Raw genomic sequence first — 57,671 nt, 5'->3', positions numbered from 1 at the left:
TAGAACAAGACCAGGTTATTTATACAGTAAAAGTCAAATTATTAGAACCATTCGTGAAATTGGTCAATTAGGCTTTTTTGATGCTGAAACCATAACACCAGATATTAAACCTAATTTTACCGATAAAACTGTAGATATTGACTATACCATTGCCGAGAAAGGTTCTAGCCAAATTGAACTACAAGGTGGTTACGGTGGTGGATCTTTTATAGGTACTGTTGGATTGTCGTTTAATAACTTTTCTATCCGTAACATTTTTAATGGAGAAGCGTACAAACCATTACCAATGGGAGACGGACAAGTACTTTCATTAAGATTACAAAAAAGTAGATATTACACTACAGGAAGTTTTTCATTTACAGAGCCTTGGTTGGGTGGTAAAAAACCACAATCTTTATCATTGTCTGTTTATTATTCTGCACAATACAGATACAATTATGTAACTAGAGATGTTGATAAAGATCAACACTTAAATATTGTTGGTGCTTCTGCGGGTATTGGCCGAAGATTAAAATGGCCAGATGATAACTTTTCATTAATGCAAAGTATTAGTTACCAATCTTATCGATTAAAAAATTATCCAATTTCAACCTTCAACTTTACAACTGGAGAGTCTAACAACCTTGCATACAACGTAACTTTTTCAAGAAATTCTGCGGGTCCAAACCCAATTTTCCCAAAGTCAGGATCTGAATTTGCAATTGTAGGTAAATTTACATTCCCATATTCATTGGTAAATAATAAAGACTATAGTACTTTAGATGACCAAGGTAAATACAAATGGTTAGAGTATTACAAAGCAAGTTTTAACGGAAAATGGTACACAGCTATTACAAAAAATTTGGTTTTAATGACCAATGCTGAATTTGGATTTTTAGGAAGATATAACAAAGACCTAGGTTACTCACCTTTTGAACGTTATTTTGTTGGTGGTGATGGTATGGCTTCATATCAATTAGACGGAAGAACCACTGTAGCTTTAAGAGGTTATGAAAACGGACAAATTTCATCGGTATTAGGTGGAACTATATATGACAAATTTCAAATGGAATTGCGTTATCCAATTACATTAAAACCATCTGCATCTATCTATGCTTTAACATTTTTAGAAGCAGGTAATGCCTATGACGGTTTTGAAGAATTGAATCCTTTTAACTTAAAAAGATCAGCCGGTATGGGGCTTCGCGTGTTTATGCCTGCCTTCGGATTGCTAGGAATTGACTTTGCTTATGGTTTCGATCCAATGTACGGAGGTACACAAGCTTCTGGGTGGCAAACACATTTTGTTATTGGTCAGCAATTTTAATGAAAAACAATTATATTTGTAAATATTATTAATACGGCACGATTTTTTCTAAACACTTAAGTAATGATCAAAAAAGCAATTCTATATACGTTTTTATTAACATCATTTATATTAAGCGCCCAAAAGGCACAAAGATTTGGCTATGTTGATATGCAATATGTCTTAGAAAATATTCCTGAATATAATGAGGCACAAGCTAAAATAAATGCAAAAGCCAATACTTGGAAAAATAACCTTGATGCTAAACAAAAAGAAATTGATGCATTAATTGCAGATCTAAGTAACGAAAAAGCACTTTTAACTAAAGAATTAATTGAAGATAAAGAAGAAGATATTCAAATTAAAGAATTGGAATTAAAAAAATTACAAAATGCCTATTTTGGAACAGATGGTGATTTGTTTTTTTTAAGAAGACAATTAGTTAAACCAATACAAGATTTGGTATTTAATGCAGTACAAGACATTGCTGTTAAAAGAAAATATGATTTTGTTTTTGATAAATCTACTGATTTAATAATGCTTTACACCAATAAGCAATACGATATTAGTGATTTAGTTTTAACAAATATTTCAAGAGCCCAAAAAGCTGAAGCTATAGACGAAAAAAGAAACGAACGAAATAAAGAAACAACACAATCTCCTGTATTAAGTGAAGATGCACAACAAAAAGTTGATGAAAGAGAATTAAAAAGAGCTGAATTACAATCAATTCAAGAAGAGAAAAGAGCCGAACAACTTAGAAAAAGAGAAGAGCTTATTAAAGCAAACGAAGCAAAAAGATTAGAAAGAATAAACGGAACTTCTACTAAAATTCAAAATACAACTGAAGATGTTGAAGCAAAAGTTGTAGAAGATGAAAAAGTAACTGAAGATGCTCTACAAGAAACTGAAGAACCTGAGGTTGACCCTAAAGAATTAAGAAGAATTGAATTACAAAAAAGCATTGAAGCTAAAAGAGCAGAGCAACTTAAAAAAAGAGAAGAACTTTTAAAAGCCAACGAAGCCAAAAAGCAACAACGCATAAAAGATATTGAAGACGCTAAAAAAGCAAAAGAAGAACAACAAGAAAATAATTAATTTTAAATAAGAAAAAAAAGATGAAACAATTCAAAACGTTATTATTAATCGCAGTAATTGCCTTAGGATTTAACACCGTTAATGCACAAACAAAAATTGCTCATATAAGCACCGACGAATTAATAAGTTTAATGCCAGAAACAAAAGCCTTAAATGCAGAATTAGAGAAAAAATCTAAGACTTACGAAACTGAATTAAAAGCTGAAAACGATAAATTAGAAGCTAAATTAAAAAGATACGATGCTGAAGCTGCTTCACAAACAAATGAAGTAAACCAACAAAGAATGGCTGAAGTTCAAGGTGATCAACAAAACTTACAACAAGCATCTCAAGTTGCAAGAGAAGATCTTACAAAAATGAGAAATGAAAGATTACAACCAATTTTAGACAAAGCTAAAACTGCTATTGAAGCTGTTGCTAAAGCTGGTGGATACACTTATGTTTTAGAAGCTTCTACTTTAATTGTAGCTGAAGGTCCAGACTTATTACCTCAAGTTAAAGCAAAATTAGGTATTCAATAAGAATTTCACTTTTAAAAAAAATCTCGCATTTGCGGGATTTTTTTTTATATTTATTTCAATAAATACAAAACTACACATACTTAAATGTCGTCAAAACCTATTGGATTATTTGATTCTGGTATTGGAGGAACATCCATTTGGAAAGAAGTTATAAAGCTGCTTCCAAATGAAAATACAATCTATTTAGCAGATAGTAAAAATGCGCCTTATGGAGAAAAATCTGCCGAAGAAATTCTTGCGTTAAGCATCAAAAATACAGAACTTTTAATTTCAAAAGGTTGCAAACTAATAATTGTTGCCTGTAATACTGCAACAACCAATGCAATAACGTATTTACGCACCAACTATGCCATTCCTTTTATTGGTATAGAGCCTGCAATTAAACCTGCTGCACTTTACAGCAAAACAGGCGCTATTGGTATATTGGCAACAAAAGGAACGCTTACAAGTAAACTTTTTGAAAAAACAGCCAATGAATACACAAAAACAATTACAACAATTAAACAGGATGGCGAAGGTTTGGTGCCTCTTATTGAAGCTGGAAAACTAAATTCGGATGAATTATATAAGTTGTTAGAAAATTATTTAAAACCAATGTTACAATTTAATATTGATCATTTGGTTTTAGGATGCACGCATTATCCATATTTAATTCCTCAAATTAATACTATTTTAGGTGAAGGCGTTAAAATTATAGATTCGGGTGAAGCGGTAGCAAAACAAACAAAAACAATTCTAGAAAAAAACAACTTACTCAAAACTTCATCAATAAAAAGTACACACCAATTTTATATCAACACTAAAAAAACAGTTTTAGAGGTTATATTAAACAATCCAAATAGCATTTATACAGTAAATGAATTGGATTTTTAGTGGTATAATTTCAATATCTCAAATTAAGATATCAATAATTCGGAATTAAAATCAATACTTTCTACATTTGCAAAAATCAACAACTCTTATTATGAAATCAATTCTTTACATATTTTTATTTTCAGTACTATCAATTTCTTGCAACAACAATAAAAAAGACCAAGTAATGGAACAAAACGAAAAAATAGCCAACTACAAAAATATAGAAGTTGAAATTGAAGGAATGACATGTGAAATTGGCTGTGCAAGAACTATTGAATCTAAATTATCAAAAGTTGATGGCATTACTTATTCAAAAGTAAATTTTGAAGCAAAAAAAGGACAGTTTACTTATGATAGTAATAAGATAACTTCTGAAGATATTGTTGAAAAAATTAACGGAATAGCAGGAGGAGATTTATATACCGTTATTAAAACTGTTGAAATTTCTGAAATAAAAATAGACAGTATTTTGTAAAAAACGCCGAAAACCGAAAGCAAAAGAGTAAACACCCGCATTTACAACTTCCATTTTTGTCTAAATATTTAATATTTCAACACCTTAAATTGTTAAAATATTAAATAGCGTACCAATTTTTAATAAAATTAACACCCTGCTTTGTTTGATTTAAATGATTAAATTCATATCAAATTCTCAAAAAAGAGATGTTTTACTGCGTTATTTTAAAAAATACCAACCTATTACCTCACATAATTTAAAAATTGCTTACCTACGCATTTAGACTACTCTACAAAAGCAATTTAGAACAAAAAAATATTGAAAAAATATTTGATTATTATAATTTTTTTGTCGTTAATTTGCACTTGAATAAAAATCAATCTAAAAATCATGAAACACATTAAATTATTATTAGCAGTTGCACTTGTAAGTGTATTTGTTATCTCTTGTAAAGAAACTCCAAAAGTAGAAGAAACAGCTGTTGAAGAAGTTGTTGAAGTTGTTGAAGAAGTAGCAGTAGTTGCTGATTCTACAGCTGTTGAAGCAGTAGAAGTTGCTGTTGACTCTGTTGTAGTTGCTGAGTAATTTATAAGACTCCAATTAAAAAAGAAGGCTTCAATTAAATTGAAGCCTTTTTTTATGCCTTATAGTTTCTTACTGAATATTTTAAAAACAGTAAACTAATAAAAAATAACAAACCAATTAACTGATGACTTACACCGTAAAATAAAGGAATTTTTCCTTCAACATTTAGCACAGTTAAAATTCCCAAACCTATTTGCAATAAAAGCAAAACCATAACAATATTTAACCATTTTTTAGAAACTATATTGAGGTTGTTTTTAAGTTTTATATACATAAATACAACCACAATTAATAAGATATAAGCTAACATTCTATGTGAAAACTGAATAAATGCTGGTGCAAATAAAAAGCTGTCGTAATTAATCATATTACCCCAATTCCAATTTACCGAATTTAGTAAAACTGGTGGGATAAATGCTCCATTCATATCTGGCCAACTTGGGTAATACAAACCAGCGTGCATTCCAGACATTAAACCTGCAAAAATAAGTTGAACAAAAGTAACTGCTATTGTAATAGGTATTATTTTTTTTGTACTTAAAACTATAATACTATCAAAACAATAAACATCTGCTATAGTTTTAACCATGGCCCAAATAACCAAAATAGCCAACATAAAATGAATGGTTAATTTATAAGCATTCACCCAAGGACGGTCTACTAACCCACTTTGTACCATTATCCAACCAGCAGATGCTGTTAAAATAGTTAAAAACACAACCAAAGCCAATCGTTTTACAAGGTATAAATCCATTTGTTTTTTAAAAACAAATATTATAAACGGAATTAAAAATATAAAACCCAAAGTACGCACCCAAAGTCGGTGAAAATATTCCCAAAAATAGATAAACTTAAATTCGTCTAAACTAAAAGTCGAATTGATTTTATGAAATTGAGGTGTAATTTTATATGCTTCAAAAGCTTGTAACCACTCTTCGCTGTTTAATGGTGGCACAACTCCTGTAATAATATCCCAACTAGTAATGGAGAGTCCAGACCCCGTTAACCTTGTTATTCCACCCAAAACAACCTGACCTATTAACATTATTAACCCAAGTAAAAGCCATACTCTAATTGTTGTAGTGTATTTATAATTTTTTTTTACCATATTATTTCCACTCTAATGTTTCTACCATATGCATCATATCTTTCTCTATATATTTTATTGCTGGTACAATTGAATCGTAGTTAGGCTTTACATAAAAATACAATGCTCCTGAAAGCACATAATTAAGACTATCAGTAGCACTAAACTGAATATTTGTTGCCACGTTTCCATCTACATTATACAATTTTGCAAATATTTTTTTTTGCAAATCATCGTATGGTATACTACTTATTGCATCGGCTTTTATTGTATGCTCAAAAGTAAGTTTTTCTACTTCTTTTAAAATTTCATTTAAATTACCATCAACATTTCTGTAAGTTAAATGAATGGTAGCTTTTAAAGTTGGATATTGAATTTTAGCCCAACAATTATTTTGAAAATCGATTTTGGCATATTTTGAAATTTCAAAACTATATGGACAAAAAGATGATGAAGTTACGTACTCACTTTCTGGATATCGCAATATTAAGTACGATTTTTGTTTTGGCAAAGTATCTGTATTGCAAGAAATTAACAATACTACAATTAGTAAATAAATGCCAAAATATTTCATTGTTTATATATGCCTTAATCGTTATGTATGGTTAATTTTACTTTACTAATTCGCTTTTTATCCATCACTTCAATTTTGAACGAATAATTATGAAACTTTATTATCTCGTATTTTCTTGGAAACTTCCCGTATATTTCGAGAATAAAACCAGCTATTGTTTCAGATTCACCCCTACTTTCTTCAAATAAATCTGTGCTTTCTAAATCAATAATTTTATAAAAGTCTTTTAAATTGGTTTTACCTTCAATTAAATAATTATTCTCATCAATTTTAAAATACGAAGTTGCATCATCATCAAACTCATCGTTTATATCTCCTACTATTTCTTCAATAACATCTTCCAAAGTTACAATACCACAAGTACCTCCATACTCATCAACTACAATCGCTAAATGGTTTTTCTTTTCTTGAAATTCCTTCAATAAATCATCTAACTTTTTATTTTCAGGCACAAAATAAGGCTCTCTAATTAATTCTTGCCAATTAAAATCTTCCTTATTTAAATGAGGTAGTAAATCTTTTGCATACAATACACCAACTATTTCATCAACATTTTCATGGTAAACCGGATTTCTAGAAAAACCCTTATCAACAATTTTTGAAATAACATCTAAATAAGTTTCGGTATCTGAAATAGCAAAAATATCCATTCTAGGAACCATAATTTCACTGGTTTCAGTATTGCCAAAATTTACAATTCCTTCCAATATTTTTTGCTCATCTTTTGTTGTTGTTTTATCGGAAGTCAATTCCAATGCTTGAGACAATTTTTCGACAGACAAACTTGATTTCTTTTTACCTAATTTATGTTCAATAAAAGTAGTTAAAGACAAGAGCGGCATACTTATTATAGACAGCAGTGAACTTAACACTTTTATAGGATATGCCGTATGCGAGGCAAATTTTAAAGCATTTCGTGTAGCATAAACTTTTGGTAAAACTTCACCAAATAATAGTATTAAAAAAGTAACTAAAACAACTTCAATTAAAAATTTTAACAGATCAGAAGTTATTTTACTAAAAATATTATTACCAATATATGCAAAAATTAGAACAATTAAAATATTGATAAAATTGTTGGAAATTAAGATGGTAGCTAATAATTTTTGCGGATTTTGCAACAACCCAACAACAATCTGTTGCTTATTAGACTTGGATTCTAAAGCTCTGTCTAGTTCAACTTGAGACAAAGAAAAGAAGGCAACTTCTGCACCAGAAACCAATGCCGATAGCAATAATAATAAAAAGAGTAATCCTATGCTTAACAACAGCCAAAGATGACTACTTACAGTTAAAAAAATGAATAAAAACGAGGGTTCAGGATCCAATTACTTTTAATTTAATTAAACTTAAAATGGTAAATCATCATCTTCAACAGTGGTATTATCTGTTGAAATTTCTTTTTTAGGATGTTCATCCACAGCAGTTGATGCATTTGGTTTTGGTGCATTTAACTCGTTTTTTGTAGTTAAAAATGTCATATCAACTACATGAATTTCGGTCATATACTTATTTGCCCCATCATCGCCTGTCCACTGACGTGTTTTTATACGTCCTTCACAATACACTTTATCACCTTTACTTAAATATTTTTCGCAAATTTCAGCCAGTTTATTTCTAACAACAATATTATGCCACTCAGTTGTTGTAACTCTTTCTCCTGTTTGTTTGTTGGTAAAAACTTCGTTTGTAGCTAAAGGAAAACGACCAATTGAATTGCCACCATCAAAATAGTGCATTTTCACCTGGTCACCCAAATGTCCAATTAAAATTACTTTATTTACAGTACCAGCCATTTTTGCTTCTATTTAATTTTCAAAAATACTAAAAAATTTAGTTTGTTTTATATGCTAACAAAAAATTATGCACCAATGTTGAAACAGGAAAGGCTTCAATTTCACTCCAATTTACCTTAAAATCAGCAGTATCTTCAGTCTCAACTATCCAAAATTTTGTATAGATATGTTGATGTGTTAGCTTATGCACAAGCACATTTTTGTTAAAAAGGTTTACTGATGTTGAAACATTTTTAAATAATTCTTCAAATTTTGAATTTTCAATTAAAACTTGTTCATCTATTTCAAATGAAGTTTCAATCAAAGGAAATTCATATAAATTCATCCAAATTCCTTTAGTTCGTTTTACTATTTTTGTTTTATTTGAAGGCGTTTGAATAACCAAATAATTAAAATAACGTTTTTTTATTTTAAGCTTATTTTCTTTAACAGGTAATTCTTTCACCCTATTTGAAGACAATGCAATGCAGCTTGCGTTTAACGGACAAATTTCACAATCGGGATTTTGAGGTTTACACATTCGGGCACCAAACTCCATAATAGCCTGGTTGTGGGTTCCTGGATTTTGAAAATCAATTAATTCTTGAGCAAGTTTTTTAAACTCTTTAATACCGTTAGCTATATTAATAGGTATAGCAATTCCAAAATAACGTGCAAGCACCCTATAAACATTGCCGTCTACCACAGCTGTAGGTTCATTAAAACAAATAGATGCAACAGCCGATGCTGTATAATCACCTACTCCTTTTAATTTAAGCAAATCGTTGTATGTATTTGGAAAATTACCATTCAATTGGTTTACAATATATTTTGCTGAAAAATGCAAGTTTCTTGCACGCGAATAATAACCTAAGCCCTGCCACAGTTTTAACACCTCTTCTTCTGAAGCAAAAGCTAAGTCTTGAACAGTTGGAAAATGAGCAATAAATTTCAAGTAATAAGCCATTCCTTGGTCAACTCTTGTTTGTTGCAAAATAATTTCAGACAGCCAAATATAATAAGGATTGCCAGTGTTTCGCCAAGGCAAATCTCTTTTGTTGCGTAAGTACCAGTATACTAGTGAATTAGAAAAAACCATTTCTTTTATTGTAAAATACAATGATACATCTTTTAAATGATTAAATTTTAATGAATTAACTTTTTGATTTTGATTTATATATCTTATATTTGCCGTCTTAAATTTATAATAACATATTTAACAATAATAGAAATGACGAAAGCAGAAATCGTATCAAATATTTCAGATAAATCTGGAATAGAAAAAGCAGATGTTTTAACAGCTGTAGAAGCGTTTATGGAAGAGGTAAAAAACTCATTAGAACAAGGGGATAATGTTTACTTAAGAGGTTTTGGTAGTTTTATCATTAAAACACGTGCTGAAAAAACTGGAAGAAACATTTCAAAAAACACTACAATTAAAATACCTGCACACAACATTCCTGCATTTAAACCAGCAAAAGTATTTGTTGAAGGAGTTAAAGGTAAAGTTACAGTATAAGTAGATAACGACGATTATTAATATAAAACAACATTTATTATGCCAAGTGGTAAAAAAAGAAAAAGGTCAAAGATCTCAACTCACAAACGTAAAAAAAGAGCGAGAGCTAACAGACACAAAAAGAAAAAGTAAGCTAAGCTTACTTTTTCTTTAAATTAAAAGTTCATTGAAATAGGTATTTGCTTTTTTAGCAAGTATCGTTGGGTAAAACCTGTAAAACTTATTATAAATAGTTCAAATATTACATTTGAACACAAAACCAATTCAGAGTGAAAACAGAATTAATTATTAGATCGAACTCCTCTGATATTGATTTTGCCTTATTAAAAGATGGCAGATTAACGGCATTAAACAACGAATCAAATGAAAACAAATTCTCTGTAGGAGATATTTTTTTAGCTAAATCGGGCAAAGTATTGTCTGGTTTAAACGCTGCATTTGTTAACGTTGGATTTCCTAAAGATGGTTTTTTACACTATCACGATTTAGGCGCACAATTAAATTCTTTAAATAAATTTATTAAAGGCATTATTTCAGGTAAAATTAAAGATTACACTTTAAAAAATTTTCATTTAGAAAAAGACATCGACAAAGCTGGTAGCATTGCTGATGTTTTAAAATCAGGTCAAAATTTATTAGTACAAATTGTAAAAGAACCTATCTCTACCAAAGGTCCTCGAATGAGTTCCGAAATTTCAATTGCAGGTAGATATCTTGTTTTGGTTCCTTTTTCAGACAGGGTTTCTGTATCTCAAAAAATTATGGATCCAGAAGAAAAAGAACGATTAAAAAGACTTATAAAAAGTATAAAACCTAAAGGTTTTGGTGTTATTGTTAGAACTGTTGCTGAAAACAAAAAAGTAGCAGATTTAGACAAAGACTTACAAAATTCTTTAGAAAGGTGGATTGCAATGTGCAAAAAAATAAGAACTATTAAAGCACAACAAACACCCGTAAAAGTATTAAGCGAGTTAAATAGAGCCTCTTCAATTTTAAGAGATTTGTTTAACGATTCTTTTACAAGTATTGTAACTAATGATGAAACTATGTTTATAGAAACTAAAGAGTACTTACAAGAAATTGCTCCTGAAAAGGAGTCCATTGTACAATTATACGATTCTAAAGTACCCGTTTTTGAAAAATACGGTATTGAACGCCAATTAAAAACATCTTTTGGCCGTACAGTTTCTATGAGTAAAGGTGCGTATTTGGTAATTGAACATACTGAAGCGCTTCATGTAATTGATGTAAATAGTGGTAACCGTTCTAATAAAGCAAGTTCGCAAGCAGATACGGCACTTGAAGTTAATTTAATTGCAGCATCAGAAATTGCTAGACAATTACAATTACGTGATATGGGAGGAATTATTGTAGTTGATTTTATTGACATGCACACGCCTGAACATAGACAAAAACTCTATGATCACTTAAAGGCCGAAATGGCATTTGATAGAACAAAACACAAAATATTGCCTCCAAGTAAATTTGGACTTGTACAAATTACAAGACAACGTGTTAGACCTGAACTGGTTATAAAAACACAAGAACCTAACCCTAGTGGAGAAGGCGAAGTTGAAGCTCCAATTGTTTTAATTGACAAAATTGAGGCCGAACTTGACAAACTTATTATTTTAAAGGATCATAAAAAGATTATTCTAAATACGCATCCTTTTATTGCTGCCTACTTAAAAAAAGGCATTCCATCTATTCAACAAAGATGGTTTATTAAATACAAAAAGTGGATTAAAATTTTACCAAGAGATGCTTATCAATATTTAAGATTCGATTTCACCAATAATGCCGGTGTAATTCTTGAATAAGGTAATCAACAATATCTATAAAAGTCCTGTAGCAATACAGGGCTTTTTTAAAACCAATACCCAACATTAAAATACCAATAATTACCTTTATTATCTGGCGACCAAGCATAATTTACTTCTATAGGTCCAATAAATGTTTCCAACCCATAACCTACCATATAACCCGATAACGTGTTTTCAAAAATCTTTCCATCATTTAACAATTTATCTCCCACCCTTGCGTAATTTGCTGTTAATGAAAAATAATTTTTCTTAATAAACTCGTATCTAGCTGTTAAACCCGATTTTAAAAATTCATCTCCAGCCAATTCTGCAAAATCATAACCATAAAACGGCACAAAATTAGTAATGTAATTTTTTCCATAACCACCCACATTAAATGCAATAGCTCTATTATTATTACGACCAATTGTAAGACCCGCTTCAGAAAAAAATTGAAATGTCAATTTTTCAAAAAAAGTAGTTGCAATACCAAAGTTTGCTTTTAATTGAGAAAATGGTGAAAAATCATCCGTATAATCTGATGATGCTGCATAATACAAAAACCCTGCATCCAAAAACATACCTTCTTTAGGAAAAGAACTTTTATCGTAAGTATCTAACTTTAAATACCCAAATAAGTTAAAATAATTTGATTTATCAAAATACAATTTACCATTTTCAATTTTGTACAATGAATCATCTAAGCTAACCAGATTTTCTGTTGAAGCCGATACCCGCTTATACTCTATACCTGCACCAATAGCAAATTTTCGATTAAAAACAGTTTGCATATATGCCTGATTGCTAAAATGTTCATAACTCAAATTAATTTTATTGATTAAATTGTCTTCAAACTTTACATTTTCATTAAAGTTATTGTATCTAAATTTTAACCCAAGACTCCAATAAAAACCATTATCTACAAAATAATTGATACTGTATCTTAAATTGTCACCTAATATTAAATCGGCTGAAAATATATCGTTATTAAATAACATATGTTTTGAAGTAAAGTTTATCAACACACCTGTTTTATACAAATCATCATAATGAATTCCAAACTTTAAATAATTTAAAACCTCTGTCTCTTTTACTTTAATTTTAAGCACACTCCCTTTTTCGGTTTCATCAATTTCATATTGAACAATTTCAAAATTACCCGTGGCCGATAAATTGTTTATACTTTGCACAAATTGGCTGTAACTTGTTGAATCTTGATTTTTCCAGTTTAATTTCCCTAAAATATAAGCTCTTGTGTAATTTTTATTTCCAGTAATTTCAATTGAAGAAATATGAAATATTTTATCTTTTGAAGGGTTTACTTTTATTGATTGTTTTTTTATTTGACATTTTGCAATCTCTTCCAACTGCTTAAAATTTGCTCTTCCTGCAGAATCTCCAGCTTTTAAAATTTCATCAACTTTATCAAAAGAAAGCACCGAATAATTTTCTAAATCTGGTTTTATCAATATATCAACAAGCTCATATTTACTTTCCAAAGAATTATACATTTGAAAACCAACTATTTGATTTAAAATTTTTACTGCTGAATTTAATTCTTTTTTATCGCTTAGCCCATGCTGAATATCTACACCAATAATAACATTTGGCCCCATAGCTTTTACCTCTTCAACCGGAAAATTATTTACCACTCCACCATCTGTTAAAAGTTTACCATCTATTTCAACAGGTCCTAGTAAAGTTGGAAACGAACCACTTGCTTTAATAGCCAATGGCAAAAAACCTTCTGTTAAAACTTCTTGAGTACCTGTTTCTAAATTGGTAGCAATACATAAAAAAGGAATAGGAAGTTTACTAAAATCATGAATACCATTTACATTTTGAGTGAGCTCGGTTAATAAATTAAGTACGTTTTGACCTTCGGAAATTGCTTTAGGTATACCCACATTTCTTTGTCTAATTGGCAATGTTAGCGCATACTTTTCACCATCATCTTTTTCGTAAAATGGTTTAGACTTACGAGGTAATTCATTTGATAAAATTTTATTAAAATCTACGCTTCTAACAATAGAATCAAGCTGATCTGCACTGTATCCTGAAGCGTATAAAGCACCAACAATAGCACCCATACTTGTACCACCTATATAATCTACTCTTACACCTGCTTCTTCTAAAACTTTTAAAACAGATATATGTGCAAATCCTTTTGCACCTCCTCCACTAAGCACCAAACCAACCTTAATATCCTTCTCGTCACAAGCCTTTTGCGAAAACAAGACACTACTTGTAAAAAGTAATATTATGATGGTTAGAAGCTTTTTCATGAATATTTATTTTTTTGAAAATAACCGTAAACTTTAGTGGCTCTAGCATTTCCAATCAGTTTTTCTAAATCTTCAAATGAAGCTTCAGAAACCCTTTTTGTGGACTTAAAATGTTTTAATAAAGATACAACAGTTTGTTTACCAATACCAGAAATTTCTTCTAATTGATTGTTTAATGCACTTTTACTACGCTTGTTTCTGTGGTGTGTAATTCCAAAACGATGTGCCTCGTTTCTTAATTGTTGAATAATTTTAAGCGTTTCTGATTTTTTATCTAAATACAACGGTACTGGATCATCAGGATAATAAATTTCTTCCAAACGTTTGGCAATACCTATAATTGCTATTTTATGACGCAAACCTAAAATATCCAAACTTTTTAAAGCCGAAGACAATTGCCCTTTTCCACCATCAATTACAATCAATTGAGGTAAATCCATACCTTCATCTAACAATCGCTTATAACGTCTAAAAACCACTTCTTCCATAGAAGCAAAATCATCGGGACCTTCAACAGTTTTAATGTTGAAATTTCTATATTCTTTCTTATCAGGCTTTCCGTTTTTAAATACAACACAGGCTGCTACTGGATTAGTACCTTGGATATTTGAATTATCAAAACACTCAATATGACGTGGCTGTTTAGACAAACGCAAATCTTGTTGCATTTGCTCCATAATTCGGTTTACATGTCTGTCTGGGTCAACAATTTTAATTTGTTTTAACTTGTCTTGTCTAAAGTATTTGGCATTTCTAATACTCAATTCTACAATGCGTAGTTTATCACCCAATTTAGGCACAGTAACTTTAATATTTTCACCCAAATCAACATCAAAAGGCACATAAATTTCTTTAGATTGCGAGTTAAATCGCTGCCTAATTTCAACTATAGAAAGCTCTAATAATTCCTTATCAGTTTCATCTAATTTTTTCTTTATTTCTGAAGTATGCGACTGAATAATTGCACCATTCACTATTTTAAAAAAATTGACATAACTATAACTTTCATCTGAAACTATTGAAAATACATCGACATTTGTTATAGACGGATTTACAACCGTTGATTTTGCCTGATAATTGGCTAATAAATCAATTTTTTCTTTAATCTTTTGCGCTTCTTCAAACTCCATTTCATCAGCAAAACGCATCATTAATTCTTCAAAAGTTTTTATAGCTTCTTTAAAATTTCCCTTAACAATATTCCTAATTGCTGTAATATCTAATTGATAATCTTCTTCTGTTTGCAAACCTTCACAAGGGCCTTTACAATTGCCAATATGATAGTCTAAACACACACTATACTTACCCGTAGCAATGTTTTTTTCACTTAAATCAAAATTACACGAACGCAATAAATACAACTCTTTTATTAAATCTAACAAAGCTTTTGCAGTTTTAACAGAAGTATAAGGCCCAAAATATTCCGAACCATCTTTTATCACATTTCGAGTTAAAAATAAGCGCGGAAAACGTTCGTTTTTAATACAAATCCAGGGGTACGTTTTATCGTCTTTCAACATTACATTGTAACGTGGCTGGTATTTTTTTATCAAATTATTCTCCAACAACAGCGCATCAGTTTCCGTATTTACCACAATGTGTTTGATACTGGCAATTTTTTTAACCAATACTTTTGTTTTACCATACTCATGATTTTTGGTAAAATAAGAAGCAACTCTTTTTTTAATATTTTTGGCTTTACCAACATACAAAAGCTGATCGTTTTTATCGTAATACTGATAAACCCCAGGCTGATTTGGCAATGTTTTTATTTGAATTTCTAACTCCAAGATATTGCAATTTTAAAATTTAAAAATACTCATTTTTTATTGAACTTACTTTTCAAAATAAATCAGTCTATTTAAAACATATTTAATAACAAAAAATACGTACTTTTACGAAAAATACAAAAAACACCTCTTTAAAGAGCTGTTTTTAAACATACAACAAAATAATACCAATGAAATACTGGAAAAAATTATCGAAATCCCAATTGATAAAAAAAATTGACACTGCCTTAGAGTCAACAGCAAACTTTGAAAGCAGCAAATTTTTAGGATACCCTGTTTCACATTTAGATGAAAATGTTTTTAATACTAGCGGAACATCTTTAGACAATGCCCCTATTTTAAAATCGTTTATTGCAAATCCAAATAATATTGGCTGCCATACTTTAGGAAAAAGCGAAGAAGCTTTTAAAGGTTCACAAGAATTGGAAAAAGAAGTGGTTCGCGTATTGGCTGTTGATATTTTTAAAGCTAAAGAAGAAGAATATGATGGTTATATAGCTACCGGTGGAACTGAAGCCAATATTCAAGCACTTTGGATTTATAGAAATTTGTTCAAAAAACAGTTCAATGCATCTTTAAATGAAATGGTTATTTTGTCATCAGAAGATACACATTACTCAGTTTATAAAGGTTCAAATTTATTAAGTGTAGAAAACGTTTCAATTCCTGTTGATTTTAATTCGAGAGAAATTATTCCTTCAGCATTAGATAGCATTGTTGGTAAATTAGTTTCCGAAGGAAAAAAATACTTTATGGTAATTTCAAATATGGCAACTACTATGTTTGGATCGGTTGATAATCCAGATTTGTATGCTGAAATTCTAACAAAACATAACGTTACTTTTAAAATTCACGTGGATGGTGCTTTTGGCGGATTTATTTACCCAATTACCAACAAACAATCTAGCATTAATTTTGAAAACCCAAATGTAACTTCTATAACTATTGATGCACATAAAATGCTGCAAGCACCTTACGGAACGGGTGTGTTTTTATGCCGAAAAGGATATATTGAAAATGTATTAACTAAGGAAGCTCAATATGTTGACGGAATGGATTTAACCCTCTCTGGAAGCCGATCAGGTGCAAATGCCATTGCCGTTTGGATGATTTTATTTAGCTACGGATATTATGGTTGGTTCGAAAAAATAAACACTTTAATACTAAGAACCGAGTGGCTTTGTGAACAATTAAACGCTTTAAATATTGCGTATTTTAGAGACCCTTTTATGAATATTGTAACCTTAAAATCTAGCTATGTCCCTAAAGAATTAGCACATCAGTTTGGATTGGTTCCTGACACTCATGACAACAACCCTAACTGGTATAAAGTTATAATGATGGAACATGTTGAAATTGACGATTTGTTAAAATTTGTAGAAGCCTTAGAAGAAAATTCTATTTTAAATCCTTCCCAAAGGGAAGGACTTTAATGTTATAGCTACAAATTTCGCCCTAAAAGCGCACTATTCTTTAATCAAAATATTATTAGATCTATCAACATCAGCCATTAAACCTGAAGAATCAATTTCGACTTTTGTAATTTCTTTCTCAGCTTCAAAAGTATAGGTTGGGTGCGCCCAAGTCCAATCTTTTAAAATAGTTGCTTTTGTTGGCTTATTCACACGCATCATTCGCAAAGGAATGTAAAAATTTTCAGTACTACCATCGGCATAAGTTACTGTAACATCTATAGGCATAGGCATTTTACCTACTCTTGCCAATGTTATTGACTTCCCTTCTACCTTTGCAACCGCATAATCAATAGTATGCGTAGTTTCAGTCCATTCATTTAAATACCAATCTAAATGAATTCCAGAAACTTTTTCAGCAACACGTTTAAAATCATTGGGAGTTGGGTGTGTAAATTTAAAATCGTTATAATATTTTTTCAATGTTTCTTTTACATTATCATAACCTATAATATAATTCAATTGCGACACAAAAATTGAGCCCTTTGTGTAGCTTCCAATTCCAAAAGCTGCATTGGTATTAAACCTATCCGAATGTGTGGTTAAAGGTTCTTCAAAGCCATTGTTAACCGCATAAAAATAACCTCTGTAGCCTTTTGCGTTTGGAATATCAGAACCACCTTTTAAAATTTTATCAGAAGCTAAAGTTGAAATATAAGTTGTAAAACCCTCGTCCATCCAAGAATTTTTACTTTCATTGGTTGCTAAAATTTGCTGAAACCAGGTATGAGCCAATTCATGAAAAACAGTTCCTGCAATTTCATTCAAAGTTTTTCCGCCAGCAACCAGTGTACACATAGCATATTCCATACCACCATCACCACCTTGTATTACAGAATATTGTTCCCACGGATAAGCCCCAATTGACTCAACAAAATAATCCAAGGCTTTTTCGGTTAAAGGTTGAACTTCTTTCCAAGCTTTTTTATATGTGTCGGTATTTTTATACAAAAAATGAAGTTCAGTTCCGCTAGCTGTTTTTAAAATATCATGCGCATAATTTGGGTCGGCTGCCCAAGTAAAGTCGTGCACCATTTTTGCTTTAAAATGCCAAGTTAAATTTTTACCTTTTGGAAGGTTCAGTTTTATAGATTTATCCTCATATCCATGACCAATTTCTTGTGGATTTTGTAAAACTCCAGTACCTCCAATGGTATATTTTTTATCTATGGTAATAGCTACATCAAAATTACCCCAAACCCCTTGAAATTCGCGTGCAATATATGGATGATCGTGCCAACCTTCAAAATCATATTCTGCCATTTTTGGGTACCATTGCGCCATAGACAATGCCACACCATCTTCATTATTTCTACCTGCTCTTCTTATATGAACAGGAACCTGACCTTCAAAAGTCATTTCAAAAGTAGTAGTTTCACCTGGCTTAATTGCAGTATCCAATTCAACTTCAAGTATGGTTCCTTCTGTTGAATATTTTAACGCTATTCCGTTTTGTTTTAACGAAATCACCTTTAAATAACCAATTTCATCTGGTTTTAAAAGTGCTATTCTACTTTGGTATCTTGGATTTTCTTTAGTTCCAATATTATTCACCATTCTATAATCTGGATCAACAATACTTTGAAGTCTTGCATCCATTTCGCTACCAGGTTGAAAAGCATTAAAATACAAATGATAATAAACATGATTTAAAACATCGGGTGAATTATTTGTGTAAATTAATTTTTGAGTTCCTGTATATTGATAATTATTAACATCCATATCAATTTTCATGGTATAGTCAACATGCTGTTGCCAATACGAAGTATTATTTTGAGCATGAATAAAGAGTGTGTTTGCTAAAAAAAGCAATAAAAAGAATTTTCTCATGAGTTGAATTTAATTTGAAAAGCAATATAAACAAAAAAAGCTGTTCAAAAAAGATACCAATTTTGAACAGCTTTTTTATTAATAAAATATGTTATTTTTTGTTTACCATTTTATCGGCTAAAACCAAAGCATTGTAAGCATTTAAAACTTTTCCTGTTACAGACAAAGTAGATAATTTTGCTTTTTCACCATCTTTACCAGGAATCAACACATCCATTTCTATTGGAGTTCCAGAATTCATGATAATGTGTTTAACTTGACTTGCAGATAATTGTGGATAATAAGAACGAATTAGTGTAGCTACACCAGCAACTTCAGGAGATGCCATTGATGTACCGTTATATCTTGCATATTCGTTATTTGGTATTGTTGAATAAATTTGAACTCCAGGCGCAAAAATATCTACATTTTTTTGACCGTAATTTGAGAACGTAGCAGGTAAATTCTCATCGTAGTTAGAACTCATTGCTCCTACAGTGATAACATTATCTACCATTTCGTTGATTTTATCAGCAGCATCATTTGGCCAGTTGTCTTTTACATCAATATCTTTTGCATCGTTACCTGCAGCATGAACAAGTAAAACATCATTTTTTTCAGCATATTTAAAAGCTTCAAAAACCCATTCAGGATTTGGAGACCAGCTTTTACCAAAACTCATATTAATTACTTTGGCACCATTGTCTACAGCGTATCTAATTGCTAAAGCAACATCTTTATCACGCTCATCACCATCTGGCACAGCTCTTACCGACATTAATTTTGCATTGTTAGCCACCCCTTTCATACCAATATTATTGGTGCGGTTTGCTAAAATTATTCCAGCTACGTGTGTTCCGTGAGATTCTTCTTCAACAGAACCAATTACAAATGCATTACCATAAACAACATCTTTAATATCTTCAGGATTATCACCAACTATAAGTCTGCTATTAAAATCAAGATCGTAATTTTTGTTTTTAGCTTGAGAATCGTAATATTTTTTAAACTCTTCATAAGTTGCACCTCTTCCGTACAAACCAACAACAGCTTTTACTTCTTCTTGTAATTTAACATCAGTAGTTTCAATAGCTTGTAGATCTTCAAGTGTAAATTTATCTGTTCCTAAGTGTTTAATTACATCGTCAAAAACAGTGGCAATTTCAGTTAAACGCTCCATAGTTTGAAAATATTTACCAGAAGAAGCCTTATAAGCATCTGAATAAGTTTGATATTTTTCAAATTCAGCTTTTTGGTCTGCAGGCACATCTTCAATTGTTTTACCTTCAAACTTAGCTTTGTATTTAGCATACAAACGTGTAATTTCTAATTGTTCAGGAGCAGCAATACCTTCACCACCTAAAAAGTTCCAACCATAAATATCGTCAACATAACCATTTTTATCATCGTCAATATTGTTTCCAGGAATTTCTTTGGTATTTACCCAAAGAACATCTTTTAAATCTTCGTGCTCAATATCAATTCCAGAATCAACTACCCCAACAATAACAGTAGTACTTGGTTTTCCTTCAACAAATTTATAAGCTTTATCTAAACTCATACCAGGTATAGAGTCTGTTACTAAATCGGCATGTGCCCAATGGTTAAAAGCTACCTCATCTATAGGTGTTTGTTTTGCTGTAGCATTAACAGAAGTATCCATAGTTGGAACCGCCATATTCTTTAGAGAACTACAACTCGTTAGTGCCATAGCTGAAAGGGCTACAACAGAAATTGATTTAATAATTTTCATCTTTTATTAATTAAATAATTCGTTAAATTTATAAGTTTGATCTAATCGTACTCCTTTTTCAGTGTGCTTAACAGTACAAATCTCGTTAGTAGCATCGTGCTCTAAAAACAAGTAATAGTTATTGTCTGCAGCAAGGTTTAAAAATTTCTCTTTTTCATCAATTGTCAACAACGGTCTTGTGTCGTATCCAACAACGTAAGGCAATGGAATATGACCCACTGTTGGCAATAAATCTGCCATAAAAACAAGGGTTTTATCTTGATATTGTAAATGTGGTATCATTTGTTTTTCGGTATGACCATCGGCAAATAAAATATCAAATCCCAAAGCAGAATTTTTAAGAAAATCTGTTGAAGGAATATCAACAAAATTTAATTGTCCGCTACTTTCCATTGGATTGATGTTTTCTTTTAAGAAAGATGCTTTTTCTCTAACATTTGGCTCTACAGCCCATTGCCAGTGATTTTTATTACTCCAAAACTTTGCATTTTTAAATGCAGGTTCGTAACCTGTTCTGTCTTTATTCCACTGAATTGCGCCACCACAATGATCAAAATGCAGATGTGTTAAAAAAACATCCGTAATATCATCTCTGTGGAAGCCATATTTTGCCAAAGAGCTATCTAATGAAAAATCTCCAAAAAAGTAATAATAGCCAAAAAATTTATCGGATTGTTTGTTACCTGTACCAGTATCAATTAAAATAAGTCTGTTTCCATCTTCAATAAGCATGCTACGCATACTCATATCAATTAAATTATTAGCATCTGCAGGGTTGGTTTTTTGCCAAATAGTTTTAGGAACTACTCCAAACATTGCGCCCCCATCCAATTTAAAGTTTCCAGTTTCAATTGGGTAAATTGTCATAATCAATTTTTTATGTTAAAAAACACTGTAAAAATAACTTTTAACAGTATTTTATGTTAAAATTTATAATTTTCAAATATACAATTAATATTGTGTACCTATATGTTAAATAAAACAAAAAAACCTAAGCAGTTGCTTAGGTTTTTTTTGAGGCATCGAGCGGATTCGAACCGCTGTAGGAGCTTTTGCAGAGCCCAGCCTAGCCACTCGGCCACGACGCCATTAATTGGAGTGCAAATTTAGGTATTTTTAATTTGCTGGCAACTTTTTTGTGATTTTTTTTATTTTGACTTTGACTTTGACTTTGACTTAGACTTAAGACTTAAGACTTTTGACTTTCGACTTAAAACTTAAGACTTACCTACTCTTACTCATTTCAATAGTTACCATGGCAACATTACCACCAATTGGTGGGTTTAATTTTGAAACTTCGATAGTTGCTTTTTTTACCATTGGAATTTCAATTAAAATACGATCTAAAATGCGCTTGGCAACCTCTTCTAACAATTTAGAACGAATGGCCATTTCTTGCTTTACAATTTTATTTAAATGCACGTAATCTACGGTATCGGCAAGGTTATCGGTTTTAGCAGATTTTGCTAAATTGGCTTTTACTGTAAGATCTACACGATAATCTGAACCTATTTTACCTTCTTCGACCAAACAGCCGTGATAAGCGTAAACACGAATATTTTTTACTTTGATAATTCCCATTTTTTTTGAGATCTAAATATTGATTTGCAAATTACGTGTTTTTTGTTGGTTTTTTAGTAGCTGATATCTAGTTAAAAGTTTTAAAGTTGAAAATGTGAAAGTTTTAAATTTTGTTAAACAACTTAATCTTTTAGTTCACTGAAATTTTTATTAAAAAATTATTCATTGTTAATTATTCCTTTTTCATTAAAACTGCGTTAGGGATTGAGTGGCATGTTTGAGCTCTTTTTTTATTGCTTTTTTGCAACTAAAAAAAGCGAGTAACGAAAGCCCGACCGTTAGGGAACGCCCAAAATATGAAAGTTTGAATACTAACCTAACCACGGAGTTTACAAAGTTTTACACAGAGTTCCCTGAGCTAACTCAATTATGTAGTTTTACTCTTTACCCCTTTGCGACTTTGAACCTTGCAACTTTAAACCTTCTGTCACATCAATTAAATAGTATTGTTGTTGAATTGCCGAAAAATTTCAATATTTTTGCGCTCTATTAGTTTTATTATGATGATTGAAGAAAAGAAATCGCTGAATTTTATTGAGCAAATTATTGAAGAGGATTTGGCAAATGGATTGCCTAAGGAAAAACTACGTTTTAGATTTCCGCCTGAACCTAATGGGTATTTACACATTGGCCACGCTGCTTCTATTTGTTTAAATTTTGGTTTGGGATTGCGTTACAATGCACCCGTAAATTTGCGTTTTGACGATACAAACCCAACAAAAGAAGAGCAAGAATATGTTGATGCTATTAAGCATGATATTGATTGGTTGGGGTTTAAATGGGATAAAGAATTGTATTCTTCAGACTATTTTCAGCAGTTATTTGACTGGACAATTGAATTAATTAAAGAAGGAAAAGCGTATGTAGACAACCAGTCGTCTGCCGAAATGGCTCAGCAAAAAGGGACTCCTACCGAGCCTGGAACTGATAGTCCGAACAGAAATAGATCGGTTGAAGAGAACTTGGCTTTGTTTATGAAAATGAAAAATGGCGAGTTTGAAGAGGGATCACATGTGTTGCGTGCAAAAATTGATATGAAACATACCAATATGCATATGCGCGACCCAATTATGTATAGAATTCTAAAAAAGCGTCATCATAGAACCGGAAACGATTGGTGTATTTACCCAATGTACGACTGGACACACGGTGAAAGTGATTATTTAGAACAAATTTCGCACTCTATTTGCACCTTAGAATTTAAGAGTCATAGAGATTTATACGATTGGTATTTAGACCAAGTAGTTGAAAGTGATAAATTGAGACCAAAACAACGTGAGTTTGCCCGTAGAAATTTAAGTTATACGGTAATGAGCAAGCGTAAATTGCTACAATTGGTTGAAGAAGGCTTTGTAAATGGCTGGGACGACCCTAGAATGCCTACAATTTCGGGTTTAAGAAGAAGAGGTTATACACCAGCTTCAATCAAAACTTTTAGCGAAACTGCCGGAATTTCTAAACGAGATAATGTTACTGATGTTGCTTTATTAGAACATTGCATTAAAGACGATTTAAATAAAACAGCCCCAAGAGTAATGGCTGTAATGAATCCTGTAAAATTAATTATTACCAATTATCCCGAAGGCAAAGAAGAGTGGTTAACTGCTGAAAACAATCAGGAAGATGAAAATGCAGGTTATAGAGAAGTACCTTTTAGTCGTGAAATTTATATTGAACAAGAAGATTTTAGAGAAGAAGCCAATAAAAAGTTTTTTAGACTAAAATTAGGCAGTGAAGTGCGTTTAAAAAATGCCTACATTATTAAAGCTGAAAGCTGTTTAAAAGATGAAAATGGAGAGGTTACAGAGATTTATTGTACTTATGATGATGACTCTTTAAGTGGAAGCGGAACCGAGGCAAGTAAACGTAAAGTAAAGGGAACTTTGCATTGGGTATCTGTAAAACATGCTGAAAAAGCAGAGGTTAGGGTGTATGATCGTTTATTTACTGATGAAGCTCCAGACGGACAAAAAGACAAAGATTTTAAAGAATTTATCAATCCAGATTCATTAACTATTGTTGACGCTTTTGTAGAACCAAGCTTAAAAACAGCCAAGGTTTTAGATCGTTTTCAGTTTCAACGTTTGGGATATTTTTGTGTTGATACAGATGCTACACCAGATAAATTGGTTTTTAACAGAACCGTTCCTTTGCGCGATAGCTGGGCTAAAATGGGGGAATAGTATTATCAAATTTAGAAGAAACGATATAGAATTTACAGACATTTTCTCTCAGTTATTAAAGAAGATGTCTGTATTTTTTTTGATTTCAATTTGTAGCCCTATATTAAAAAAATTACTCGCCATGAAAAGATTATTTAACAAACCTACAAATGCTAAATGAAAAAATTAAATAAATATAAATCTCAAATTTATTTTCATTTAATAGTTAATTCATTAGTTGGTGTTTTTATTACATTTTCATCATATTACCATCTACCTTTAAATTATATATCTGATTATTCAATTTATTTTATACATTTTATAATTTTACAATTTACGGTTTACGGCTTTTTATATCTTTTAAGTATCAATAAATATCTATTTTATCTGACTTTCCCCGTCCTCTTTTTTATATATGCATTGTTTTCTTATTGGGTTTATGTACAAGATATAAGTATCAGCTATTCAATTGTACAACCAGTTATTGAGAGTAAGTTAGATATTGCTCTAGATTTAATTACCACTCCATTTATTATTTATAGTTTGATTGCTTTATTAATAATTATATATATTTTAAAACTATATAGAAACCTTAGGGTTGATCAATTAAAATCACCCCTGTTAATTTTAGCTTTAATTGCGATAGCAACATTTTACGGATTGAATAAACATGGAATAGGTAATTTAAAATGGAGAATGCCTTACAATTTAACCTATGGTTTTATAGAATATTTTAACAAACCCATTGTTCATTATAAAAAAGTAAACACAAACATTGTAAACAAAGAGAATGATATTAATATTGTATTTGTTTTAGGTGAATCTGTTAGAGCTAAAAATTTAGGAATTAATGGCTATTCTAGAAATACAACACCTCAACTTAAAAAAATAAATAACCTAATTAGTTTCCCTAATGTTTATACACCTTTAACTTATACAGGTATTAGTGTTCCTCAAATACTATCAAATAAATCAATATATAAAGAACAAAATTCTAGTAATCTCTTTTCGATTTATTCAATTTTAAACAAGGTGAACTTTACAACTTCTTGGATTGGGAATCAAACTCCAGAAAAAAGTTATTCCTTTTTTATAGACGAAAATGACAATATCGAATTTATCGATCAATTTCATGATGTTTTTAGTTTTCAGAAAAAATTAGATGAAGAAATGTTACCTTTTCTAGAATCTAAAATTAAAAATGGAACAAAAAATTTCATAACACTTCATATGATTGGAAGCCATTGGTGGTATGAAGCTAGATATTCTAAAAAATACAGAAAATATACACCCGTGATAGACTCCAAACATATTCCTGCATTATCTAATGAACAAATAATTAATTCTTATGATAACACCATACTTTACTTAGATAATTTTTTAAATAATGTCATTCATAAAATAAAAAAATCAAAATCTAAGACCATTTTAATATACCTATCTGACCACGGTGAAATTTTAGGTGAAAACGGGAAATGGCTACATGCTCAAGGAGATGATGCTAGTACAAATCCTGCAATGTTTATTTGGTATTCTGATAGTTTCAAACAAACTTACCCTGAAAAAATCAAAAATTTACAACTCAATGCTTCAAAGCAAATCACAACTGATTTCTTTTTTCATTCTATTTTAGATTTAATTGAAATTCAAAATTTTAATTATGAAAAATCTCAAAGTATATTTGAGATTGTTAAAAATTAATCTTCAATACAAAGACTCATACTTCTAAAGAATTAGAAATGGAGAATTTTTATTTGTTAAAGTGAATTTAATCAAATTTCAAAGTCTTCATAATCGACTCTAATTCAAACATATAATCACGCTTATTAATTCCTGGCGCAAAAGTAAGTCCTTCAACAACTACAACTCTATTATTGGCTTTATCAATTACCGAATAACTTAAAAAAGGACCAGCCATATAAACACCTTTTACTTCCCATTTTCCACGTGTTTCAAAAGCTTTTTTTCCAGCCAATTCAACTTCAAAAACATGTGGTGTATAAGCTTCTTCAGTAATCATATAAGAATCTTCAATTTGGCCTGGTATGTATTTTTTACCAATTGAATCACGGTTTTTAACTATGTTATTTCCATTGATATCATCTTCAGAAGTGATTGGAATGGTATAAGAAAACAACTCCATACTATTGCCACCGTTTAAATGATATCTGTACCACACAAAATCACCATTATCTTCAACTTTTTTATATTTTTGAGGAATTTTTAAACTGTAGCCTTTATTTTTAAAAGTTTTTATATTTGTTGGATCCCAATAATTTTTTAAAATATTTTTTTGAACAGATACGATATCTGCACCTTTAAATGTTGAAATAATTTTTTGTGAATATTGTTGAATTTCAGCAATTAAATCTTCATTGGTTTTTCCTGTAATTGTAATTATCTTTTGAGGTTCAGCATACACATCTGAAGTTTCAGAAAATGAGTTTTCATCGCCCTTTGTAACTATTAAAACATTGCGTGTAGCTCTAAACATACTTCCAAAATTTTCTACAGGCACTTGTGAAACTTCAAATTGAGCTTCAGGTTGTGGCAATCCTAAAACAGGTTCAGCAATAATATTACGAAGTTCATCTCCAATTTTACCTTGCCAATCGCTATTTTGCATTACTATTAAAACACTATTTATTCTACCATTTGCTTGCTTTAGTGTTTTTTTTTGATCTCCCGAATTACAAGAAATTAATATTGAAACAATAAGTACAAAGACTCCAATTTTTTTCATAATTATAAATTAAAAATTTTCAATTAAACTGTAATTAGTTTACATATCAAATAGCGTTCCAATAACCACAATTTTTTATAAAAATACTGATTAAATTCTTGGGTAAATTACAAGTCGTTGACCAATTTTTAAATTGGTACTACTCATTCCATTCCATTTTTTAATACTATTTACAGACACATTGTATCTGGATGCAATTTTACCCAAATAATCGCCACTTTTTACTTTATAGGTTATACGATCATTTACCTCAACATATTTTGGCAACTCTTTTACGCGTTTTGCCTCTTCAGCGTCAAGGTATGCATAAATAAGATCTTCATTACTTACAAATGTACCTATATCCTTTCTTGGTAAAGTTAAAATGTAGTTTTTATCTTTAATTTTAGGAATAATTTCTAATTTATATTGCGGATTTAAAAATGTAATAACCTCTTTATCTACGCCTAAAATATCGTTAATTTGTTTAAATGTAATTTGTCTTTTTAAATGAATGGTATCTGTTTCAAATTTTGAAATAGCATTTTCACGGGCAACAATATTATGCTCATTTGAATATTTAAAAATATACATTGTTGCATAAAAAATAGGCACATAGCTTGCTGTTTCTCGTGGCAAATAAGGTCTAATTTTCCAATAATTGGTACTTCCGCCAGCGCGTCTAATGGCTTTATTAACATTTCCAGGACCAGAATTGTATGCTGCCAAAGCCATATCCCAGTCGTTATAAATACCATGCAAAGTCGATAGATATTTACAAGCTGCTTCTGTAGCTCTTATTGGATCTGAACGCTCATCAACATAAGAGCTAACATCCAAACCATATATTTTTCCGGTTTGATACATAAACTGCCATAATCCTGCAGCTCCAACACGCGAAAGTGCGGTAGGTTTTAAGGCCGATTCTATTACTGCTAAATATTTTAATTCTAAAGGAATATTGTATTTAGCCAAATGTTCTTCAAACATTGGAAAATAAAAACGCGCTCTCTCCATCATTACCGAAAAAATAGCCTTCCTATTTAAAAGATACGATTTAATTAACTGTTCTAATTGCGGATTGTACTCTACATTAAAAGGTGAAATTGCATCAATTTCTGCAAAACGTTCTTTTAAAAGAGCTGTAGGTAATTCTTCTAATTCTGCTTCATAGATTTCATCGTCTTTAAGTGAATATCGGATGGTATCATTTAATGGAGAAATTACCAATTCATTAATCCATAAACTGTCTAATATGCTTACTTCCTGATGTGTTACATACTTAATAGAATCAATTTTTTTGTATAAAACTGAATCGTTCATTACTAACAACTTTAACGTATCATTTGTTTTTTTAACTTCCAAAGAATCGGTTTTGACTTGCGAAAATCCAACCGTAAAAAATAATAAAAATGTAATGCTTACTAAATACTTCATAAATGTTATTCGTTTAAAAGTTTTGAAATTTCGTCTAAATTTGGCGCTAAAATAATTTCAATCCTTCTGTTTTTTGCTTTTCCTTCAGCAGTTGCATTGGTACTTACTGGCACGTATTCACTTCTTCCGGCAGCCGTAATTTGTGTTTGGTTAACACCTTTATTTTCTAAAATTCTAACAATAGCTGTTGCACGTTTTACAGACAAATCCCAGTTATCAATAATTGTTGCACCTGTGTAAGGAACATTGTCTGTATGCCCTTCAATTAAAACATTGATGTCTTTGTTTTGAGACAATACACTAGCCAATTGTTCAACGGCTTTTTTACCTTCGGTACCTACTGCCCAACTTCCTGAACTAAACAATAATTTATTTTCCATTGAAACATAAATTTTACCGTTTTTTTGTTCAACAGTTAAACCTTTTCCTTCAAAATTAAGCAAGGCTTTAGAGATTGCATCTTTTAATTGTTGCATTTGAGCTTCTTTTGCATTGATTAAATTTTGCAACTCTGCAATTTGTGCTGAACGTTTACTTAATTCTTTTTGAAGATTTTCTAAACGCAAACTTTCAGCAGCTAAAATGCGTTCTTTTTCTTCTAATTGAGCTAATAATTCTTGGTTCTTTTTAGATTGCTCTGCCAATTTTTTTGAACTTTGAGTTGTTAATACCTCAAAAGATTCATCTAAATTGTTGTATTTATTTTGAAGTGCTGCCAATTCACTTTCTAAAACAGCTTTTTGAGCCAAAAGATCGTTGTATTCTTTATTTAATTTCAGCAAATCATTTTCCAACGATTTTTTAACAGCCAATAAATTGTCTTTTTCTTGAATTAATTCTGAATTTGCAGATCTTAAATTATTGTATTTTGTTTCTAAATCTTCATATACTTTTTTAGAAACACAGGCATTTAATGTAAATGCAATAACGACCAAAATGGCTACTTTTTTTAACATACTGATAATATTTATATTTTATTATTAACTAATTTCAACTACTATTGGGCAATGATCTGAGTGTTTTGCTTCAGGTAAAATATATGCCCTTTTAATTTTATCTTTTAGAGGTTCACTTACCATATGGTAATCTATGCGCCAACCTTTGTTATTGTTTCTGGCATTTGCTCTGTAACTCCACCAACTGTAATGGTGTGGCTCTTTGTTTAAATGACGAAATGAATCTACAAAACCACTGTCTATAAATTCGCCCAACCATTTGCGTTCAACTGGTAAAAAACCTGAAGTATTTTGATTTTGCTTAGGATTGTGAATGTCAATTTCGGTATGACAAATATTGTAATCTCCACAAATAATTAAATTGGGAATTTCTTGTTTTAACCGATTTACATACTCTTGAAACTCAGCCATAAAATTCAGCTTAAAATCAAGTCTATCATCATTTGTTCCCGATGGCAAATATAAACTCATTACCGAAAAGTCATCAAAATCTACACGTAAATTTCGACCTTCAAAATCCATACTTTCAATTCCTGTACCATACGCTACATGATTTGGTTTGGTTTTGCTCAATATAGCAACACTGCTATAACCTTTTTTTTGTGCCGAAAACCAGTAATGATATGGATAACCAGCCTCTTCAAACAAAGTTAAATCTAATTGATCTTTATGTGCTTTTGTTTCTTGTATACAAATTACATCAGGGTTTGCGGCTTTTAGCCAATCTATAAATCCTTTATTAATAGCGGCTCTTATGCCGTTTACATTGTATGATATTATTTTCATTTTTTTATTTTAGTATCAAGTATTTGGTACCATATAACAGGTATTTTTTAAATTTCTTCTAACTGTGACTACTACTGCCTACTATTTATATATTTCTCTCTCAACTTTCTTCTCATTACTTTGTTTGAAGCAGTTCTGGGCAAAACATCAATTTTCACTAATTCAGTAACTTTAAAAAGCGGATTTAATTGTTTGCTGATGCTTTTTTTTGTTTGAAATAATTTTTCTTCAGAAGTTAATTCCGAAGGATTTTCAACGTAAAAAACCACCAATAAACTTGGACCTCCATTTACAGGTTCTACTGCAATTGCAGCCGATTCTTTTACAAAATCTAATTGATTTATAACAGCTTCAATTTGAACCGAACTAATTTTAATTCCGCCCAAATTCATGGTGTCATCTACCCTTCCTTGTGCTTTGTAATAGCCGTTTTCTAATTGTACTAATGCATCGCCATGCCTTCTCAATAATTGACCCTCAAAAGTTGGTGTATTTTTATAATAAACTTCAAAATGATTTCGGTTTATCAAACGGTTAGACAAGCCGATAATTGGCGGAATAATAAACACTTCACCTTTAGCATTTATTTGATTGTTATCATCTAACAACACAAATTCGCCGCCCAATGCTTGCGTAGAAAATGTGCTGGCAATATTTGGCTGAACTACCGTACTTGTTACATAACCACCTCCAATTTCAGTACCTCCACAATATTCTATAACAGGTTTGTTGTTTGCCAATTGCATTAAATATTCCATTTCGGCAGGGTTTGAAACTTCACCTGTAGAGCTAAAACATTTAATAGCATCCCAGTTAAACTGTTCCATACATTTGGAACTTTTCCAATGATTTACAAAGCTTGGAATTACACCCAACATTGTAACTTTTGCATTTTGAATAAATGCTCCAAAATCGCTTCCCATAGGAACACCATAATACAAGGCAACTGTTGCTTTGTTTATTAGTGATGCAAAAACCAGCCAAGGTCCCATCATCCAACCTAAATTTGTTGGCCAACAAACCACATCGTTTTTATGAATATCCTGATGATAAAATCCATCACTTGCACATTTTATTGGCGTAGTATGTGTCCACGGAATGGCTTTTGGTTCGCCAGTTGTACCCGATGAAAATAAAACAGTAATTACATCATCTGGCTGTTGAATTACCGTTTCAAATACTGTATTTGGACTTAAAAAAGCATCCCAATAAATATCGTTATTTCGCAAATCGATTTTTGTTGCTGAAGTTTTTAAAACTACAGCTTTTGGTGCGTTTGCAGATTTAACTTTTTCATACAAAGGCAACTCTTTGTCTGCTCTTTGCAAAAAATCTTGTGTAAAAATTACAGTAGGTTTTGTAATTTTTAATCGCACCTCAATTTCATTGGGTGTAAAACTATCTGCAATGGTAACTATGGGCATTCCTGCTTTTATTCCGGCTAAATAAATAGCAACAGCTTCTAAAGTCATTGGTAAATCAATAGCAATATAATCGCCTTTTTTTAAACCAATTTCAACCAAACCATTTGCAATTTGATTGACCAATGTAAGCAGTTGTTTTTGTGTTACTTGTTGTAAAGATTTTTTTGCTTCCTGAAATACAAGCACAACAGCATTGTCTTCATTTTGAAAACAGGCATCAACAATATTTAATTTGGCATTTTTAAGCCATTCGGCATTTTCAACCCCATTTGAAACAGCTAAAATATTGGTGTATTTTTGCTGAAAAGGAATACCTAAACACGCTATGGTTTCTGACCAAAATTGTGCTTTGTTATGAACAGACCATTTCCAAAAATTACCATAATTTTCAATATCATGAACTTGCATCATTTTAAAAATGTTGCTTTGTTCAATAATTTCTTTTGATGGTTTCCAAAATGGATTCAAGTTCATTTTTACACTAAAATTCTGGATCTACTTCAATTTGTTCAACAGATTCGCTACCTGTTTTTCCACAATCTACATCAATACTTAAATCTTCAGGTCTTTCAAATTCGCCTGTGCTAATTGTCAAAGTTGGATCTGCATACATTTTTTTATAATACAGTGCCCAAATAGGCAAAGCCATTGTAGCTCCTTGCCCTTGTGTTATTCGTTTAAAGTGCGTTGCTCTATCTTCGCCACCAACCCAAACTCCAGATGCTAAATTAGGAACCATTCCCATAAACCAACCATCCGATTGATTTTGAGTTGTACCTGTTTTACCTGCAATAGGATTTGTGAATTCGTAAGGATAACCCGTAACTACATTGTCTGGATAACTTCCCCATTTACCTCTTAATCTAATACCAGAACCCGATTGGGTAACACCTTCTAACAGATTGATCACCACATATGCAGACTCTTCACTTAAAACCTCTTTTGAAGTTGGGATAAATTGTTCTAAAACTGTTCCGTTTTTATCTTCAATTTTTAAAATCATCATAGGTTCAATTTGTAAACCTTTGTTGGCAAAAGTTGCGTAGGCTCCTAACATTTCATACAACGATAAATCTACGGTACCTAAAGCAATTGCAGGCACTTCCGGAATATCACTTTTTATACCTGCACTTCTGGCCAAATCAACCACTGTTTTTGGGTGTACTTTGTCTATTAAATTGGCTGTTATTACGTTTACTGAACCAGCTAAAGCTTGTTTTAAAGTAAGTTCTCCACCATATTTACTATCTGAGTTTTTTGGAGTCCAATCTTCGGGCATATCATATTTTTCCTTTCTAATAGTGTAAGGTATGTTTGGCAATTTAAGACACGGAGATAATTTTAATTGGTTAATTGCAGAAGCATAAACAAAAGGTTTAAATGTAGAACCAACCTGACGTTTTTGTTGTTTTACTGCATCAAATTGAAAATGCTTGTAATCAATTCCGCCAACCCAAGCTTTTACATAACCTGTTTGAGGCTCAATAGATAACAAACCTGCTCTTAAAATATGTTTGTAATATAAAATAGAATCTTTTGGCGACATAATGGTGTCTATTTCTCCTTTCCAAGAGAAAATTCTCATATTTGTTTTTTCGTTAAATGAAGCTCTAATTTCATCTTCTGAAGCTCCGTTAGATTTCATTCTTATCCAACGATTTGAACGCTTCATAGATTGATCTATAGTAACATCTATTTGCTGTTGGTCTATGTCATAAAAAGGAGCAGTTTTATTTTTTGCCTGTTCTTTAAAAAACACACGTTGCAAGTTAGACATATGTTCTTTTACAGCTTCTTCAGCATATTTTTGCATACGAGAATCTATGGTAACATAAATTTTTAATCCATCGCGATGTAAATTGTACTCTGTACCATCAGGTTTTGGATTTTCTTTAATCCACGTTTTCATAAAATCACGCAAATACTCTCTAAAATAAGTTGCATAACCATCGCTATGACCTTCTCTATTGATGTTTAAATTTAAATCGGTTTGTTGCAGTGAATCTTTTTGCTTGTCTGTAATAAACTCATTTCTATTCATTTGATACAAAACCACATTTCTACGATTTTTCACCAATTCTTCACGTCTTAGCGGATTGTAATAAGAAGCATTTTTTAACATTCCAATCAACATAGCCGATTCTGGAACCGTTAAATCTATAGGCTCTTTTCCAAAATAAATACGTGATGCTGAACGAATACCAACGGCTAAATTTAAAAAGTCGTACTTATTTAAGTACATTGTTAATATTTCTTGCTTGGTATATTGACGCTCTAACTGAATAGCAATTACATATTCTTTAATTTTTTGACCAATACGTTGAATGATATTTTTAGAACCTTCGCCATGAAATAACAATTTTGCCAATTGCTGTGTAATGGTACTTCCACCACCGTCTTTACCCATCATTACAACAGCACGAACAGAAGCTTTGATATCGATGCCTGAGTGCTCATAAAATCTTTCATCTTCAGTAGCAACTAATGCCTCAATAAGATTTTGAGGAAGATCTTTGTATTTTACAGGTGTTCGGTTTTCGTAAGCGTATTTTCCTAAAGTTTTCCCATCCATAGAAATCACTTCAGTAGCTAAATTATGTTCAGGATTTTCTAATTCTTCAAAACTAGGTAATGCTCCAAACACACCCCATGAAGCCAATAAAAATACAAGAATAACAATTAAAGTTCCGCCAAAAATAGTAAGCCAAAACCATTTTATATATTTTGAAAAATCGGGTGAATTTTTTGTTGTTTTTTGTGCCATTATTTACTATTTTCTATACTTAAACCTACGTTAGTTATGCCGTTTAAAGGATTTTTTCCTTCAATATCATTGATACTTCTTGTTGCTTGCTGAATGCTAAATTTGTAATCTCCAACTTCATTAAAAACAACATTTTCTTTATAAAAAAGCTTACTTTCTTTAACATCTGTAAAACCAGTTCCTAACCATTGTCCTTTAGCATCGGTCATTTCATATTCTAACGTATCAACTACTTTCATTCCTTTAGGAAATTGAATTTTTGCGATTAAAAACAAAGAACTAAATTCATAATCTTTATTATTTCTAATATTTATAAACACATTTTTAGAAGTAATCGTATCTGAACTACTTACAATAAATTCAATAGGATTCTCAAATGACCATTGATTATTTACAACAGGTTGATATTGATCGTAAATTGCAGATGAATTACACGATACAACCAATAAAACAACCATAAAAAATTGAAAATATTTATGCATCTTGTGTTGTATTATTGTCTTTTTTAGGTGGTCTTCTTTTTTTATTTCTATTTCTTGTATTTGCTGGTTTTTTAACCGGATTATTGTCTGCCGAATTATTTTGATTTACCTCAGATTTGGGTGGTCTATTTGGATTACCTCCATTATTTTTTTTAGGCCTTTGTTGTTGCTTTTGTGGCTTATTTTGATTTTCACCTTGTTGTTGCTGCGGCTGATTTTGCTGCTGATTTTTATTTTGATTTGGCTTTGCAGGCCTTTTTTGTTGAGGTCTTTTTGAACCTGGTTTTGGCTGATTTGGTTTTGGTTGATTTGGTTTTGCAGGTGAATTTTGATCAACTGCATTTACCTGTTTTCTATCTCCTTTAGAACGTGGTTGTTGTTTAGATTTTGATTTATTTTTCTTATTTCTTTTAGGAGCATCAAAACGTGTTAAACTATCTTGACCAACAACATTTTCAAAATCAGCTTTTGGTTCTTCAATAATATCTACTTCATAATCTTCTAATGAAGCTACCTTTTCTTGCTTTTTATTCAAAGCAATTATTTCCTTAACCTGATCCAAACCAAGTTTATACCACTTATTTCTGTTTTCTTTATAAGTATACCAAAGCATATTTTGGAAAATGTCCATTTTTACAAATGTAGCATCACCTTTTTCAGTTTTAAGCTCAATATCTTGCTTTGGAAAACCACGTAAAGCATCTAAATAAGTATCTAACTCATAATTTAAACAACATTTTAGCTTACCACATTGTCCGGCTAATTTTTGCGGATTTAATGATAGTTGTTGGTAACGTGCAGCGGTTGTATTTACTTTACGTAAATCTGTTAGCCATGTTGAACAACACAATTCTCTTCCACAAGAACCTACACCACCTAAACGAGCTGCTTCTTGCCTAAGTCCAACCTGTTTCATTTCAACACGAATGTTAAAAGCACTTGCCAAATCTCTAATTAGCTGTCTAAAATCTACCCTATCATCTGCCGTATAATAAAAAGTTGCTTTATTTCCATCACCCTGATATTCAACATCTGAAAGTTTCATTTTTAAGCCTAAACGCATTAAAATTTCTCTTCCTTTATGCTGCGTTTCGTATTCCTTTTCACGCGCAGCTTTCCAAATATCTATGTCCTTTTGTGTTGCTTTTCGGTATATTTTTTTAACCTCTTCGCTATCTACTGCAATTCCTTTCTTTTTCATTTGAACTTTAATTAGTTCACCTGTAAGAGAAACAGTACCAATATCATGACCAGGATTTCCTTCTACAGCAACAATATCGCCAATAGAAATTTTTAAATTATCTGGGTTTGTAAAAAAGTGTTTTCTTCCGTTTTTAAAACGGACTTCAACAATATTTTCAGGTTCTTGCCCAGTTGGTAGCGTCATGTTTGCCAACCAATCAAATACCGTTAGTTTTTCACAACTTCCGGTACCACAATCTCCGTTACTTTGGCACCCTTTTGGTACCCCATCTATATCTGAAGAGCAACTATTACAGCTCATATATGTTTAATTTTTTTATGTTTATTAAAATTGAAAAATTCAATTTTACAACCTTCACTAATTTGTAAAGATATAATTAAAATTACGAACAGTAAAACGTTTAAAATTGGTTTTCATATTTGTTTTACATCAATAATTTTTACTGGACAAGCTTGTTTTGCATTGATACTTGCATCAAAAATGGTCTCATCTGGCGATTTAAGTGTAAAAAATCCTTTCTTTTCTTTTGAATGAAGCAATACCGATTTTCCATCCTTTTTTGACATTTGAAACTGAGCAGGCGCCAATTCTACACAATAATTACAGCCAATACATTTAGCCCTTTGCAAAGTTATTATTACCATTTTTTTCTAGTATCTGGTTTTTGGTTGTTAGTTGTTAGTTGTTTGTATTTTGTTAAGAATCTTTTGACTTTGACTAAAACGAAGACTGAACTTTTTAGCTTCAAACTTCTGCTTTTTGACTTTGACTAAGACTGAAACTTTTTAACTTCAAACTTCGGTCTTTTGACTTTGACTAAGACGAAGACTGAGACTTTTAACTTTAAACTTCTGCCTTTTGACTTTGACTAAAACGAAGACTGAAACTTTTAACTTCAAACTTTAGACTAAAGACCTTCCGACTTTTACACTATTTAAGCTTCCACCTTATTTTCAACAATTTTATACAATTTATCAGAAGGACGAATTCTAAAATCCAATTTAAATGTACAAGAATCTCCCTTTTGAGCCACACTACCTTTTTTGTCGTTTACAAATATTTCATCTATTTGCATTTCTTGAGCACCCGTTGTTGGCCCCGTAATTAAAATGGTATCTCCAACATTTAAATCGTAGGCTTCAATTTTAAATTCGCCAATATTTGCTTTAGGATAATAATGCATTCCTTTACCAATATATACCTTTTTTTGCGTAGCATGACTTCCAGATCCATTGCTCCATTCACCTAATTTTTGACCTAAATAATAACCGCTCCAAAATCCACGATTGTAAACTTTCTCTAACTCTAACATCCAAGAAATTACTTTTTCTTTGTTATAAGTTCCGGCTTCAATACTATCAATTGCATCGCGGTAACATTTTATCACTTTTGCAACATATTCTGGAGCACGACCACGACCTTCAATTTTTAACACAGTAATACCTGCATCAACAATTTGATCTAAAAAATCTATGGTGCATAAATCTTTTGGAGACATAATATATTCGTTATCCAGTTCCATTTCAAAACCTGTTTCCTGATCTATTACCGTATATTTTTTTCTGCAATTTTGTTTGCAAGCACCTCTGTTTGCCGATGAATTTGATGAATGCAAACTCATATAACATTTTCCAGAAACCGCCATACATAAAGCTCCGTGTCCAAAAATTTCAATTTCAACCAATTTGCCCGAAGGACCACAAATATTTTCTTTTGCAATTTGTTCGGTAATTTTTTTAACCTGACGCAAACTCAACTCTCTACTTAACACCATTGTATCAGCAAACATGGCATAAAACCTTGCTGTTTCAATATTTGTAATATTTATTTGTGTTGAAATATGAACCTCCATCCCAATTGCTCTTGCTGAAGAAATCACCGCTTGATCCATAGCAATTACTGCGGTAATATCGGCTTCTTTTGCTTTTTGAAGCAAGGTTTTTACAATGCTTAAATCGTGATCGTAAACAATGGTATTTAAGGTCAAATAAGTTCTAACATTTTTAGCTTTACATCTGCTCGAAATTTCTTGCAAATCGTCTAATGTAAAGTTAACCGTAGCTCTTGCTCGCATGTTCAATTGCTCAACTCCAAAATAAACAGAATCGGCGCCATTGTCTAAAGCGGCTTGTAACGATTCAAAGTTTCCGGCAGGTGCCATTAATTCAATTTTCTGCATCATTGTTTTTTATATTTTAATACTTCTGAACGCCCTTTTTTAAAAATTTTATTGCTGTTCGGAATTCCTTTTCTTAATTCTTTTTGTGCTTCATAAGGCAAATGAGTTATTTCCTGACATTTTATTGAACAGCAATTCTCCATTTTTTCTGCACATTTTTCACACTGAATAAACAGTAAATGACAGGCTTCATTTGCACAATTTACATGCGTATCACAAGGTGCGCCGCATTGGTGGCAATTGGCAATAACATCTTCAGTAATTCTTTCAGACAATCTATGGTCAAACACAAAGTTTTTACCAATAAATTTATTTTCTAACTGAAGTGCTTTTACTTGCCTTGTATATTCTATTATTCCACCTTCTAACTGAAAAACATTTTTAAAACCTTTGTGTTTAAAATAAGCGCTGGCTTTTTCGCAACGAATGCCACCAGTACAATACATTAGCAGATTTTTATCTTCTTTATGATTGTTTAAATCGGCTTCAATAATGTCTAATGAATCTCTAAAAGTATCAACATCTGGCGTGATGGCTTTTTCAAAATGCCCAATTTCACTTTCGTAATGGTTGCGCATATCTACACAAACAGTATTGGGATTTGCCAGCATTTTATTAAATTCTTCAGCATTTAAATGAACTCCTTTGTTGGTAACATCAAAAGTTTTGTCATTTAAACCATCGGCAACAATTTTGTCTCTAACTTTAATGGTTAATTTTAAAAACGACTTATTATTGTGCTCAACGGCTACATTTAGTCTGCAATCTTTTAAAAATGAAATACTATCTAATTGCGCTTTTAAGGCGATTAACTTTGCTGCAGGAACAGAAATTTGCGCATTGATACCTTCATTAGAAACATAGGTTCTACCCAATACATCTAACTTGTTCCATTCAATAAATAAATGGTCTCTTAATTTTTGTGGATGTTCTATCTTGTAATATTGATAGAATGAAATTGTTAAACGATCTTCTCCCGCCTCATCTATTAATTGAGCACGTTCACTGGCGCTTAACTTATTGTACAGTTGCATGCTATACTTTTTTAGTTAAACAATTATGTTAGATAAAATAATTTATCCTTATATTTTTTGCAAAACTACATATTTTCTAATTACTAAATGGCTATTAAACGCAATAATCATTTTTTAACAAAAAAATATTTATTTGTTAATTTTTCACGGTATATGGTTGAATGTCACCTTTTTTTATAAAATTTGCATTCTTATTAAAATTAAAAAAATAGAAAGATGAAAGTAGCTGTTGTAGGCGCAACCGGAATGGTAGGAAACGTAATGTTACAAGTTTTAGCAGAACGCAATTTCCCAATTACTGAATTATTGTTAGTAGCATCAGAACGTTCTGTTGGTAAACAAATGGAATATAAGGGAGAGAAATATACAATTATTGGATTGCAAGATGCAGTAAACGCGCGTCCTGATATTGCTTTATTTTCTGCAGGTGGAACTACTTCTGAAATTTGGGCTCCAAAATTTGCTGAAGTTGGAACTACAGTTGTAGACAATTCTTCGGCTTGGAGAATGGATCCTTCAAAAAAATTAATCGTTCCAGAAATTAACGGTGCTATTTTAACAAAAGAAGATAAAATTATTGCAAACCCAAACTGTTCAACTATTCAATTGGTTATGGCATTGGCTCCTTTGCATAAAAAATATAAAATGAAACGTGTAGTAATTTCTACTTACCAATCTGTTTCGGGTACTGGTGTAAAAGCTGTTGAACAATTAGAAAACGAATCAAAAGGAATTAAAGGTGAAATGGCATACCACTATCCAATTAATAGAAATGCAATTCCGCAATGTGACGTATTTTTAGACAATGGATACACAAAAGAAGAAATGAAATTGGTTAAAGAACCAAAGAAAATTTTAAACGATGATTCTTTTTCTGTAACAGCAACGGCTGTTCGTATTCCTACTGCAGGTGGACATTCAGAAGCCGTAAACGTTCAGTTTGAAAATGATTTTGATTTAGCTGATGTTCGTAAAATGTTGGCTGAAACTCCAGGTGTTATTGTGCAAGATAATTTAGACACAAATACCTACCCAATGCCAATGTTTGCTCACAATAAAGATGAAGTTTTTGTGGGTCGTATTCGTAGAGACGAATCACAACCAAACACATTAAATATGTGGATTGTTGCAGATAACTTACGTAAAGGTGCTGCAACTAATACCATTCAAATTGGTGAGTATTTAATTGCAAATGGTTTGGTATAAAGTTTGTTATTCTGTTTAAGAATCACATAAAATTATCTATTCACAAAATAGATAAGACCCTGAAATAACACTTCGACAAGCTCAGTGTGACATTTAGGTTAGGCAGAAAACGGATACAGACTAAAATATTAAGGTCGTCTAAAATAATTTAGACGACCTCTTTTTTTTGGGGTTTCTTGGGATTTATTTTGATACCTCTAAAACATCATTCATTATTTTCTCTAACTCGTGCTTTGGTAAAGCACCTTGCGCCATTTGCGGCTCGGCATTTTTAGGCACAAACAACATAGACGGAATACTTCTAATACCAAAAGCAGCAGCCAATTCTTGCTCTACTTCTGTATCAATTTTATAAATATTTACTTTTCCTTCATATTCTTCACTCAATTCTTCTAAAATAGGCGCAATCATTTTACAAGGTCCACACCAATCTGCATAAAAATCGATAATACAAGGTAGTTCACCTTCAAATTTCCACTCCTTGTTTTTTTCAAAATTGAAAACTTTTTCTAAAAAAGTTTCCTTTGTTAATAATTCTGTCATTTTTTAAATTTTAATGTTGCACAACTAAATCAATAGTTATACCATTTTTATTGAACGACAAATTGACGTAAAAATCAACAATTTACAAGTAACTTTAGTTACACCTTGTAATTTCACAAGCAACTTAACGACTTATTAAACAAAACAGATACTAATTTAAATCAACTATAATGAATTCAAAATTAACACTGGCGCTTCGCCTACTACTTAGCTTAATACTTTTGGTATTTGGTGCAAACAAATTTTTAAATTTTATACCTGCTCCTCCAATGGAAGGTCCTTCAGCAGATTTTATGGGCGTGCTTTTTAAAACAGGTTATATGTTTCCGTTAATTGGATTTACTGAGGTTGTTGCTGGCGCACTTTTATTGTTGAATAAATGGGTTGGACTTGCATTGATTTTTACAGCTATTATCTCGGTTAATATTGTTGCCTTTCACCTAATTTTAGCCCCTGCAGGTATTGGTTTGGCTGCTGTAGTTGCTATTTTAAACATTTTATTAATTTATGGAAATTGGCACAAATTCAAAACCCTTTTTTAATTCTTAAAAATTCTTTTTTATCAAGGTGCAGTCGGTTGACTGCACCTTTTTTAATTATATTTGGCTAATCACAATAAAACACTAAAAATTGACCTATCCTATCACAAAAAAAATAGATACAATTACAAATTATTTTGGCACAAATGTAAACGACCCATATCGTTGGTTAGAAGATGATATGGCTTTAGACACACAAGCTTGGGTTGTTGAACAAAACAAAGTAACTTTTGATTATTTAGCTAAAATACCATATCGCGAAGATTTGAGACAACGATTGGAAAAATTGTGGAATTACGAGAAAATTGGCGCGCCTTTTAAAGAAGGAGACTATACTTATTTTTTTAAAAACAATGGTTTACAAAATCAACATGTTTTATATCGTTTTAAAGGTGAAGAAACTCCTGAAATTTTTTTAGATCCAAATACTTTTTCTGAAGATGGAACAACATCATTAGGTGGTCTGTCATTTTCTGAAGATGGCAATACTGTTGCTTATTCTATTTCAGAAGGCGGTTCAGATTGGCGAAAAGTTATTTTTATGGATGCAATTACAAAAACAATTTTAGAAGACACTTTAATTGATGTAAAATTTAGTGGCTTATCTTGGAATGAAAATAAAGGTGTTTTTTATTCGAGCTACAAAAAACCCAAAGGAAGCGAACTATCTGCAAAAACAGATCAGCATCGTTTGTTTTATCACCAATTAGGAACTACTCAAAAAGAAGATATTTTAATTTTTGGCGAACATATAAAAAGGCGTTACATAGGCGGGTATGTTACTGAAGATAACAAATATTTAATTATTACAGCAGCAGAATCAACATCGGGAAACGAATTGTATTTCAAAGACTTAACAAATCCTAACAGTAAAATTATTACCATTGTTAATCATTTTGAAAACGACACTTATGTGTTAGATAATTTAGGAGAAACATTGCTATTGGTAACAAATTTTAACGCGCCCAACAAACGCATTGTAAAAGTAAATGCTTTAGCGCCAACTGCAGAAAACTGGATTGATGTTATTCCCGAAACCGAAAATGTACTATCACCTTCAAAAGCAGGTGGCTCTATTTTTGCGAATTATATGGTTGATGCAGTTTCAGCAGTAAAACAATATGATTATTCAGGGAAATTAATCCGAGAAATTCAATTACCTGGCATTGGTTCTGCAGGTGGTTTTGGCGAAAAAAAAGATGCTAAAATAACCTACTACACATTTACAAATTACACCACACCAGGTTCAATTTACGCTTTAAATCTTGAAACTGGAGTTTCAGAATTGTACAAAAAACCAGCCATAGATTTTGATGCTTCAGCTTATGAATCTAAGCAGGTTTTTTACACTTCAAAAGATGGCACAAAAATTCCGATGTTAATTTCTTATAAAAAAGGAATTGAATTGAATGGTAAAAATCCAACGATTTTATATGGCTATGGAGGTTTCAACATTAGTTTAACACCAAGTTTTAGCATTACAAATGCAGTTTGGATGGAACAAGGTGGTATTTATGCGGTTCCAAATTTAAGAGGCGGTGGAGAATATGGCAAAAAGTGGCATATAGCAGGAACCAAATTTCAAAAGCAAAATGTTTTTGATGATTTTATTGCTGCTGCAGAATTTTTGATTGAAAATAAATATACTTCACCCAAATTTTTAGCGATAAGTGGTGGCTCAAACGGTGGTTTATTGGTGGGTGCAACAATGACACAAAGACCCGATTTAATGAAAGTCGTTTTACCTGCCGTTGGCGTACTAGATATGCTGCGTTACCATACTTTTACCGCAGGTGCAGGTTGGGCTTATGACTATGGAACGGCAGAAGATTCGAAAGAAATGTTTGAATATTTAATGGGTTACTCTCCTGTTCATTGTCTTAAAAAAGGTGTTTCATATCCGGCAACATTAATTACAACAGGCGATCACGACGATAGAGTTGTACCTGCACATTCGTTTAAATTTGCCGCAGAATTACAATCAAAACAAGAAGGTAAAAATCCGACATTGATTAGAATAGAAACAAATGCAGGTCACGGAGCTGGAACTCCAATTTCAAAAACAATTGAACAATATGCCGATATTTTTGGCTTTACATTTTACAATATGGGATTTAAAAAATTACCAAAAAAACACAATTAGATAAAAAAAATCAAAAATATACATAAATAGAAACGCTTCAATTAGATAGCAAGGTTCTTTTTTGAAAAAAAATCCATATTTTTTTTCAAAATAAAATCAAAAAACTATCTTTGCAATCTTAAAAAGAGGGCTTACCTCTTAAGGTTAAACTACTAACAAATAAATAGTTAAATTAATGGCAAAAGTTACAGGTAAAGTTGCACAAATTATTGGACCAGTTATTGACGTTGAATTTCAATCTGGAGCAGAACTTCCAAGAATATATGACTCATTAGAAATCACAAAAAAAGATGGTTCATTATTAGTATTAGAAGTACAATCTCATATTGGAGAAGACACAGTTAGAACCATTTCAATGGATTCAACAGACGGTTTAAGCAGAGGTACAGAAGTAGTTGCTACAGGGAAAGCAATTCAAATGCCAATTGGTGCAGATATTTACGGACGTTTATTTAACGTAATTGGAGATGCAATTGATGGTTTAGGAAACTTGCCTAAAGCTGGTGAAAACGGATTACCTATTCACCGTCAGGCTCCTAAATTTGAAGACTTATCTACTTCAACAGAAGTATTATTTACAGGAATTAAAGTAATTGACTTGATTGAGCCATATGCAAAAGGTGGTAAAATTGGATTATTTGGTGGTGCCGGTGTTGGTAAAACTGTATTAATTCAAGAGTTAATTAACAATATAGCAAAAGGTCACGGTGGTTTATCAGTATTTGCTGGTGTAGGTGAAAGAACTCGTGAAGGAAATGACCTTTTAAGAGAGATGTTAGAATCTGGTATTATTAAATACGGTGAAGATTTTATGCACTCTATGGAAGATGGTGGTTGGGATTTATCTAAAGTTGATAAAGAAGGAATGAAAGAATCTAAAGCTACTTTCGTATTTGGACAAATGAACGAACCTCCTGGAGCACGTGCACGTGTTGCCTTATCTGGTTTAACAATTGCTGAATACTTTAGAGATGGTGCTGGTGAAGGACAAGGAAAAGATGTATTGTTTTTCGTAGACAACATTTTCCGTTTTACACAAGCTGGTTCTGAGGTATCTGCATTATTAGGTCGTATGCCTTCTGCAGTAGGTTACCAACCAACATTAGCAACTGAAATGGGTGCTATGCAAGAGCGTATTACTTCAACTAAAAATGGTTCAATTACATCAGTACAAGCGGTATATGTACCTGCGGATGATTTAACAGATCCTGCGCCTGCTACTACGTTTGCGCATTTAGATGCAACAACTGTATTGTCTCGTAAAATTGCTGAGCTAGGTATTTACCCTGCGGTAGATCCATTAGATTCTACTTCAAGAATTTTAACTGCTGATATTTTAGGTAAAGAACATTACGATTGTGCACAACGTGTAAAAGAGTTGTTACAACGCTATAAAGAATTACAAGATATTATTGCTATTTTAGGTATGGAAGAATTATCTGAAGAAGATAAATTAGCAGTTCACAGAGCTCGTAGAGCACAACGTTTCTTATCTCAACCTTTCCACGTAGCTGAGCAATTTACAGGTATACCTGGAGTTTTGGTTGATATTAAAGACACTATCAAAGGATTTAATATGATTTTAGATGGTGAATTAGATAAATATCCTGAAGCTGCATTTAACTTAAGAGGATCAATTCAAGATGCTATTGATGCTGGTGAAAAAATGTTAGCTGAAGCGTAATCAATTGGCAATTGTCAATTATTAATTATCAATTGAAAAATTATGATTTTAGAAATAGTAACACCAGAAGCAACATTATTACACTCGGAAGTAGACTTAGTTGCTGTTCCGGGAGTTAATGGTGAATTTCAAATGTTGAATAATCACGCACCTATTGTTTCTTTACTTGTTGAAGGAAATGTAAGATTTAAAGGAAGTGATGTGAAAATTGAAGAGCAATTTGCCAGTAAATTTACAAATAACAAAGGTGAATATTTATTACCTATAAAAAGTGGAACTATTGAAATGAAAGCAAACAAAGTAATTGTTTTAGCTGATTAATTATCCACAACATAAATTATAAGAAGCCTCGTTTTAACGGGGCTTTTTTTATACATATATTTAAATAAGTCTTCTTGGTTTTGATGTATAAAATGTTGTTTTTAGACAAAAAAACTGCCCAACCGTAGGAGCGATGAGCAGTTATTTAATCAAACCAAACTTAATTATGAAATTCTTATACTTTATATTTAGTATTTACCAAATTTACGTTTCTATTCAAAAAAACAACACGACATACCTTGTCTTAATCATAAATTGAAGTATTGTAATTACACTAATTGTTTAGACTGCTATTTTTTATTTAAAAAAGTAAATCACAAATTTTTCTTAAAATAAATAAGATATTGATAGATTTAATATCTTTCGGAAAAAATTAAAAAAGCGTAGTTAAATATCAATTTTCAACAAACAAAAAATGAGCTCATATAAGTTTTTCTCAATACTTTTTTTTCTGATTAGCCCTTTGGTATTTTCACAGTCTACGGTTAAGCATAAAGTTTCAAAAGGAGAAAGTATTTATTCTATTGCAAAAAAATATGATATCAAACAAGCCGATATTTACGCATCAAATCCAAAAATTAAAGGAAAAGTATTACAAATAAATACTGTTTTATTGATTCCAAACACTCAAAATAAATCTACAAATTTTGTTGATAAAAACGCTAAGGAACATACAGTTGCTTCAGGCGAATCACTTTATAAAATTTCAAAAAAATACGGTTTAAACATTGAAGAATTAAAACGCTTAAACCCCGATGTTGTAAATAAACTTCCAATTGGTTATCATTTAATTTTAAAAGAAGACGAACCAATTGCTAAAATTGATACTAGTTTTGTAGTAATTAATGAGCCATTATTAGATAGCGCAACATTTAGTATTGAACCATCAAAAACCAATTTATTAATTGAAAGTGCATCAAAAAAATTAGGCACAAGATATAAAAGAGGTGGCACAAGCAGTAAAGGTTTTGACTGTTCGGGATTTATTCTAAGTATGTTTAAAACTATAGATGTTTATTTACCAAGATCATCATATGAACAAGCAAAAGTAGGTACAAAAATTGATCGCTCTGAAGCTAAAAAAGGCGACTTGATATTTTTTGCAACAAATGGTAAAAAAACAATTAGCCATGTTGGAATGATTATTGAAATTTTAAAAGATGAAATAAAATTCATTCACTCTTCTACTCAATTAGGTGTTGTAATTTCATCAACAAAAGAAGCTTATTATTCTAAAAGAATTGTTCAGGTAAATCGAGTTTTATAAAACTCAATATTTTATAAAAAAAGCCAAAGTAACTGTTTTAAAAAACAACTACTTTGGCCAATAATTTATACAAGCTTTTTTATTTTAAAATTGTAAATCTACAACCAAATCAAAATCATCATAGATCGCTTTGTCTGCCAAGTTATCAAAAAAGCTGGTTGAACCATATTTAACATCATAAATTGCTCTATCAACTTTTAAAGATGCAGATGCTTTATTGCCATAAACAGACAGTACAAAAGTAATTGGATTTGTTTTTCCTTTAATTGTTAAATCGCCAGTAACTTCATAAGAATTTTTACCAGTTGATTTTACTTGATTAAAAACCAAAGTAGCTGTTGGAAATTTTTCAACTGAAAAAAAATCATCCGACTTTAAATGTCCTTCTAATTTGCCTTTATACTCACCTTCAAGATCTGTAGTAATAATACTTTTCATATTAATAGTTACTTCACCACCCGTTAATTTATCTTCTTTAAAAACAAGAAAACCATTTTCAATTTTAACAGTTCCTTCATGAGAACCTGTAACTTTATAACCTTTCCAAACTACTGTACTATTTTCGGTTTTTATTGGTTTATTTTCTTCTACAATTTTGGTAAATGACAATGTGAAAAAGGCCACAACTGCAAGTATTGCTAAATTTTTAATTTTCATCGTATTTTGTTTTAAATGTTAATAATACAAATGTCTGCAACAATTGTTAAACAGAAAATAAGGTAGATTATTAAATAATGTTAATCTAGATTAACATTGTTATTCTAAAGCCAATTGACTTTTAATTTTACTTAAAAACTCTTTTGTAATACCAAGATAAGAAGCCACCATATATTGCGGAATTCGCTGGTCTAATTTAGGATAAAGATCCCTAAAATTAACATATTGCTCTTTTGCAGTAAGGCTAAAACTATTGGTGATTCTTTTTTGTGATGCAGCCAATGCGCGTTCAACTATTTTTCTATAAAAGCGTTCTATTTTTGGAATTTTAAGATACAATTCTTCTTTTACATCGTATGTAAATTGTATAAGTTCGGTATTTTCCAAGCATTGAACATTAAAATCTGCAGGTGTTTGGGTTATAAAACTCCCCATATCAGATGTCCACCAATCTTCAATAGCAAACATCACAATATGCTCCTGCCCTTTATCGTCCATATAAAAAGTTTTGGTGCATCCTGAAATGATAAAACATTCCAATTTACAAACATCACCTTGCTGTACAATATATTGCCCTTTTAAATATTTTCGATAAGTAATTTTAGAAAGCAAGAAAATTTCTTCTTCCTCGGTCAAGCTTACATATTTTCGAATATAGTTTAATAAAGGTTGAGCGTTCATAAATAACTTGTTAAAAATATATTGAAATCTTAGTCGAAATTTGGTTTGCGTTTTTCTAAAAAGGCTGTGGTTCCTTCTTTAAAATCATCGGTTCCAAAACTCAATCCGAAATTTTCAATTTCTACACTATAACCGTTTACACAATTGGTATAATTTGCATTTACTGCTTTTATTGCTGCTGAAATTGCTACTGAAGAATTCTGACTAATTTTTTTGGCTAATTTTTCACACAAAGGCAATAACTCAGCCTGTTCAACAACATAATTTACCAAACCCCATTCTTTGGCTTCTTCGGCAGAAATCATACTTGCAGACATAATCATCTCCATTGCTTTGCCTTTGCCAACCAACTGCGGCAAACGTTGGGTACCTCCATAACCAGGAATTACACCCAAACTAACTTCTGGCAAACCCATTTTTGCATTGCTACTGGCAACTCTAAAATGTGCTGCCATAGCCAATTCTAAACCGCCACCAAGCGCAAAACCATTTACAGCTGCAATAACAGGTGTTTCTAGATTTTGAACATAACTAAACAATATTTCATGTCCTTTTCTTGATAATTCCGTTCCTTCTTCAATATCGAAATTTGAAAATTCGGCAATATCGGCACCAGCTACAAAGGCTTTTTCGCCACTACCAGTAACTATAATTACTTTTACGTTGCTATCTTCATTTAACTTTTTAAAAGCTAAATGCAATTCGTCAATGGTTTTTTTATTTAAGGCATTTAACTTATTAGGTCTGTTAACGGTTACAATACCAATGTTTTCTTTCAAATCGACCAATACATTTTCTAAATTCATATCATTATTTTTTAGGTAATATTATTGTAAAAACTGTTCCTTTTTTTAATTGGGTTGAAAATTGAATAGCACCTCCATAAGCTTCAACTATGTTTTTAACCATTGGCAATCCTAAGCCCATTCCGCTTGACTTTGTGGTGAATTTAGGTTCAAATATTTTAATTTTATCATCTTCAGAAATTCCAGTACCATTGTCTGAAACTTCAATAAATACTTTATCATCTTTTTCAAAAACAGCGACTTCAATTTTTGGATTTTCAGTTTGATCCAATGCCTGAATTGCATTTTTAACCAAATTAGTAACCACCCTAATCAATTGGGTTTTATCTAGTTGAGCTAAAATATAATCATTTTTCGGATTGTATTCGATAAAATCTTCAGTAAAAATATCTAAAGCAAGTTTAACCACTTCAACAACATTTAACGCTTCTCTATTTTGTAAAGGCATTTTTGCAAAGTTCGAAAAAGCTGAAGCAATTTCACTCATAACATCTATTTGTTGAATGAGTGTTTTACTATATTCATCTAATTTTTCGTAAATTTTGGGATCGTTAGGATCAAATTTTCGTTGAAAACTTTGCACAGTTAATCGCATTGGAGTTAAAGGATTTTTAATTTCATGCGCCACTTGTTTAGCCATTTCTCGCCAAGCCTGTTCACGTTCTCCTTTTGCTAATTTAACAGCACTTTCTTCCAATTGATTAACCATGGCATTGTATGCATCTACCAGCGTAGATATTTCAGAACTTGCATCTTTTAAAATAATTTTTTCGTTGCGCTTGTTCAACCTGGTTTGCTTCATTTTATCGGTAACAGCTTTTATATTTCGAGTAATATAGCTCGATATAAAGTAGGCAAAACCAATAGCCAAAATAAACATTAGGGCATATACAAAACCCATTCTCATTAAAAACTCTTCTAAATCTTTATCTTGCTGACTATTATCCTGCAAGTATTCCAAATTTAAAATTCCGATAGGTTTAAATTTATTATCAAGAATATAAGAATAGGAAGACTGAAAAATATCTCCTTCAATTTCTTGTGTATGCACCAATTTATGTTGGTAAGTTTTTGTAATTCCTTTTAAGATAGAATCTGATAAAATCGAAGGTTTTTTTCTTTTTTCAAAACCTGTGTAAGAACTAATGGCTAACTTTCCGTCTAAATAATGAATATTAATTTCTAAATTTTCAATATCTGAAATTTCATAAATTTTATCCTTAAAAATATAGGGTAAATTTTCAGGTACAAGCGCAAAAGAATTGCCTGTTTTAAACCAATAATTTATAGCTGCCTTTACAGATTCTTCCTTCCTATCGAGTCTACCTTCATTGTATTCAGTAGTTTGTTCGTTGTATTGATAAATTGTAACCGCAGCAATTAAAACCGAAGCCAATAATATAAGAAATATCATGGCCAAGAAAATTCTGATACGAAGTGACAGTTGCTTAATTTTCATTTGAAGTAAATATACTTAATAATTTTCAGCCAACTAGCACAATAAATATACCAAAGCTATTATTTATAGCGAAGTTTAAAAATAAGCATTATCAATGTTAATACAGCAGTAATGCTATTGGCCAAAATCATAGAGATGCTATGAATATGAATACCGTAAACCAACCACAACAAAATACCTAAAAACATAGCAATATACATAGTTAATGAAATATTTCCGACCGATTTTGTTTTCCAAGTTTTGTATACTTGTGGCACAAAAGACGATGTAGTTAAAACAGCAGCAATAAGTCCAATTATTTCAAAAGTATCAATCATTTTTTGGTTATTTAAGCCGCAAATTTAAACAAAAAAATCCTCGCATTTCTGCAAGGATTTAACAAGTATATATTGATTATTAAAATTTATTTAAACCTCAGCAATTTCACTGTAAACAATTTCTCCTTCAATAATATTCAAACCTTTTTTCAAGCCTTCATTTTCGTTAGTGGCAGTTTTCCAACCTTTATTGGCAATTTGCATAACATAAGGCAAGGTTACATTGGTAAGCGCTACTGTTGAAGTATAAGGAACTGCACCAGGCATATTTGCTACACAATAATGTACCACATCATCAATAATATAAATAGGATCTTCATGTGTTGTAGCTTTTGTAGTTTCAAAACAACCACCTTGATCTACAGCAACATCAACTATTACTGTACCTGGCTGCATTTCTTTTAACATGTCTCTGGTAATTAATTTAGGCGCTTTGGCACCTGGAATTAAAACACCACCTACAATTAAATCGGCATCTTTAATATGCTTTCTAATGGTATATTCGTTTGAAAATTCAGTAATTACATTATTTGGCATAACATCCATAATATAACGCAATCTATCCATATTGATATCTAAAACAGTTACAAGAGCGCCTAAACCAGCCGCCATTTTTGCTGCCTGAATTCCAACTACTCCACCACCTAAAATCAATACTTTACCCGGTCTTACACCAGGAACACCACCCAATAAAATACCCTTTCCTTTAATTGGTTTTTCTAGGTATTTAGCACCTTGCTGAACAGCCATTCGACCTGCAACTTCAGACATTGGAGTTAACAAAGGTAAGCTACCTTTTTTATCTTCAACCGTTTCATAAGCAATACAAATTGCTTTGCTAGAAACCATTGCCTCAATTAATTTTTTGTTTGATGCAAAATGAAAATAGGTGAAAATTATTTGCCCCTCTCTGGCTAAAAGATATTCTGATTCTATTGGCTCTTTTACCTTTACAATCATTTCACTTTTACCATAAACATCTTCAATAGTAGGAACAATATTTGCTCCTGCCTGAATATATTCATCATCACTAAAACCACTTTCAAATCCAGCGCCTTTTTGCACTAAAACAATGTGATTTTTTTTTGTTAATTCAAAAACCCCAGCAGGTGTTAAGGCAACACGGCTTTCGTTGTTTTTTATTTCTTTTGGAAGACCTACAATCATGTTAAATTTTTTAAATTTCACACAAAATAAATGAAATAAAAGATATTTTTAACATTTTAAGCCAAAATATAACATTTCTTTAAGAATAATTTAACATTTCTACCCTACGATATTGATAATTTTTCCTGGAACAATAATTACTTTTTTAGGTGTTCGACCTTGTAATTGTTCTTGCGTTTTTTCGTGAGCCATAATTATATCTTCAATTTGCTTAACAGACAAATCTAGAGGTAATTCAATTTTAAAACGCATTTTACCATTAAATGAAACTGGATATTCTTTGCTGCTTTCTACCAAATATTTTGGTTCAAAAATTGGAAAATCAACATTAGAAACAGATGTTGAATGACCTAATTTATGCCATAATTCTTCAGCAATATGTGGCGCATAAGGTTCAATAATAATAGCTAAAGGTTCTAAAATTGCACGTTTATTACATTTTAAGGCAGTCAATTCATTTACCGCAATCATAAATGTTGAAACCGATGTGTTGAATGAAAAATTAGCAATATCTTCTTCAACTTTTTTGATTGTTTTGTGTAAAGTTTTCAATTCTTCTGCTGAAGGCTCTTCGTTTGAAACAGCAAATTCGTCATTTACAATATACAATCTCCATAATTTTTTCAAGAAACTATAAACACCCGAAATTCCTGAAGTTTTCCAAGGTTTTGATTGCTCTAAAGGCCCTAAAAACATTTCGAACAAACGCAAACTGTCGGCACCATATTCTTCACAAATTTGATCTGGATTTACAACATTGTATTTAGATTTCGACATTTTTTCAACCTCACGACCTACAATGTATTTATCCCCTCCTAAATCCTCCTCCAAGAGAAGGACTTTATTTTCTCCATTAGCTCCCTTTCCTTTGGAAAGGGTTGGGGATAGGACTTTTCCGTTTTCACCAATAAAAATAGCATCGTTATATTCTTCTCTCCAGTTTTTAAATGCTTCAACATCTAGTTCATCTGAACCGTTTACAAAAGAAACATCTGCGTGAATTGGCTGTACTTTATAATCTTTAATCAATCCTTTTGAAACAAATTTATTTTCACCTTCAACCCTATAAACAAAAGCAGAAGTTCCTGTAATCATTCCTTGATTGATCAATTTTTTAGCATACTCATCGGTTGGCACAATACCTTTATCGAATAAGAATTTTTGCCAAAAACGAGAATACAACAAATGGCCCGTTGCGTGCTCACTACCACCAATATACAAATCTACATCTTGCCAATATTCAACCGCTTCTTTACTCACAAATTCTTCTGAATTTTGCGGATCCATATAACGGTTAAAATAAGACGAACTTCCTGCCCAACCCGGCATTGTGTTTAATTCTAACGGACAAACAGTAACATTGTCAATTAAATCGTTGCTAACAATGGTATTTGTATTGGTGTCCCAAGCCCAGGTAGTTGCATTTCCTAATGGCGGTTTACCATCTTCAGTTGGCAAATATTTTTCAACTTCAGGCAAAACAATTGGCAAATATTGTTTGTCAATCATTTGCGGCAAACCATTTTTATAATAAACAGGAAAAGGTTCTCCCCAATAACGCTGACGACTAAAAACAGCGTCGCGCAAACGGTAATTTATTTTTCCATAACCAAAACCACGTTTTTCAATTTCGTAAATAATGGTTTTCATTGCTTTTTTATAAGGCAATCCGTTTAAAAAATCAGAGTTTGCAATCACCGAATTTTCTTTATCGGTAAAGGCTTCTTCTGAAATATCTACACCTTCAAAAATATTGATAATTTCAATTCCGAAGTGTTTTGCAAAAGCATAATCGCGCTCATCACCACAAGGAACCGCCATTACAGCGCCCGTTCCATAACCTGCCAACACATAATCTCCAATCCAAATTTGCACTTTTTCACCTGTAAAAGGATGCAAAGCATAAGCACCTGTAAACACACCCGAAATGGTTTTAACATCGGCCATACGCTCCAATTCACTGCGTTTTGCTGTTGCTTTTACATAGGCTTCAACAGCTTCTTTTTGGTCTGGAGTTGTAATTTTTGAAACCAATTCGTGCTCAGGAGCTAAAGTCATAAAACTCACACCAAAAATGGTATCAGGACGCGTTGTGAAAACTGATATTTTATCATTTTCAAATCCATCAACTTTAAAATCTACCATTGCACCTTCCGATCTTCCAATCCAATAGGTTTGCGAATCTTTTAATGGTTGTGGCCAATCGATTTTTGCCAATCCATCAAGCAAACGTTGTGCGTATGCTGTAATTCGCATACTCCATTGTTTCATTTTTTTACGCACTACAGTATGTCCGCCACGCTCTGAAACACCGTTTACAATTTCATCATTTGCCAAAACAGTTCCCAATGCCGGACACCAGTTTACTTCGGTTTCAGATAAAAAAGTCAATCGGTATTTTAACAATATGGTTTGTTTTTCTTCTTCTGAATAATTCTTCCAAGTTTCAGCAGTAAAAATTTCAATTTCATCATCACAAGCAGCTTTGACATTTGCATTTCCTTCGGCTTCAAAAATTGAAATTAAAGTTGAAATATCTTCAGCTTTATCACTTGTTTTATTGTACCACGAGTTGAATAATTGAATAAAAATCCACTGAGTCCATTTATAATAAGTTGGATCCGAAGTACGCACCTCACGAGACCAATCGAATGAAAAACCAATTTCATCCAATTGTTTTCTGTATGTAGCAATATTAGCTTCCGTAGTAATAGCAGGGTGTTGCCCTGTTTGAATAGCATATTGCTCGGCTGGCAACCCAAAAGAATCGTAGCCTTGCGGATGCATTACATTAAAACCTTTATGACGCTTGTAACGCGCATAAATATCTGATGCAATATATCCAAGTGGATGACCAACATGCAAACCAGCTCCCGACGGATACGGAAACATATCTAACACGTAAAATTTTGGTTTATCAGATACCCCTTCAACTCCGCTCAGGGCAGGGTTTTCAGCTTTAAATGTTTGGTTTTTTGCCCAATATTGTTGCCACTTTGCTTCTATCTCTCTAAAATTATATTCCATCCTGCTATTCAAAATTTAAAAGTGCAAAGTTACGGTTTCTAAAGAAAAGAATAAAGTGTTTATTTTGAATAAATTCAAAGGGGTTTTTGTTAGGTAATTTTGTAATTTCGCCCAGATTTTTAAACTATTTTTTTGAATACAAAAACATACAAAGCACATCTTGCACTTTTTGGAGCCAATGTTATTTATGGCATGAACCATTTGATAGCAAAAGGTGTGATGCCCGAAAAAATTGGCGCTACAGCTTTTATTTTTCTTCGGATTTTAGGCGCGAGTATTTTATTTTGGATGATAAAAAGTTTTATCAAAGAAAAAATTGACAAAGAAGATTATTTTAGACTGATTGTTTGCGGAGTTTTAGGAATTGCCATTAATCAATTGTTGTATTTTCACGGATTGAGTTTAACATCACCAATAGACGCTTCTATTATTTACACTTCAACCCCTGTTTTGGTATTGATTTTTAGCTATTTTTTGCTGAAGGAAAAGATAACCAGAACCAAAATAATTGGTATTTTAATTGGAGGAACAGGTGCTTTATTGCTTATTTTATATGGAAATAAAAACGAAGGTACAAGTACTTTATTAGGAAATGGATTGATTTTTTCGAACGCCATTTTTTATGCGTTTTACTTAGTATACGTTAAACCTTTAATGAGTAAATACCAACCAATTACCGTTATAAGCTGGGTGTTTTTAATTGGTTTTATTTTTATGATTCCTGTTGGTTTATACGATTTTGTAACGACAGATTTTGGTGCTTTTACCTTAAATACTGTTTTAATTATTTCGTTTGTTGTTTTAGGAACCACATTTTTAACCTACCTATTCAATATTTACGCATTAACCAAAGTTGCCCCATCAGTAAACGGAAGTTATATTTACCTACAACCAGTGGTTAGTTTTATTATGGTGAGTATTTACGCTTTTGTTTTGGGCAATACAACTTATGCACAAGACATTAATTTAACCAAAATAATTAGCTGTTTATTGGTAGTTATAGGTGTGTTTTTGGTAAGTAAAAAAACTTCAAGTCAAAAATTGAAAAGTCGAAAAATTTAAAATTACTAATTGCAATAAAAACTCATTTCTTAATTGTCGCTTCAGCTACGCTCAGCCACCAGTAAACGCGCAACTTTAGTCGCCCGACTTCAAGCTTTTACATTATTCATTTTTCATCATTAATTATTCATTAAATCTTCCTTGCTCTTTTTTCCTGCGGAAGCAAACAATCATAAATAAAACTATTTATAGGTGTTGGAATGTTTAATTGCTTTCCAAACCTAACAATTGTTCCTGTTTGAGCTTCTAATTCTGATGGTTTTCCATCCATAATGTCTCGCTGCAAGGAAGCTGTTGTATTGTAAGGCAGCGACTCAATAATCGCAAATTGTTTTTCAATAATATCACTCGGTAAATCAACCCCTTTTGCTTTTGAAATTGCTAAAATTTCTTCAGCAGTTTTTAAAAGCATTGCTTTAATTTCAGGCGAATCAAACATTTCACCATGTGTAGCTCTTGTTAAAGCTCCCAAAGCACTTACCGTAGTTATGTATAAATATTTAGTCCAAATTTCTTGCTCAATATCAGTTGCCAATTTATTTGTAATACCTGCATTGGTTAGCAGTTTTTCAATTGCAATAGCACGACTCGTTTTTGCATTATCCAATTCTCCAAAAACAATGGTTGGCTCATACGAAACGTGTTTAATTACACCATAATCTTCAACAAAACTAACCACTTTACACAAGCCACCTAGCACGTGTTTTTTATCGATTATTGATGACAAAATAACATGATTTTCACAACCATTTAACAATGAAATTACCATCGTATTTTTATTTAAAACAGGTTTGATAATTTCAGCAACCTCAGCCAATTGCCAGGTTTTGGTACAAATTAAAATCAAATCAACATTTTTTACATCTAAAATATTTGAAGTTGCTTTTGCTGGCTTTACCAAATAATTACCTTTTATACTTTTTAATTGCAAACCATTTTTTTGAATGGCTTCTAAATGTTTTCCACGCGCAATAAAAGTTACATCATTACCTGCTTGTGCCAAGCGCGCACCAAAATACCCTCCAACACCACCTGCACCGTATATTACTATTTTCATACTTAAAAAACTTTGAACTCAAAAATACAATTTTTTAAAATTAAAATACATATAAATAACTTTCGAAATAAATTTTTAGTCTTGTCTAAATTTTTGATTATATTTGGCTAAATTTATTTTTGAAATGCTCTCACAATCCGAAGAAAATTATTTAAAAGCAATTTTTAGCATAGAACTTTCTAATGCTAAAACCGTAAGCACAACACTTATAGCTAAAAATTTAAGTACAAAAGCTTCGTCGGTAACTGATATGATTAAAAAATTAGCCGATAAAAATCTGGTTAATTATGAAAAATATAAAGGCGTAAAATTGACTTCCGAAGGAAAAGAAATAGCA

Annotated in this window: 50 protein-coding genes and 1 tRNA gene (1 of these 51 running past the window's edge); 19 read left to right on the top strand and 32 right to left on the bottom strand. The window is 31.5% G+C overall.

Annotation, left to right across the window (positions count from 1 at the left end; genetic code table 11):
* The 6 genes from bamA to EC396_RS14860 form a co-directional block, all read left to right on the top strand.
* Positions 1-1,306 carry the 3' portion of an outer membrane protein assembly factor BamA gene (gene bamA / locus EC396_RS14885; protein ID WP_129367512.1) on the top strand. The gene continues 1,253 nt to the left of window position 1, outside the view, so 1,306 of the gene's 2,559 nt are visible here — the last part of the coding sequence; its start codon lies off the left edge, out of view; its stop codon occupies positions 1,304-1,306.
* 63 nt (positions 1,307-1,369) lie between these two features.
* Positions 1,370-2,383, top strand: a complete 1,014-nt coding sequence (locus EC396_RS14880) for an OmpH family outer membrane protein (protein ID WP_129367510.1) — start codon at positions 1,370-1,372, stop codon at positions 2,381-2,383.
* A gap of 20 nt (positions 2,384-2,403) precedes the next feature.
* Entirely contained in the window at positions 2,404-2,904 is a 501-nt protein-coding gene (locus tag EC396_RS14875) for an OmpH family outer membrane protein (protein ID WP_129367508.1), read from the top strand.
* An 84-nt stretch (positions 2,905-2,988) separates the two neighbouring features.
* Positions 2,989-3,777 carry a glutamate racemase gene (gene murI / locus EC396_RS14870; RefSeq protein WP_129367506.1) on the top strand — a complete coding sequence of 263 codons (789 nt, stop codon included), beginning with the start codon at positions 2,989-2,991 and terminating at the stop codon, positions 3,775-3,777.
* 91 nt (positions 3,778-3,868) lie between these two features.
* Entirely contained in the window at positions 3,869-4,234 is a 366-nt protein-coding gene (locus EC396_RS14865) for a heavy-metal-associated domain-containing protein (protein WP_129367504.1), read from the top strand.
* A 372-nt stretch (positions 4,235-4,606) separates the two neighbouring features.
* The gene (locus EC396_RS14860; RefSeq protein ID WP_129367502.1) at positions 4,607-4,801 is read left to right on the top strand and encodes a hypothetical protein; all 195 of its coding nucleotides are present in this window, start codon (positions 4,607-4,609) and stop codon (positions 4,799-4,801) included.
* Between the two features lie 52 nt (positions 4,802-4,853).
* Here the strand turns inward: EC396_RS14860 and EC396_RS14855 are convergent, their stop codons facing one another.
* The 5 genes from EC396_RS14855 to mutY are packed head-to-tail and all read right to left on the bottom strand — an operon-like array spanning position 4,854 to position 9,336.
* On the bottom strand, positions 4,854-5,909 hold the full coding sequence (locus EC396_RS14855) for a COX15/CtaA family protein (RefSeq protein ID WP_129367500.1): 1,056 nt from the start codon (positions 5,907-5,909) through the stop codon (positions 4,854-4,856).
* Position 5,910: 1 nt separating this feature from the next.
* Entirely contained in the window at positions 5,911-6,462 is a 552-nt protein-coding gene (gene gldD, locus EC396_RS14850; RefSeq protein WP_129367498.1) for a gliding motility lipoprotein GldD, read from the bottom strand.
* A 14-nt stretch (positions 6,463-6,476) separates the two neighbouring features.
* Positions 6,477-7,790: a gliding motility-associated protein GldE gene (gene gldE, locus EC396_RS14845; RefSeq protein ID WP_129367496.1), complete on the bottom strand. Its 1,314-nt coding sequence runs from the start codon at positions 7,788-7,790 to the stop codon at positions 6,477-6,479.
* Between the two features lie 21 nt (positions 7,791-7,811).
* Positions 7,812-8,258 (bottom strand): single-stranded DNA-binding protein, encoded by a 447-nt coding sequence (locus EC396_RS14840; RefSeq protein ID WP_129367494.1) that lies wholly within the window; start codon positions 8,256-8,258, stop codon positions 7,812-7,814.
* 37 nt (positions 8,259-8,295) lie between these two features.
* Entirely contained in the window at positions 8,296-9,336 is a 1,041-nt protein-coding gene (gene mutY / locus EC396_RS14835) for an A/G-specific adenine glycosylase (protein WP_129367592.1), read from the bottom strand.
* Between the two features lie 132 nt (positions 9,337-9,468).
* Between mutY and EC396_RS14830 the strand changes: the two genes are divergently transcribed.
* Complete coding sequence (locus EC396_RS14830) at positions 9,469-9,756, top strand: HU family DNA-binding protein (protein ID WP_129367492.1); 288 nt, start codon at positions 9,469-9,471, stop codon at positions 9,754-9,756.
* A gap of 269 nt (positions 9,757-10,025) precedes the next feature.
* Positions 10,026-11,576, top strand: coding sequence for a ribonuclease E/G (locus EC396_RS14825; RefSeq protein ID WP_129367490.1), 1,551 nt, complete (start codon positions 10,026-10,028; stop codon positions 11,574-11,576).
* A gap of 47 nt (positions 11,577-11,623) precedes the next feature.
* Here the strand turns inward: EC396_RS14825 and EC396_RS14820 are convergent, their stop codons facing one another.
* Both EC396_RS14820 and uvrC read right to left on the bottom strand, forming a co-directional pair.
* Positions 11,624-13,843, bottom strand: coding sequence for a patatin-like phospholipase family protein (locus tag EC396_RS14820; protein WP_129367488.1), 2,220 nt, complete (start codon positions 13,841-13,843; stop codon positions 11,624-11,626).
* The gene (gene uvrC, locus EC396_RS14815) at positions 13,840-15,633 is read right to left on the bottom strand and encodes an excinuclease ABC subunit UvrC (protein WP_370276517.1); all 1,794 of its coding nucleotides are present in this window, start codon (positions 15,631-15,633) and stop codon (positions 13,840-13,842) included. Before uvrC ends, EC396_RS14820 begins: the two co-directional genes overlap by 4 nt.
* Before the next feature lie 170 nt (positions 15,634-15,803).
* Between uvrC and EC396_RS14810 the strand changes: the two genes are divergently transcribed.
* The gene (locus EC396_RS14810) at positions 15,804-17,066 is read left to right on the top strand and encodes a pyridoxal-dependent decarboxylase (protein ID WP_129367484.1); all 1,263 of its coding nucleotides are present in this window, start codon (positions 15,804-15,806) and stop codon (positions 17,064-17,066) included.
* Positions 17,067-17,099: 33 nt separating this feature from the next.
* Here EC396_RS14810 and EC396_RS14805 read toward each other — a convergent pair whose 3' ends face one another.
* The 5 genes from EC396_RS14805 to folB form a co-directional block, all read right to left on the bottom strand.
* Positions 17,100-18,935: a M1 family metallopeptidase gene (locus EC396_RS14805; protein ID WP_129367482.1), complete on the bottom strand. Its 1,836-nt coding sequence runs from the start codon at positions 18,933-18,935 to the stop codon at positions 17,100-17,102.
* Positions 18,936-19,026: 91 nt separating this feature from the next.
* Positions 19,027-20,667, bottom strand: coding sequence for a S8 family peptidase (locus EC396_RS14800; RefSeq protein WP_129367480.1), 1,641 nt, complete (start codon positions 20,665-20,667; stop codon positions 19,027-19,029).
* A gap of 6 nt (positions 20,668-20,673) precedes the next feature.
* The gene (locus EC396_RS14795) at positions 20,674-21,534 is read right to left on the bottom strand and encodes an MBL fold metallo-hydrolase (RefSeq protein WP_129367478.1); all 861 of its coding nucleotides are present in this window, start codon (positions 21,532-21,534) and stop codon (positions 20,674-20,676) included.
* A gap of 150 nt (positions 21,535-21,684) precedes the next feature.
* Positions 21,685-21,755: transfer RNA gene (locus tag EC396_RS14790), tRNA-Cys, on the bottom strand.
* Positions 21,756-21,891: 136 nt separating this feature from the next.
* Complete coding sequence (gene folB / locus EC396_RS14785; RefSeq protein ID WP_129367476.1) at positions 21,892-22,248, bottom strand: dihydroneopterin aldolase; 357 nt, start codon at positions 22,246-22,248, stop codon at positions 21,892-21,894.
* Positions 22,249-22,751: 503 nt separating this feature from the next.
* Between folB and EC396_RS14780 the strand changes: the two genes are divergently transcribed.
* Positions 22,752-24,431 (top strand): glutamine--tRNA ligase/YqeY domain fusion protein, encoded by a 1,680-nt coding sequence (locus EC396_RS14780; RefSeq protein WP_129367590.1) that lies wholly within the window; start codon positions 22,752-22,754, stop codon positions 24,429-24,431.
* Positions 24,432-24,587: 156 nt separating this feature from the next.
* Complete coding sequence (locus tag EC396_RS14775; RefSeq protein WP_129367474.1) at positions 24,588-26,111, top strand: phosphoethanolamine transferase; 1,524 nt, start codon at positions 24,588-24,590, stop codon at positions 26,109-26,111.
* A gap of 67 nt (positions 26,112-26,178) precedes the next feature.
* Here EC396_RS14775 and EC396_RS14770 read toward each other — a convergent pair whose 3' ends face one another.
* From EC396_RS14770 to EC396_RS14720, 11 genes are all read right to left on the bottom strand, one after another.
* A complete protein-coding gene (locus EC396_RS14770; RefSeq protein ID WP_129367472.1) occupies positions 26,179-27,153 on the bottom strand; it encodes a DUF4837 family protein in 975 nt (324 codons plus the stop codon).
* Between the two features lie 90 nt (positions 27,154-27,243).
* The gene (locus EC396_RS14765) at positions 27,244-28,569 is read right to left on the bottom strand and encodes a lytic transglycosylase domain-containing protein (RefSeq protein ID WP_129367470.1); all 1,326 of its coding nucleotides are present in this window, start codon (positions 28,567-28,569) and stop codon (positions 27,244-27,246) included.
* A gap of 5 nt (positions 28,570-28,574) precedes the next feature.
* Complete coding sequence (locus EC396_RS14760) at positions 28,575-29,525, bottom strand: OmpA family protein (protein WP_129367468.1); 951 nt, start codon at positions 29,523-29,525, stop codon at positions 28,575-28,577.
* 24 nt (positions 29,526-29,549) lie between these two features.
* Positions 29,550-30,311 (bottom strand): exodeoxyribonuclease III, encoded by a 762-nt coding sequence (locus tag EC396_RS14755; RefSeq protein ID WP_129367466.1) that lies wholly within the window; start codon positions 30,309-30,311, stop codon positions 29,550-29,552.
* A 71-nt stretch (positions 30,312-30,382) separates the two neighbouring features.
* The gene (locus tag EC396_RS14750; RefSeq protein ID WP_129367464.1) at positions 30,383-32,209 is read right to left on the bottom strand and encodes an AMP-binding protein; all 1,827 of its coding nucleotides are present in this window, start codon (positions 32,207-32,209) and stop codon (positions 30,383-30,385) included.
* Positions 32,210-32,216: 7 nt separating this feature from the next.
* A complete protein-coding gene (locus EC396_RS14745) occupies positions 32,217-34,499 on the bottom strand; it encodes a penicillin-binding protein 1A (protein WP_129367462.1) in 2,283 nt (760 codons plus the stop codon).
* Positions 34,499-34,981, bottom strand: a complete 483-nt coding sequence (locus EC396_RS14740; RefSeq protein ID WP_129367460.1) for a gliding motility lipoprotein GldH — start codon at positions 34,979-34,981, stop codon at positions 34,499-34,501. The genes EC396_RS14745 and EC396_RS14740 overlap by 1 nt, the downstream gene beginning before the upstream one ends.
* On the bottom strand, positions 34,974-36,485 hold the full coding sequence (locus EC396_RS14735) for a regulatory iron-sulfur-containing complex subunit RicT (protein ID WP_129367458.1): 1,512 nt from the start codon (positions 36,483-36,485) through the stop codon (positions 34,974-34,976). Before EC396_RS14735 ends, EC396_RS14740 begins: the two co-directional genes overlap by 8 nt.
* Positions 36,486-36,598: 113 nt before the next feature.
* Positions 36,599-36,829 (bottom strand): ferredoxin, encoded by a 231-nt coding sequence (locus EC396_RS14730; RefSeq protein ID WP_129367456.1) that lies wholly within the window; start codon positions 36,827-36,829, stop codon positions 36,599-36,601.
* A gap of 290 nt (positions 36,830-37,119) precedes the next feature.
* Complete coding sequence (locus EC396_RS14725) at positions 37,120-38,364, bottom strand: peptidase U32 family protein (protein WP_129367588.1); 1,245 nt, start codon at positions 38,362-38,364, stop codon at positions 37,120-37,122.
* Positions 38,364-39,398, bottom strand: a complete 1,035-nt coding sequence (locus tag EC396_RS14720) for a rhodanese-related sulfurtransferase (protein WP_129367454.1) — start codon at positions 39,396-39,398, stop codon at positions 38,364-38,366. Before EC396_RS14720 ends, EC396_RS14725 begins: the two co-directional genes overlap by 1 nt.
* A 216-nt stretch (positions 39,399-39,614) precedes the next feature.
* Between EC396_RS14720 and EC396_RS14715 the strand changes: the two genes are divergently transcribed.
* On the top strand, positions 39,615-40,604 hold the full coding sequence (locus tag EC396_RS14715; RefSeq protein ID WP_129367452.1) for an aspartate-semialdehyde dehydrogenase: 990 nt from the start codon (positions 39,615-39,617) through the stop codon (positions 40,602-40,604).
* 183 nt (positions 40,605-40,787) lie between these two features.
* Here the strand turns inward: EC396_RS14715 and trxA are convergent, their stop codons facing one another.
* On the bottom strand, positions 40,788-41,147 hold the full coding sequence (gene trxA / locus EC396_RS14710; RefSeq protein WP_129367450.1) for a thioredoxin: 360 nt from the start codon (positions 41,145-41,147) through the stop codon (positions 40,788-40,790).
* 170 nt (positions 41,148-41,317) lie between these two features.
* Between trxA and EC396_RS14705 the strand changes: the two genes are divergently transcribed.
* The 5 genes from EC396_RS14705 (at position 41,318) to EC396_RS14685 (ending at position 47,101) form a co-directional block, all read left to right on the top strand.
* Positions 41,318-41,689 (top strand): DoxX family membrane protein, encoded by a 372-nt coding sequence (locus EC396_RS14705; RefSeq protein ID WP_129367448.1) that lies wholly within the window; start codon positions 41,318-41,320, stop codon positions 41,687-41,689.
* An 88-nt stretch (positions 41,690-41,777) separates the two neighbouring features.
* Positions 41,778-43,829: a prolyl oligopeptidase family protein gene (locus EC396_RS14700; protein WP_240665733.1), complete on the top strand. Its 2,052-nt coding sequence runs from the start codon at positions 41,778-41,780 to the stop codon at positions 43,827-43,829.
* 175 nt (positions 43,830-44,004) lie between these two features.
* Positions 44,005-45,513 carry a F0F1 ATP synthase subunit beta gene (atpD, locus tag EC396_RS14695; RefSeq protein WP_129367446.1) on the top strand — a complete coding sequence of 503 codons (1,509 nt, stop codon included), beginning with the start codon at positions 44,005-44,007 and terminating at the stop codon, positions 45,511-45,513.
* Positions 45,514-45,555: 42 nt separating this feature from the next.
* Positions 45,556-45,834, top strand: a complete 279-nt coding sequence (locus EC396_RS14690; RefSeq protein ID WP_129367444.1) for a F0F1 ATP synthase subunit epsilon — start codon at positions 45,556-45,558, stop codon at positions 45,832-45,834.
* 415 nt (positions 45,835-46,249) lie between these two features.
* Positions 46,250-47,101, top strand: a complete 852-nt coding sequence (locus EC396_RS14685; protein WP_129367442.1) for a C40 family peptidase — start codon at positions 46,250-46,252, stop codon at positions 47,099-47,101.
* 84 nt (positions 47,102-47,185) lie between these two features.
* On the opposite strand, the gene EC396_RS14680 is transcribed toward EC396_RS14685, so the two are convergent.
* The 7 genes from EC396_RS14680 to EC396_RS14650 form a co-directional block, all read right to left on the bottom strand.
* The gene (locus tag EC396_RS14680; protein ID WP_129367440.1) at positions 47,186-47,758 is read right to left on the bottom strand and encodes a YceI family protein; all 573 of its coding nucleotides are present in this window, start codon (positions 47,756-47,758) and stop codon (positions 47,186-47,188) included.
* A gap of 99 nt (positions 47,759-47,857) precedes the next feature.
* On the bottom strand, positions 47,858-48,439 hold the full coding sequence (locus EC396_RS14675) for a Crp/Fnr family transcriptional regulator (protein WP_129367438.1): 582 nt from the start codon (positions 48,437-48,439) through the stop codon (positions 47,858-47,860).
* A gap of 29 nt (positions 48,440-48,468) precedes the next feature.
* Complete coding sequence (locus EC396_RS14670; RefSeq protein WP_129367436.1) at positions 48,469-49,245, bottom strand: enoyl-CoA hydratase/isomerase family protein; 777 nt, start codon at positions 49,243-49,245, stop codon at positions 48,469-48,471.
* A gap of 4 nt (positions 49,246-49,249) precedes the next feature.
* The gene (locus EC396_RS14665; protein WP_240665731.1) at positions 49,250-50,659 is read right to left on the bottom strand and encodes a PAS domain-containing sensor histidine kinase; all 1,410 of its coding nucleotides are present in this window, start codon (positions 50,657-50,659) and stop codon (positions 49,250-49,252) included.
* Between the two features lie 104 nt (positions 50,660-50,763).
* Positions 50,764-51,021: a SemiSWEET family sugar transporter gene (locus EC396_RS14660; RefSeq protein WP_370276513.1), complete on the bottom strand. Its 258-nt coding sequence runs from the start codon at positions 51,019-51,021 to the stop codon at positions 50,764-50,766.
* 90 nt (positions 51,022-51,111) lie between these two features.
* Positions 51,112-52,188, bottom strand: a complete 1,077-nt coding sequence (gene ald, locus EC396_RS14655) for an alanine dehydrogenase (protein ID WP_129367433.1) — start codon at positions 52,186-52,188, stop codon at positions 51,112-51,114.
* Between the two features lie 99 nt (positions 52,189-52,287).
* Positions 52,288-55,215, bottom strand: a complete 2,928-nt coding sequence (locus tag EC396_RS14650) for a leucine--tRNA ligase (RefSeq protein WP_129367431.1) — start codon at positions 55,213-55,215, stop codon at positions 52,288-52,290.
* A gap of 132 nt (positions 55,216-55,347) precedes the next feature.
* On the opposite strand from EC396_RS14650, the gene EC396_RS14645 reads away from it, so the two are divergent.
* The gene (locus tag EC396_RS14645; RefSeq protein WP_129367428.1) at positions 55,348-56,277 is read left to right on the top strand and encodes a DMT family transporter; all 930 of its coding nucleotides are present in this window, start codon (positions 55,348-55,350) and stop codon (positions 56,275-56,277) included.
* Between the two features lie 130 nt (positions 56,278-56,407).
* Here the strand turns inward: EC396_RS14645 and EC396_RS14640 are convergent, their stop codons facing one another.
* Positions 56,408-57,334, bottom strand: a complete 927-nt coding sequence (locus EC396_RS14640) for a ketopantoate reductase family protein (protein WP_129367425.1) — start codon at positions 57,332-57,334, stop codon at positions 56,408-56,410.
* Between the two features lie 124 nt (positions 57,335-57,458).
* On the opposite strand from EC396_RS14640, the gene EC396_RS14635 reads away from it, so the two are divergent.
* Positions 57,459-57,671 (top strand): metal-dependent transcriptional regulator (locus EC396_RS14635; protein WP_164975324.1); only part of this gene is annotated, 213 nt, incomplete at its 3' end.

The organism is Lutibacter sp. HS1-25, from assembly GCF_004121075.1.
Classification (GTDB): Bacteria; Bacteroidota; Bacteroidia; order Flavobacteriales; family Flavobacteriaceae; genus Lutibacter.
Note: the sequence above shows the minus strand (reverse complement) of the source record. Positions and strands in the feature narration are given on the sequence as shown.

Excerpts from the sequence above, each read along its gene's own strand:
- EC396_RS14690 (WP_129367444.1), top strand. The coding sequence starts at position 45,556 with ATGATTTTAGAAATAGTAACACCAGAAGCAACATTATTACACTCGGAA.
- EC396_RS14880 (WP_129367510.1), top strand. The coding sequence starts at position 1,370 with ATGATCAAAAAAGCAATTCTATATACGTTTTTATTAACATCATTTATA.
- EC396_RS14765 (WP_129367470.1), bottom strand. The coding sequence starts at position 28,569 with ATGAAGTATTTAGTAAGCATTACATTTTTATTATTTTTTACGGTTGGA.
- EC396_RS14720 (WP_129367454.1), bottom strand. The coding sequence starts at position 39,398 with ATGCAACTGTACAATAAGTTAAGCGCCAGTGAACGTGCTCAATTAATA.
- EC396_RS14725 (WP_129367588.1), bottom strand. The coding sequence starts at position 38,364 with ATGCAGAAAATTGAATTAATGGCACCTGCCGGAAACTTTGAATCGTTA.
- EC396_RS14730 (WP_129367456.1), bottom strand. The coding sequence starts at position 36,829 with ATGGTAATAATAACTTTGCAAAGGGCTAAATGTATTGGCTGTAATTAT.
- trxA (WP_129367450.1), bottom strand. The coding sequence starts at position 41,147 with ATGACAGAATTATTAACAAAGGAAACTTTTTTAGAAAAAGTTTTCAAT.
- EC396_RS14775 (WP_129367474.1), top strand. The coding sequence starts at position 24,588 with ATGAAAAAATTAAATAAATATAAATCTCAAATTTATTTTCATTTAATA.
- EC396_RS14640 (WP_129367425.1), bottom strand. The coding sequence starts at position 57,334 with ATGAAAATAGTAATATACGGTGCAGGTGGTGTTGGAGGGTATTTTGGT.
- EC396_RS14795 (WP_129367478.1), bottom strand. The coding sequence starts at position 21,534 with ATGACAATTTACCCAATTGAAACTGGAAACTTTAAATTGGATGGGGGC.
- EC396_RS14685 (WP_129367442.1), top strand. The coding sequence starts at position 46,250 with ATGAGCTCATATAAGTTTTTCTCAATACTTTTTTTTCTGATTAGCCCT.
- atpD (WP_129367446.1), top strand. The coding sequence starts at position 44,005 with ATGGCAAAAGTTACAGGTAAAGTTGCACAAATTATTGGACCAGTTATT.
- EC396_RS14665 (WP_240665731.1), bottom strand. The coding sequence starts at position 50,659 with ATGATATTTCTTATATTATTGGCTTCGGTTTTAATTGCTGCGGTTACA.
- EC396_RS14820 (WP_129367488.1), bottom strand. The coding sequence starts at position 13,843 with ATGAAAAAGCTTCTAACCATCATAATATTACTTTTTACAAGTAGTGTC.
- EC396_RS14860 (WP_129367502.1), top strand. The coding sequence starts at position 4,607 with ATGAAACACATTAAATTATTATTAGCAGTTGCACTTGTAAGTGTATTT.
- EC396_RS14855 (WP_129367500.1), bottom strand. The coding sequence starts at position 5,909 with ATGGTAAAAAAAAATTATAAATACACTACAACAATTAGAGTATGGCTT.
- murI (WP_129367506.1), top strand. The coding sequence starts at position 2,989 with ATGTCGTCAAAACCTATTGGATTATTTGATTCTGGTATTGGAGGAACA.
- EC396_RS14680 (WP_129367440.1), bottom strand. The coding sequence starts at position 47,758 with ATGAAAATTAAAAATTTAGCAATACTTGCAGTTGTGGCCTTTTTCACA.
- EC396_RS14875 (WP_129367508.1), top strand. The coding sequence starts at position 2,404 with ATGAAACAATTCAAAACGTTATTATTAATCGCAGTAATTGCCTTAGGA.
- EC396_RS14755 (WP_129367466.1), bottom strand. The coding sequence starts at position 30,311 with ATGAAAATAATATCATACAATGTAAACGGCATAAGAGCCGCTATTAAT.
- EC396_RS14650 (WP_129367431.1), bottom strand. The coding sequence starts at position 55,215 with ATGGAATATAATTTTAGAGAGATAGAAGCAAAGTGGCAACAATATTGG.
- EC396_RS14735 (WP_129367458.1), bottom strand. The coding sequence starts at position 36,485 with ATGAGCTGTAATAGTTGCTCTTCAGATATAGATGGGGTACCAAAAGGG.
- EC396_RS14715 (WP_129367452.1), top strand. The coding sequence starts at position 39,615 with ATGAAAGTAGCTGTTGTAGGCGCAACCGGAATGGTAGGAAACGTAATG.
- EC396_RS14675 (WP_129367438.1), bottom strand. The coding sequence starts at position 48,439 with ATGAACGCTCAACCTTTATTAAACTATATTCGAAAATATGTAAGCTTG.
- EC396_RS14780 (WP_129367590.1), top strand. The coding sequence starts at position 22,752 with ATGATTGAAGAAAAGAAATCGCTGAATTTTATTGAGCAAATTATTGAA.
- EC396_RS14840 (WP_129367494.1), bottom strand. The coding sequence starts at position 8,258 with ATGGCTGGTACTGTAAATAAAGTAATTTTAATTGGACATTTGGGTGAC.
- ald (WP_129367433.1), bottom strand. The coding sequence starts at position 52,188 with ATGATTGTAGGTCTTCCAAAAGAAATAAAAAACAACGAAAGCCGTGTT.
- EC396_RS14760 (WP_129367468.1), bottom strand. The coding sequence starts at position 29,525 with ATGTTAAAAAAAGTAGCCATTTTGGTCGTTATTGCATTTACATTAAAT.
- folB (WP_129367476.1), bottom strand. The coding sequence starts at position 22,248 with ATGGGAATTATCAAAGTAAAAAATATTCGTGTTTACGCTTATCACGGC.
- EC396_RS14810 (WP_129367484.1), top strand. The coding sequence starts at position 15,804 with ATGAAATACTGGAAAAAATTATCGAAATCCCAATTGATAAAAAAAATT.
- EC396_RS14750 (WP_129367464.1), bottom strand. The coding sequence starts at position 32,209 with ATGAACTTGAATCCATTTTGGAAACCATCAAAAGAAATTATTGAACAA.
- EC396_RS14800 (WP_129367480.1), bottom strand. The coding sequence starts at position 20,667 with ATGAAAATTATTAAATCAATTTCTGTTGTAGCCCTTTCAGCTATGGCA.
- EC396_RS14660 (WP_370276513.1), bottom strand. The coding sequence starts at position 51,021 with ATGATTGATACTTTTGAAATAATTGGACTTATTGCTGCTGTTTTAACT.
- mutY (WP_129367592.1), bottom strand. The coding sequence starts at position 9,336 with ATGGTTTTTTCTAATTCACTAGTATACTGGTACTTACGCAACAAAAGA.
- gldD (WP_129367498.1), bottom strand. The coding sequence starts at position 6,462 with ATGAAATATTTTGGCATTTATTTACTAATTGTAGTATTGTTAATTTCT.
- EC396_RS14865 (WP_129367504.1), top strand. The coding sequence starts at position 3,869 with ATGAAATCAATTCTTTACATATTTTTATTTTCAGTACTATCAATTTCT.
- EC396_RS14705 (WP_129367448.1), top strand. The coding sequence starts at position 41,318 with ATGAATTCAAAATTAACACTGGCGCTTCGCCTACTACTTAGCTTAATA.
- EC396_RS14830 (WP_129367492.1), top strand. The coding sequence starts at position 9,469 with ATGACGAAAGCAGAAATCGTATCAAATATTTCAGATAAATCTGGAATA.
- EC396_RS14805 (WP_129367482.1), bottom strand. The coding sequence starts at position 18,935 with ATGAGAAAATTCTTTTTATTGCTTTTTTTAGCAAACACACTCTTTATT.
- EC396_RS14745 (WP_129367462.1), bottom strand. The coding sequence starts at position 34,499 with ATGGCACAAAAAACAACAAAAAATTCACCCGATTTTTCAAAATATATA.
- EC396_RS14670 (WP_129367436.1), bottom strand. The coding sequence starts at position 49,245 with ATGAATTTAGAAAATGTATTGGTCGATTTGAAAGAAAACATTGGTATT.
- EC396_RS14740 (WP_129367460.1), bottom strand. The coding sequence starts at position 34,981 with ATGCATAAATATTTTCAATTTTTTATGGTTGTTTTATTGGTTGTATCG.
- EC396_RS14770 (WP_129367472.1), bottom strand. The coding sequence starts at position 27,153 with ATGAAAAAAATTGGAGTCTTTGTACTTATTGTTTCAATATTAATTTCT.